The organism is Streptomyces sp. GESEQ-4, assembly GCF_017948455.1.
Classification (GTDB): domain Bacteria; phylum Actinomycetota; class Actinomycetes; order Streptomycetales; family Streptomycetaceae; genus Streptomyces.
Window position 1 is genome coordinate 1 of the sequence record NZ_JAFFSU010000035.1, and the last position, 57,671, is coordinate 57,671.

The 57,671-nt window shown below is 68.9% G+C and carries 45 protein-coding genes and 6 pseudogenes (1 of these 51 running past the window's edge); 28 read left to right on the forward strand and 23 right to left on the reverse strand.

Going from position 1 to position 57,671, the window contains the following annotated elements; translation table 11 throughout:
- Positions 1-247: 247 nt before the first annotated feature.
- Positions 248-847 (forward strand): transposase family protein, encoded by a 600-nt coding sequence (locus tag KCH48_RS38145; protein WP_210582035.1) that lies wholly within the window; start codon positions 248-250, stop codon positions 845-847.
- Between the two features lie 73 nt (positions 848-920).
- Here KCH48_RS38145 and KCH48_RS38150 read toward each other — a convergent pair whose 3' ends face one another.
- Together KCH48_RS38150 and KCH48_RS38155 are read right to left on the reverse strand one after the other, a co-directional pair.
- A complete protein-coding gene (locus tag KCH48_RS38150) occupies positions 921-2,207 on the reverse strand; it encodes a cytochrome P450 (protein WP_210582037.1) in 1,287 nt (428 codons plus the stop codon).
- A 17-nt stretch (positions 2,208-2,224) separates the two neighbouring features.
- Positions 2,225-3,556 (reverse strand): glutamine synthetase family protein, encoded by a 1,332-nt coding sequence (locus KCH48_RS38155; RefSeq protein ID WP_246886532.1) that lies wholly within the window; start codon positions 3,554-3,556, stop codon positions 2,225-2,227.
- Between the two features lie 358 nt (positions 3,557-3,914).
- On the opposite strand from KCH48_RS38155, the gene KCH48_RS38160 reads away from it, so the two are divergent.
- The 14 genes from KCH48_RS38160 to KCH48_RS38225 all read left to right on the forward strand — a co-directional run bounded on the left by KCH48_RS38160 (position 3,915) and on the right by KCH48_RS38225 (position 17,734).
- On the forward strand, positions 3,915-4,103 hold the full coding sequence (locus tag KCH48_RS38160) for a ferredoxin (RefSeq protein WP_210582041.1): 189 nt from the start codon (positions 3,915-3,917) through the stop codon (positions 4,101-4,103).
- A gap of 2 nt (positions 4,104-4,105) precedes the next feature.
- A complete protein-coding gene (locus tag KCH48_RS38165; RefSeq protein ID WP_210582044.1) occupies positions 4,106-5,335 on the forward strand; it encodes an NAD(P)/FAD-dependent oxidoreductase in 1,230 nt (409 codons plus the stop codon).
- Positions 5,336-5,337: 2 nt separating this feature from the next.
- The gene (locus tag KCH48_RS38170) at positions 5,338-6,144 is read left to right on the forward strand and encodes an acetoacetate decarboxylase family protein (RefSeq protein ID WP_210582045.1); all 807 of its coding nucleotides are present in this window, start codon (positions 5,338-5,340) and stop codon (positions 6,142-6,144) included.
- 34 nt (positions 6,145-6,178) lie between these two features.
- Positions 6,179-7,642: an aldehyde dehydrogenase gene (locus tag KCH48_RS38175; RefSeq protein WP_210582048.1), complete on the forward strand. Its 1,464-nt coding sequence runs from the start codon at positions 6,179-6,181 to the stop codon at positions 7,640-7,642.
- Entirely contained in the window at positions 7,635-8,570 is a 936-nt protein-coding gene (locus KCH48_RS38180; protein WP_210582049.1) for a 3,4-dihydroxyphenylacetate 2,3-dioxygenase, read from the forward strand. The genes KCH48_RS38175 and KCH48_RS38180 overlap by 8 nt, the downstream gene beginning before the upstream one ends.
- 10 nt (positions 8,571-8,580) lie before the next feature.
- Positions 8,581-9,426 carry a fumarylacetoacetate hydrolase family protein gene (locus KCH48_RS38185; protein WP_210582051.1) on the forward strand — a complete coding sequence of 282 codons (846 nt, stop codon included), beginning with the start codon at positions 8,581-8,583 and terminating at the stop codon, positions 9,424-9,426.
- 48 nt (positions 9,427-9,474) lie between these two features.
- A complete protein-coding gene (locus tag KCH48_RS38190) occupies positions 9,475-10,077 on the forward strand; it encodes a TetR/AcrR family transcriptional regulator (RefSeq protein WP_210582053.1) in 603 nt (200 codons plus the stop codon).
- 228 nt (positions 10,078-10,305) lie between these two features.
- A complete protein-coding gene (locus tag KCH48_RS38195) occupies positions 10,306-11,502 on the forward strand; it encodes a cytochrome P450 (RefSeq protein WP_210582055.1) in 1,197 nt (398 codons plus the stop codon).
- A gap of 41 nt (positions 11,503-11,543) precedes the next feature.
- Positions 11,544-11,756, forward strand: a complete 213-nt coding sequence (locus KCH48_RS38200; protein ID WP_069757840.1) for a ferredoxin — start codon at positions 11,544-11,546, stop codon at positions 11,754-11,756.
- Between the two features lie 188 nt (positions 11,757-11,944).
- Entirely contained in the window at positions 11,945-12,868 is a 924-nt protein-coding gene (locus KCH48_RS38205; RefSeq protein ID WP_210582113.1) for a TIGR03619 family F420-dependent LLM class oxidoreductase, read from the forward strand.
- 169 nt (positions 12,869-13,037) lie between these two features.
- Positions 13,038-14,495 (forward strand): APC family permease, encoded by a 1,458-nt coding sequence (locus KCH48_RS38210; RefSeq protein ID WP_210582057.1) that lies wholly within the window; start codon positions 13,038-13,040, stop codon positions 14,493-14,495.
- 116 nt (positions 14,496-14,611) lie between these two features.
- Complete coding sequence (locus KCH48_RS38215; protein ID WP_210582059.1) at positions 14,612-16,102, forward strand: aldehyde dehydrogenase; 1,491 nt, start codon at positions 14,612-14,614, stop codon at positions 16,100-16,102.
- The gene (locus KCH48_RS38220; protein WP_266928415.1) at positions 16,099-16,821 is read left to right on the forward strand and encodes a gamma-glutamyl-gamma-aminobutyrate hydrolase family protein; all 723 of its coding nucleotides are present in this window, start codon (positions 16,099-16,101) and stop codon (positions 16,819-16,821) included. Before KCH48_RS38215 ends, KCH48_RS38220 begins: the two co-directional genes overlap by 4 nt.
- Before the next feature lie 7 nt (positions 16,822-16,828).
- Complete coding sequence (locus KCH48_RS38225; RefSeq protein ID WP_069757835.1) at positions 16,829-17,734, forward strand: hypothetical protein; 906 nt, start codon at positions 16,829-16,831, stop codon at positions 17,732-17,734.
- 79 nt (positions 17,735-17,813) lie between these two features.
- On the opposite strand, the gene KCH48_RS38230 is transcribed toward KCH48_RS38225, so the two are convergent.
- From KCH48_RS38230 to KCH48_RS38240, 3 genes are read right to left on the reverse strand one after another with little or no spacing between them, the layout of a single operon-like run.
- Entirely contained in the window at positions 17,814-18,662 is an 849-nt protein-coding gene (locus KCH48_RS38230) for a bifunctional methylenetetrahydrofolate dehydrogenase/methenyltetrahydrofolate cyclohydrolase (RefSeq protein ID WP_210582061.1), read from the reverse strand.
- A 26-nt stretch (positions 18,663-18,688) separates the two neighbouring features.
- A complete protein-coding gene (gene purU, locus KCH48_RS38235; RefSeq protein WP_210582062.1) occupies positions 18,689-19,534 on the reverse strand; it encodes a formyltetrahydrofolate deformylase in 846 nt (281 codons plus the stop codon).
- An 18-nt stretch (positions 19,535-19,552) separates the two neighbouring features.
- On the reverse strand, positions 19,553-20,674 hold the full coding sequence (locus KCH48_RS38240; protein ID WP_069757832.1) for an aminomethyltransferase family protein: 1,122 nt from the start codon (positions 20,672-20,674) through the stop codon (positions 19,553-19,555).
- 110 nt (positions 20,675-20,784) lie between these two features.
- Here KCH48_RS38240 and KCH48_RS38245 point away from each other — a divergent pair, with 110 nt between their 5' ends.
- Together KCH48_RS38245 and KCH48_RS38250 are read left to right on the forward strand one after the other, a co-directional pair.
- On the forward strand, positions 20,785-21,468 hold the full coding sequence (locus KCH48_RS38245; RefSeq protein ID WP_210582064.1) for a TetR/AcrR family transcriptional regulator: 684 nt from the start codon (positions 20,785-20,787) through the stop codon (positions 21,466-21,468).
- The gene (locus KCH48_RS38250) at positions 21,443-23,872 is read left to right on the forward strand and encodes a SpoIIE family protein phosphatase (RefSeq protein ID WP_210582066.1); all 2,430 of its coding nucleotides are present in this window, start codon (positions 21,443-21,445) and stop codon (positions 23,870-23,872) included. Before KCH48_RS38245 ends, KCH48_RS38250 begins: the two co-directional genes overlap by 26 nt.
- A 77-nt stretch (positions 23,873-23,949) precedes the next feature.
- On the opposite strand, the gene KCH48_RS38255 is transcribed toward KCH48_RS38250, so the two are convergent.
- The 5 genes from KCH48_RS38255 to KCH48_RS38275 all read right to left on the reverse strand — a co-directional run bounded on the left by KCH48_RS38255 (position 23,950) and on the right by KCH48_RS38275 (position 27,814).
- Positions 23,950-24,522, reverse strand: a complete 573-nt coding sequence (locus KCH48_RS38255; protein ID WP_210582068.1) for a MarR family winged helix-turn-helix transcriptional regulator — start codon at positions 24,520-24,522, stop codon at positions 23,950-23,952.
- A 229-nt stretch (positions 24,523-24,751) separates the two neighbouring features.
- Entirely contained in the window at positions 24,752-25,378 is a 627-nt protein-coding gene (locus KCH48_RS38260) for a hypothetical protein (protein ID WP_246886526.1), read from the reverse strand.
- Positions 25,379-25,446: 68 nt separating this feature from the next.
- Entirely contained in the window at positions 25,447-25,590 is a 144-nt protein-coding gene (locus KCH48_RS38265; protein ID WP_165269958.1) for a hypothetical protein, read from the reverse strand.
- A gap of 42 nt (positions 25,591-25,632) precedes the next feature.
- Positions 25,633-26,193 (reverse strand): SDR family NAD(P)-dependent oxidoreductase, encoded by a 561-nt coding sequence (locus tag KCH48_RS38270; protein ID WP_307841064.1) that lies wholly within the window; start codon positions 26,191-26,193, stop codon positions 25,633-25,635.
- Positions 26,194-26,296: 103 nt separating this feature from the next.
- A complete protein-coding gene (locus KCH48_RS38275; RefSeq protein WP_210582070.1) occupies positions 26,297-27,814 on the reverse strand; it encodes an MFS transporter in 1,518 nt (505 codons plus the stop codon).
- 933 nt (positions 27,815-28,747) lie between these two features.
- Here KCH48_RS38275 and KCH48_RS38280 point away from each other — a divergent pair.
- Positions 28,748-29,395: a TetR/AcrR family transcriptional regulator gene (locus tag KCH48_RS38280; RefSeq protein WP_266529714.1), complete on the forward strand. Its 648-nt coding sequence runs from the start codon at positions 28,748-28,750 to the stop codon at positions 29,393-29,395.
- Between the two features lie 50 nt (positions 29,396-29,445).
- A pseudogene (locus tag KCH48_RS42660) lies at positions 29,446-29,628 on the forward strand (ferredoxin); the annotation flags it as partial.
- 104 nt (positions 29,629-29,732) lie between these two features.
- Here KCH48_RS42660 and KCH48_RS43050 read toward each other — a convergent pair.
- Positions 29,733-29,855, reverse strand: a complete 123-nt coding sequence (locus KCH48_RS43050) for a hypothetical protein (protein ID WP_256122669.1) — start codon at positions 29,853-29,855, stop codon at positions 29,733-29,735.
- Positions 29,856-30,311: 456 nt separating this feature from the next.
- On the opposite strand from KCH48_RS43050, the gene KCH48_RS38290 reads away from it, so the two are divergent.
- A complete protein-coding gene (locus tag KCH48_RS38290; protein ID WP_210582074.1) occupies positions 30,312-31,766 on the forward strand; it encodes a hypothetical protein in 1,455 nt (484 codons plus the stop codon).
- 389 nt (positions 31,767-32,155) lie between these two features.
- Here KCH48_RS38290 and KCH48_RS38295 read toward each other — a convergent pair whose 3' ends face one another.
- On the reverse strand, positions 32,156-33,712 hold the full coding sequence (locus KCH48_RS38295) for a hypothetical protein (protein WP_210582076.1): 1,557 nt from the start codon (positions 33,710-33,712) through the stop codon (positions 32,156-32,158).
- Positions 33,709-36,546 (reverse strand): orc1/cdc6 family replication initiation protein, encoded by a 2,838-nt coding sequence (locus KCH48_RS38300; RefSeq protein WP_210582078.1) that lies wholly within the window; start codon positions 36,544-36,546, stop codon positions 33,709-33,711. Before KCH48_RS38300 ends, KCH48_RS38295 begins: the two co-directional genes overlap by 4 nt.
- Before the next feature lie 277 nt (positions 36,547-36,823).
- On the opposite strand from KCH48_RS38300, the gene KCH48_RS38305 reads away from it, so the two are divergent.
- The gene (locus tag KCH48_RS38305; protein ID WP_307841065.1) at positions 36,824-38,080 is read left to right on the forward strand and encodes a hypothetical protein; all 1,257 of its coding nucleotides are present in this window, start codon (positions 36,824-36,826) and stop codon (positions 38,078-38,080) included.
- Between the two features lie 284 nt (positions 38,081-38,364).
- Here KCH48_RS38305 and ligA read toward each other — a convergent pair whose 3' ends face one another.
- The 7 genes and pseudogenes from ligA to KCH48_RS38340 form a co-directional block, all read right to left on the reverse strand.
- The gene (ligA, locus tag KCH48_RS38310) at positions 38,365-40,443 is read right to left on the reverse strand and encodes an NAD-dependent DNA ligase LigA (protein WP_210582080.1); all 2,079 of its coding nucleotides are present in this window, start codon (positions 40,441-40,443) and stop codon (positions 38,365-38,367) included.
- Between the two features lie 1,232 nt (positions 40,444-41,675).
- Positions 41,676-42,590: a helix-turn-helix domain-containing protein gene (locus tag KCH48_RS38315; RefSeq protein ID WP_210582082.1), complete on the reverse strand. Its 915-nt coding sequence runs from the start codon at positions 42,588-42,590 to the stop codon at positions 41,676-41,678.
- Positions 42,591-42,710 (reverse strand): annotated as a pseudogene (locus KCH48_RS43540) (integrase core domain-containing protein); the annotation flags it as partial.
- A gap of 10 nt (positions 42,711-42,720) precedes the next feature.
- Positions 42,721-43,538, reverse strand: a pseudogene (locus KCH48_RS38325) (IS5 family transposase).
- 55 nt (positions 43,539-43,593) lie between these two features.
- Positions 43,594-44,340, reverse strand: a pseudogene (locus KCH48_RS38330) (IS481 family transposase); the annotation flags it as partial.
- A gap of 380 nt (positions 44,341-44,720) precedes the next feature.
- Complete coding sequence (locus KCH48_RS38335) at positions 44,721-45,029, reverse strand: hypothetical protein (RefSeq protein ID WP_210582084.1); 309 nt, start codon at positions 45,027-45,029, stop codon at positions 44,721-44,723.
- Between the two features lie 319 nt (positions 45,030-45,348).
- Positions 45,349-45,645, reverse strand: a complete 297-nt coding sequence (locus KCH48_RS38340) for a hypothetical protein (RefSeq protein ID WP_210582086.1) — start codon at positions 45,643-45,645, stop codon at positions 45,349-45,351.
- 198 nt (positions 45,646-45,843) lie between these two features.
- On the opposite strand from KCH48_RS38340, the gene KCH48_RS38345 reads away from it, so the two are divergent.
- Positions 45,844-48,747 (forward strand): tetratricopeptide repeat protein, encoded by a 2,904-nt coding sequence (locus tag KCH48_RS38345; RefSeq protein WP_210582087.1) that lies wholly within the window; start codon positions 45,844-45,846, stop codon positions 48,745-48,747.
- 515 nt (positions 48,748-49,262) lie between these two features.
- Here KCH48_RS38345 and KCH48_RS43545 read toward each other — a convergent pair.
- Entirely contained in the window at positions 49,263-50,579 is a 1,317-nt protein-coding gene (locus tag KCH48_RS43545; protein WP_210582088.1) for a helix-turn-helix transcriptional regulator, read from the reverse strand.
- Positions 50,580-50,586: 7 nt separating this feature from the next.
- Positions 50,587-50,769, reverse strand: a complete 183-nt coding sequence (locus tag KCH48_RS38355; protein ID WP_210582089.1) for a hypothetical protein — start codon at positions 50,767-50,769, stop codon at positions 50,587-50,589.
- 829 nt (positions 50,770-51,598) lie between these two features.
- Here KCH48_RS38355 and KCH48_RS38360 point away from each other — a divergent pair.
- The gene (locus KCH48_RS38360) at positions 51,599-51,961 is read left to right on the forward strand and encodes a hypothetical protein (RefSeq protein ID WP_210582090.1); all 363 of its coding nucleotides are present in this window, start codon (positions 51,599-51,601) and stop codon (positions 51,959-51,961) included.
- Between the two features lie 80 nt (positions 51,962-52,041).
- Here KCH48_RS38360 and KCH48_RS38365 read toward each other — a convergent pair whose 3' ends face one another.
- Positions 52,042-53,286, reverse strand: coding sequence for an IS256 family transposase (locus tag KCH48_RS38365; protein ID WP_210582091.1), 1,245 nt, complete (start codon positions 53,284-53,286; stop codon positions 52,042-52,044).
- Positions 53,287-53,567: 281 nt separating this feature from the next.
- Here KCH48_RS38365 and KCH48_RS38370 point away from each other — a divergent pair.
- The 5 genes and pseudogenes from KCH48_RS38370 to KCH48_RS38390 all read left to right on the forward strand — a co-directional run.
- Positions 53,568-54,019: pseudogene (locus KCH48_RS38370) on the forward strand (IS5 family transposase); the annotation flags it as partial.
- A 106-nt stretch (positions 54,020-54,125) separates the two neighbouring features.
- Positions 54,126-55,538: an IS21 family transposase gene (gene istA / locus KCH48_RS38375; RefSeq protein ID WP_210582122.1), complete on the forward strand. Its 1,413-nt coding sequence runs from the start codon at positions 54,126-54,128 to the stop codon at positions 55,536-55,538.
- Positions 55,535-56,305 carry an IS21-like element helper ATPase IstB gene (gene istB / locus KCH48_RS38380; protein ID WP_210582092.1) on the forward strand — a complete coding sequence of 257 codons (771 nt, stop codon included), beginning with the start codon at positions 55,535-55,537 and terminating at the stop codon, positions 56,303-56,305. Before istA ends, istB begins: the two co-directional genes overlap by 4 nt.
- Positions 56,306-56,359: 54 nt before the next feature.
- A pseudogene (locus KCH48_RS38385) lies at positions 56,360-56,740 on the forward strand (IS5 family transposase); the annotation flags it as partial.
- Positions 56,741-56,773: 33 nt separating this feature from the next.
- On the forward strand, positions 56,774-57,671 hold the beginning of the coding sequence (locus KCH48_RS38390) for a dsDNA nuclease domain-containing protein (RefSeq protein ID WP_210582094.1). The gene runs 1,301 nt beyond the window's last position; only the first 898 of its 2,199 coding nucleotides appear in the window; it begins with the start codon at positions 56,774-56,776; its stop codon lies off the right edge, out of view.

Consider the following 57,671-nt stretch of genomic DNA (forward strand, 5'->3'; position numbering starts at 1 on the left):
CCGGGTGCGGGCGGGATGCGTCTGGTGCCGGACCGGTCCGAGGGGATGGGGGTGGAGTCCCTGACCCCGGAGTATCGGCGGATCATGGAGATCGTGGCCGGGGCGGAGGGTCCGGTGATGGCCAAGGACGTCGCTGGGATGCTGGGTCGGGAGCTCACGCCGGGCAAGGTCGAGCCGTCCGTGGCCAGCTGCGCAAACCCGCTGGCGCAAGGTCAGTTCCGGGACCCAGGCGGTCATCGTGCTCGCCGTGCTCCGTCACGACCAGCGTCTTGCCGACATGGCCGGCGGCAACGCGGTCTCCGCCTCCACCGTGCGCCGCTGGGTGATGGAAGTGATCCGCCTGCTGTTCGCCCGCGCCCCGCGCCTGGACCGCGCGCTGAAGAAGATCGCCCGTGCCGGCGGGGTCGTGGTCCTGCTGGGCGGCACCCTCATCCGCACCCGGCGCCGCACCGGGAAGGACAACCGGAAGAACTACAGCGGCAAACACAAGTCCCATGGCCTGCTGTTTCTCGCGCTGACCGACGAGCAAGGCAACGTGATCTGGATCCCGGCGGCGAAGCCGGGCCGGTCCAGCGAGATCACCACCGCCCGCCACAACAAGATCACCGGACACCTGCGCGAGGCCGGTCTCGGAGCCCTGGCCGATCTCGGACTCGTCGGCCTGGACGACGACCCCGACGACCACCCGGTGATCATCACCGGCCGCAAGGCCACCCGCAACCACCAGCTCACCGACGCGGAGAGAGAAGCGAACCGCCTGCTCAACCGCGAACGCGCCGCCGTCGAGCACGGCTTCGCCAACCTGAAATCGGTCATCGTTGCAATCCTCGAGACGGAGTTCGCTTGACAACAAACATGAGGGGCTGGCCCTTGGGCTCGTGCCCACCTTCGTGAGCCGCCGTGCGGATGGGCCGCTGCGATCAGGCGAGGGTGACTTCGACGGGTAGTTTCTTGATGCCGTTGACGAAGTTGGAGCGGACGCGCGGGACATCGCCGACGAGGCGGATGTCGGCGATCCTGGGGATCAGCTCCTCGAACATGATGCGGATCTCGGTGCGGGCGAGCAGGTTGCCCAGGCACAGGTGGGGGCTGCCCTTGCCGAAGGTGACGTGGTCGTTGTCGGCGCGGGTGACATCCAAGTCGTACGGGTTGCCGAAGGCCTCCTCGTCACGGTTGCCGGAGGCGTACCACATGACGACCTTGTCGCCCTCCTTGATCCGCTTGCCGCCGAGTTCGACGTCCTGGGTGGCGGTGCGGCGGAAGTGGTAGACGGGGGAGGCCCAGCGCAGGAACTCCTCGACCGCGCCCGGGATCAGGGACGGGTCGTCCTTGAGGCGGGCCAGCTGGTCGGGGTGCTGGAGGAGGGCCAGCATGGAGTGGGTGATGGTGTGGCGGGTGGTCTCGTTGCCGGCCACGACGAGGAGCAGGAAGTAGTTGTCGAAGTCCTGTGACGAGAGCGGCACACCGTCCTTCGGGATGGTGTTCACCAGCTTCGACACCAGGTCGGTGCCGTCGCCGCCGCGCCGCTGCCGGGCCAGCTCACGGCCGTACTCGAAGACCTCCAGCGAGGCGGGGGAGCGGAAGGGCAGGTGCCGGTACTGCTCGCTCTCCGCGCTGTCCAGCAGGACGTCGGCGTAGTCGGGGTCGGTGTTGCCGATGATGCGGTTGCCCCAGTCGATGAGCTGCTGGTTGTCCTCCGGCGGTACGTCGAGGAGGCGGGCGAGGACGTTGATGGGGAAGTCGGCGGAGATCTCTTTGACGAAGTCGAAGGTCCCCTTGGCCAGCGCCGCGTCCAGCGTGGTGGCGGTCAGGCCACGCAGGAAGTCGGTGTAGCTGTTGATGACGCTCGCGCCGAACTGGCGCTGGAGCAGACTGCGCAGCGCGCGGTGGCGGACACCGTCCAGCTCCAGGATGGAGGCGCGGGTCTTGATCTGGTCCTCGTCGACTTCTTCGAGGTTGACGAACTTCGTGGAGGTGAAGGTCTCGGCGTCACGGTCGACGCGGGCGATGTCGGCGTGGCGGGTCACGGCCCAGAAGCCGGAGTTGGGGGCGTCCTCGGGCTGCCAGTGCACCGGGTCCTGGTGGCGCAGGGTGTGGAACATGCGCCATGGGGTGATGCCGTCGGTGAAGTTGTCCAGATCGGCGAGGTTGACGTCTGCCAGTGGCATCGGTTCGTTCACGGCGGCGGTCGGTGTCTCGGTCGTCATCGCATGGCTCCCAGTCGTCACAGGTGGTAGGCGTACTCGGTGAACTCCCAGTCGGTGACGTGCCGTTGGAAGCGTTCGATTTCGTTGCGCTTGTAGGAGAGGAACGAGGCGGTGAAGTCCTTGCCGAGGATGTCGGTCAGCTCCGTGTCCGCTTCCAGGGCGTCGAGCGCGGCCGGCAGGTTCATGGGCAGCATGGCTGCCTTGGCGGTGTCGTAGCCGTACCCCTCCAGCGGGGCGGGGGGTTCCTCGCCGGTCAGAACCCCGAGCAGTGCGGCGGCGACCGTGCCCGCGATCAGCAGATACGGGTTGGCGCTGGCGTCACCGAGGCGCAGTTCGAACCGGGCGCCGGAGCCGCGCTCGGGCGGAATGCGGATCATGGCGCTGCGGTTGTCCAGGCCCCAGTCGATCAGCCAGGGGGCGAGAGTGTCCGGGCCGAAACGCCGGTAGGAGTTCACGGTCGGGTTGGCCAGTGCGGCCAGGGCCGGGGCGTGGGCGAGGATGCCGGCGACGGCGTGGCGTGCGGTGGCGGACAGTCCGTACGGCCCGGCGGGATCGTCGAAGGAGTTACCGGCGCCTTCCTCGTCGGAGGAGCTGTCGCAGGACAGGTGGAGGTGGAAACCGGAGCCTCCGGCGTCGTTGAACGGCTTGGCCATGAAGGTGGCGAGTTTGCCCTCCTGCCGGGCCAGTTCCTTGATCGCGGACTTGAAGCGGAAGGCGCGGTCCGCAGCGGACAGGGCGTCGGAGTGGGTGAGGTTGATCTCGAACTGGCCGCCGTCGAACTCGTGGTTTCCGCTGGTCACGCCGATGTTCATGTCCCGCAGCAGACGCAGCGTGCGGAGCAGGTGATTGTCGCCGTCGGCGCGCAGACCGGCGGTGTAGACGACGCCGGTGGCACTCGAGTAACGCTTCCAGCCGCTCGGGGAGGCCGGGTCCTCGGCGCAGAGGAAGTACTCGAGCTCGGGGCCGACCACCGGACGCAGGCCGTGTTCGGCACATCGGTCGAGGACGGTGCGCAGCAGATCGCGGGGTGACTCGGGCGCGGGCAGGCCGGTGGCCGGGTCGGTGACGTCGGCGAGGCAGGAGGCGACGCCGGGTTCCCAGGGGAGGGGGACCAGGGTGTCCAGGTCCGGTCGCACGGTGATGTCGGGCAGGCCTGCGTCGAGACCGCCGGAGACGGGCACCACGTCGCCCTGGGGGCTGGTGTGGTACACGGCCCGGCAGAAGGCCAGGCCGTGGTCGCAGGCCGACGGCAGGTGGTCCAACAGCACGTCGCGCGCTCGGTCGGTGCCGATCAGGTCGGGATAGGTCACGCGCACCACGTCGATGCCGTCGGCGGCGAGTCGCTGCATGTGCTGACGGAGGCTGGGGGTTGGGTCTGCGCTCACCGATGTCTCCTCGGGCGCTAGGCGTGTGGATGGTGAGGGGATTCAGAGGGCCGGTACGGGTGGGGGCGCGGCACATGGAATAGCTTGTTTGATGCCAAACGGTATGAGGACTTCGGGTGCCCCGCAAGGGGCGGCAGGAAAAAAATTATCCGCATGGATAGGTATTGACCAGGGCCGGGCGGCTTCCTATGTTGTTTGAAGCCAAATGAGTAAGGGTTCGGTCAGTTGCCGGACCCTTGGCCGGGGCCCGGCCGACGCCGGTCGGGCCCCTCTTCCTCCGCTCGTCCCCGCCCCGACGCCCTCACATTCAGGAGGACCGGCCATGAAGGTCGTCGTCGACATGAACAAGTGCCAGGACCACGGCCAGTGCGTCTTCGCCGCACCCGATGTCTTCTCCATGGACGACAGCGGCCACCTGGCCTACGTCCCCGACCCCGACGACGCGCTGCGCGACGAGGTCGAGGAAGCCGCCGACGTGTGTCCGCTCCAGGCCATCCGTATCGAGGACTGACCATGACTTCGCGGAGTGCACGCATCGTCGTGGCCGGCGCCTCCATGGCCGGCCTGCGCGCGGCCGAGCAGCTGCGGGCCGCCGGCTGGACCGAAGCCATCACCCTCGTCGGTGACGAGCCGCACATGCCCTACAACCGGCCGCCCCTGTCCAAGGAGGTCCTGGCCGGCAAGGCACCCTTCGAGTCACTCGCCTTCCGCCCGCGGGCGAGTGTGGCCGACGCGGAATGGCGGCTGGGCGTCAAGATCGTCGCCACCCGGCTCGCGGAGAACATCGTCGAGTTCGACGACGGCGAGGCACTCTCCTACGACGGTCTGGTCGTCGCCACCGGAATGCGGCCCCGGCGCCTGCGCTGCCCCGGCCCGCTCGCGGGCCGGCACACGGTCCGCACCATCGACGACGCGCAGGGTCTGCGGCAGGCCCTGACCAGGCCCGGAGCCCGCGTGGTCGTCGTCGGAGGCGGCTTCATCGGCTGCGAGGTCGCCGCCACCGCCGTCGCTCTGGGCGCCCGGGAGGTGACGGTCGTCGACCCGCTGCCCCTGCCGATGGTCGGCCCCCTCGGCGAGCTCCTCGCCAGGGTCCTGCTGAAGCGCCACGAGGAGCGCGGCGTGCGCTTCGCCCTCGGCACGGGCGTGACCGGCTTCACCGGCGACGACCACGTCACCGGCGTTGCCCTCGGCGACGGCACCGTCCTTCCCGCCGACGTGGTGGTCGAGTCGGTCGGGTCGGTCGCCAACACCGAGTGGCTGGACGGCAACGGCCTCGACCTGAGCGACGGCGTGCTCACCGACGAGCACCTGCGCGCCGGCGGACGGCCCGACGTGGTGGCCGTCGGCGACGTCGCCCGCTTCCCCAACGCCCGCTACGACGGCGTACCGCGCCGTGTGGAGCACTGGTGCATCCCCACGGACACCGCCAAGCACGCCGCGAAGACCCTCGTCGCCCAGCTGGCCGGCACCAGCCACGGCCTGTCCCCGTTCGCGCCGCTGCCCACTTTCTGGAGCGACCAGCACGACTTCCGCCTGCAGTCCTTCGGCGCACCGGTACTCGGCAAGGAGGACGTACGCGTCCTGGACGGCGACCTCGACGGAGATGTCGTCGTCGGCTACCACGCCGGCGGCCGGCTGGCCGGTGTCGTCGCCCTCGGCGGTCCGGCCGCGGTGGCCGCCGCCTCCCGATACCGCGCCGAACTGCTCGAGCAGCCCGCCCTCACCGCCAAAGGACTTCGCTGATCATGAACACTGTTCACGGATTCTTCTTCCCCAAGACGGCGAGCGGTGCCTCGTCGCTGGTCCCCTCACCGCCCTGGCTGTACTCCGGGGACCTGCTCACCGTCGAGTACCGCACCGACCCGGCGCGCGTGCGTGAACTGCTTCCCGAGCCACTGGAGCTCGCCGACGAGGACCCGGGCGCGGTGGCGCTGATCTGGGCCGACTGGCAGTCCTGCTCGGCGTCCGGCGAGGAGCTGCTCGATCCCGTGCTCTCCCAGTACAAGGAGGCGTTCGCGGTCGTCCGCTGCAAGTACCGGGGCGAAACCTACTCGCGGTGCGTCTACATCTGGGTCGACAAGGACTTCGCCATCGCCCGCGGCCTGCACCAGGGCTACCCGAAGAAGCTCGGCTCGATCCACCAGACCCGCCCGCACCCGTACGGCCCCGCGCCGCGCATCGAGGCGGGGGCCCGTTTCGGCGCCACGCTCGCCGCCGCCGACCGGCGCCTGGCCCAGACCACGGTCACCCTGCGCGAGCCGTCGCAGACGAACGGCTTCGTCAACGCCCACCCGATGGCCCACCACCGCTGGCTGCCCTCCATCGAGAAGGGCAAGGGCCTCGCTCTGGACGAGCTGATCGAGTCGGGCGCCGCGTCCTTCGAGGCGGGACAGGCCTGGCGCGGCGACGCCGAGCTGGAGCTGTTCGAGGCGCCCACCGAAGAACTGGCCCGCCTGGAGATCCGCGAGCCGATCGCCGCTTACTACCGCCAGGTCGGCGTCGTCTGGGACGGCGGCCGACTGCTGGAATCCGGCACCTCCGGCGCCGAGTAGACCCCACCACCTCGTGAGACCGGAGGAGCAGAGCATGAGCGAACACACCATCACCGTTGCCGGGGTCGCCGTCGACACCCGGCACTGGATCGGCGGCGAGCGCGTCGCCTCGGCACAGACGTTCCCGGACGTCTCGCCCATCGACGGCAGCACGATCGGCGAGATCTCCCGGGGCACGGGCATGGAGGCAGCCGCCGCCGTGGCCGCCGCGAAGGCCGCCTTCCCCGCCTGGGCGGCCACCTCCCGCGCGGAACGCGCACGCATCCTGCACGCCATCGCCGACGGGGTCGAGAAGCGGATCGAAGAGCTCTCCATCGTCGAGACCACCGACAACGGAGCCCTTCTGCGCTCCCACCGCCGGGGCGTCATGCCCCGCGTCGCCCACAACTTCCGCTTCTTCGCGGACGGGCTGCTGAAACTGGAGCACGAGGACTTCGAGACGCGCGGGCACACCAACCACGTCAGCTGGGACCCAGCGGGCCCCTCCGTGCTGATCACACCGTGGAACGCCCCGTTGATGCTGGCCACTTGGAAGGTCGCCCCGGCTCTCGCGGCCGGCAACACGGTGATCCTCAAGCCCGCCGAGTGGACCCCGCTGACTGCCTCCCTGCTGGCCGACATCGCCGCCGAGGCCGGGCTCCCGGCAGGTGTGCTCAACGTCGTCCAGGGCTACGGCTCCGAGATCGGCGACGCGCTGACCTCGCATCCCGACGTGCGCCGGATCAGCTTCACCGGCTCCGTGCCCACGGCCAAGCGGATCGCGGAGTCGGCGGCCGCGAACCTCACGCCCTTGAGTCTCGAACTGGGGGGCAAGTCGCCGCTGTTGGTGTTCGCCGACGCGGACCTGGACCTGGCCGTCGACCTGGCGGTGGAGCAGTACGACAACGCCGGCCAGGTGTGCCTGGCTGCGACGCGCTTCCTGGTCGAGGAGTCGGTCGCCGAGGAGTTCACCCGCCGCTTCGTCGAGAAGGCCGGGCAGCTCACCCAGGGCGACCCGCGCGGCGAGGCTACCGACATCGGGCCGAACATCCACCCGCTCCAGCTGGAGAAGATCGACGGCTTCGTGCAGCGTGCCGTGGCGGCCGGTGCCCGCGCGGTCATCGGCGGCCACGGCAAGGACGGCCAGTACTACGCGCCGACCCTCCTGACCGCCGTCGCCCAGGACTCGGAGATCGTGCAGGAGGAGGTCTTCGGCCCGGTCCTGACCCTGCAGACCTTCGCCACCGAAGACGAAGCCGTCCGCCTCGCCAACGACACCCGCTTCGGGCTGGCTGCCACGCTCGCCACCGGTGACCCCGAGCGCGCCGAACGCGTCACCGCCCAGCTTGTCGCAGGCACGGTCTGGACCAACTGCTTCTTCGTCCGCGACCTGCAGGCGCCGTTCGGCGGCTCCCGCCACTCGGGCGTCGGCCGCGAGGGCGGCACCTGGAGCTTCGACTTCTACTGCGACCTCAAGAACACCGTGACCTCGCCGAACGGATGGAACAACCATGGGTGAGATCGTCGGGGCGGGCCTCCTCGCCCACGTCCCCACCATCGTGCTGCCCGAGGAGACCCGGCTGGAGCTGAACGGGGGCAAGGAGATCACCCTCGTCACCGGCCTGCACCAGCTCCGCAAGGACGTCTTCGAGCGCGACGACTACGACACCGTCGTCGTCCTGGACTCCCACTGGGCGACCACCGTCGAGTTCGTCGTCACAGCCCAGCAGCGCCGCGCCGGTCTGTTCACCTCCGAGGAGCTACCGCGCGGCATGTGCCGGATGCCGTACGACTTCCCCGGTGATCCTGAACTGGCCCACAACATCGAGAAGTTCGCCGACAAGCACGGCACCTGGATCACCGCGATCGAGGACGAGTACCTGCCGATCTACTACGCCACCACCAACCTCTGGAAGTTCCTGGGGGAGGGGCTGCCGGACAAGCGGTGGGTGACCATCGGGGTCTGTCAGACCGGGGACATGGAGGACCACCTGCGGCTGGGCCGGGCGCTGGCCGACGGGATCGCCGCCACCCCGGGCCGCCGGGTCCTGGTCATCGCCTCCGGTGCGCTGTCGCACACCTTCTGGCCGCTGCGCGAGCTGCGCGACCACGAGTCGAGCGACCCCGCGCACATCTTCACGCCCGAGGCGCGCGAGGCCGACTACGAGCGGATCGCCTGGTTCAAGGAGGGCCGCCACGACAAGGTCCTCGACACCATGCCGGAGTTCTCGAAATACAGGCCCGAGGCGAAGTTCTTCCACTACCTGATGATGGCCGGTGCCCTCGGGGAACAGGCCTGCGTCGCCAAGGCCCGCCAGTACGGCGAGTACGAGAACTCCATCGGCACCGGCCAGGTCCACCTCTGGTTCGACCGCCCGGCCGACGGCTGGACCGGCGCCGGCCTGCCCGCCGCCCCCTCCGCGCACAACCCTCACAGCCGTATCTAGGAGTACTGCCATGCCCGAATACCGCCGCATCCTCCTCGACGGCGCCGCCGTCCAGGTCACCGTCGACGGTGACGAACTCGTCGCCGCGGACGGCCGCCGCGTCAAGACCGAGGACGCCCAGCACCTCCCCCCGGTCGTCCCCTCCAAGGTCATCGCGGTCCATCTCAACCACCGCAGCCGTGTCGACGAGTTCGATATCGACCTCCCCGACACGCCCACCTACTTCCACAAGCCGACCTCGGCCCTCAACTCGCACAAGGGCGCCATCGTCCGCCCCGAGGGCTGCAAGTGGCTCAACTACGAGGGCGAGGTGGCCATCGTCATCGGAAAGACCGCGCGCAACATCCCCCCGGCCGAAGCGGGCGAGTACATCGCCGGATACACGATCGCCAACGACTACGGATTGCACGACTTCCGCGACACCGACGCCGGCTCCATGCTCCGGGTCAAGGGCTCCGACACGCTCTGCCCGCTCGGCCCCGGCCTGGTCACCGACTGGGACTTCCACGGCAAGAGCCTGCGCACCTACGTCAATGGAAAGGTGGTCCAGGACGGTTCGACCGACGAGATGAAGTGGGACATGCACTATCTCGTCGCCGACATCGCCCGCACCATCACCCTGTACCCCGGCGACGTCCTGCTGTCAGGCACCCCCGCCAACTCCCGCCCCGTACAGCCGGGCGACGTCGTCGAGGTCGAGGTCGAGGGCCTGGGCCGCCTCACCAACCACATCGTCACCGGCCCCACCTCCATCCGCACCGACGTCGGCGCCCAGCCCACCGAATCGGAGGAGGTGCTGTCCACCGCGCTCGGCGGCGACTGGGAGTTCCGCGGCATCCGTCCGCCGAAGCGATGACGCCCCTGGGCGGTCTGCCGGTCGCGACGCGCGGGTAGGGTCGCGTTCATGAGCGATTCCTCCGAGAAGCCCCCCGCCAGGCCCCGCAAGCGCGTGGACTACGGGACCGGCCGTGAGGCCCTGCTCAGCGCGGCCGTGCGCGTGGTGGCCCGGGGAGGGCTGCGGAAGCTCACCTATCGTGCCGTCGCGGAGGAGGCGGGTGTCACGCACGGGCTCGTGGTGCACCACTTCGGTTCGCGGGACGCACTGATCGAGGCAGCCCTCGAACACGCGGTACGCACCAGCGCGCGCACGAGCTCCCTGGAACCCGGCACGGGCGACATCGCGGACTTCGCGGCGGGACTGGCGGACATGGTCACCCGCGAGCCGGCCATGCAGATGTTCCAGTACGAGCTCATGCTCGAGTCCCGGCGCAGGCCCGAGCTGCTGCCGCAGATCCGCGCGCTGTACGAGGAGTACTTCGAGGCCACGGAGAGGGAGCTGTCCCGCAGCCTGCCCGACGGCACCAGCCCTGCCCTGACCCGGCTCGTCTTCGCCGCTCTGGAGGGTCTCGTACTGCACCAGCTGGTCCTCGACGAGCCGGACGTCACCGAGGCCGCGCTGAAGGAGCTGCGGTCACTGCTGACCCGGCAGCGTGAAGGCGCAGAGTAGCCGCCATGTCGTAATCCCTGCCATAACAGCAGGTCAGGACGAGTCCCCGTCGCCCAGCGACGGGGACTCGCCTGTTTCCGGCGGCGTAAAGAGTTGATTACGTGCGCGCGAAGCATTGACGAAATTATCCGTGTGGATAATTCTCGGTGGTGCAGGGCCCACTGGTCGCCCTCCTCTTCTCCTCCCCAGTTCCCTCCGCCTCGCGCCCGATACGAGGAGTGTCACGACATGACCGTCACCACGGCCGGACCCGCGTCCGCCATCGAGGATCTGCTGCCCTTCCGTGACCCCGGCTTCCGTGCGGACCCGTACCCGTACTACGCGCGGCTGCGGCAGGAGCACCCTGTCTACAGGCATCCGGTCGGCCTGTACGTCGTCTCCCGCTACGAGGACGTCGCCCGGCTGATCCGCAACCCCACCCTGAGCGCGCAACAGCTCGACTTCGGGCCGGCCACCCCGATCCACCACACCATGCTCGGCAAGGACGCCCCCGACCACACGAGGCTGCGGCGGATCACCAACCGCTGGTTCACACCCAAGGCGGTCGAGGAGTGGTCCAAGGTGATGCGTGCCGCCGTGGAGGCTGTGCTCGACGAGGTGGACAAGGGCGACGGCACCCTGGACGCGGCCGACGGCCTCTCCCTGAAGTGCACCTTCGACACCACCTGTCACATCTTCGGCATCGAGCCGACCGAGATGGACACCATCCAGCGCAAGACCTACGAGATCGGGCTGAGCCTCGGCCCCGGCTGCAACGACGACGAGGCCCGCGCCACCACAGAGGCGTTCGCCTGGTACGCCGAGCACATCCGCCGGCTCGTGGCCGACAAACGAGCCCATCCCGGCGAGGGCCTGATCGACGCCTTCATCGCCGCGCAGGACGAGGGCAGGATGACCGAGGAGGAGGTCGTCTACACCATCCTGCTGTTCTTCGCCGTGGGCCACCTCGACGTCAAGCACCTGATCAACCACGGCATCTGGCTGATGACGCAGCAGCCCGGGCTGTTCACCGCCTACCGGGACGAGCCGGAGGCACGACCGGGCATCATCAACGAGATCCTGCGGATCGACACGCCCGAGTCGATGGTGGTGCGCCTGACCACGCAGGACACGGCCATCGGCGACACCACGGTACCGGCCGGAGAGGCGCTGGCCCTGCTCATCGCCTCGGCCAACCGCGACCCGGAGGTCTTCGCCGACCCCGACACCTTCGACCACACCCGGCCGGTCGCCGCCGGCCAGCACCTGGCCTTCGGCTCCGGCATGCACGGCTGCGCCGGCCAGATCCTGGCCCGCGCCGAGGCCGACATCGTCTTCAGCTCGATCGTCAACCGCTTCTCCGGTGTCGAGCTGGCCGGTGAACCCGCCTACGCCCACACCGAGTTCCTGCGCACGATCACCCGCCTCCCCGTCCGTTTCCTCTGATCCCCCGACCCCTCCGAGAACCGAGAGAGACAGGAGCCGTCATGAAGGTCGAAGTCGACCTCAAGAAGTGCCAGGACCACGGCCAGTGCGTGTACGCGGCCCCCGGCCTGTTCGCGCTGGACGACGACGGACGCCTGTCCCTGCGGTCGAGGGCGACCGACGTCTACGTGGCCGACGTGGACGAGGACAGCGCCGAGGAACTGCACGAGGCCGCCGAGGTATGTCCGCTCCAGGCCATCACGGTGCACGAGTAGACGGAAACGCGGCATGTCACCGATGGCGCCGGGCCACCGGAGAACGGCCCCGGCGACAGCGGTCCGGCCGTGGGCCCGCCACAGGAGTACGCGGCGGGCATCTTTGCCGTCATCCAGCCGCACGCAGCCTCGACGCAATCCCCGCGAGTGAAGGACATCCACCCGTGCCCGCACCCACCCCTCCCCGCATGCTGCTCGTCCTGAGCGAGAACTGGACGCTGACCGGCGGCCGGGCGGACCTGCCCACCGCCGTACGGTGGGCCCGCGAGGCCGAGGACGCCGGCTTCAACGCGGTCATGGTCAGCGAACACATCGTGCTCGGACCGGACGCCGGGGCCGCCGGTGTCATGGGAAACCCCCGCGACTACGCCCTCCCGGGCAACCAGGACCCCTACACCCCCTGGCCGAACTCCCTGCTCCTGCTCGCCTCCATCGCCTCCGTCACCTCCCGCCTCCGGCTGGCCGCCGCGGCCGTCCTCGCACCGCTGCGCCACCCCCTGCTGCTCGCCCGCGAACTCGGCACCCTGGACCTGCTCAGCGAGGGCCGCCTCGTGGTGCAGCCCACGGTGAGCTGGAGCAGGGACGAGTACGCGGCCCTGGGCGTGCCGTTCGGAAAGCGCGGGCGGCTGCTGGACGAGCACCTTCAGATCTGGGCGAAGGCCTGGGGACCGTCCCCGGTCTCCCACGACGGCGAGCACTATCCCTTCCAGGACGTCTACTTCGAGCCCAAGGCGTACCGTCCTGACGGCCCGCGGCTGTGGTTCGGAGGACAGGGCATGCACGGCCCGCTGCTGCGGCGGCTGGTGCGGTACGGGCACGGCTTCCACCCGCTCGGACGGCCCACACCCGAAGACATGCGGCAGCTCGGGGACGCCATGGCCGGAGCAGGACGCGACATCGCCGACCTGGAGATGATCGGCGGCACCCAGGCCGTGTTCCCCGACGACCGCTCACCGGCCGACCTCGGCACCGCCCTTGCCTCCATTCCCGAGCAGCTGGAGCTCGGCTTCACCACCTTCTGCATCAAGCCGAACCAGTTCATCGACGACCCCAACGGCATCGGAACCTTCTGCCGGGACGTCATGCGGCGCGTGGAGAGGGTGACCGCGTAATCCGTCGCACGTGCCGCGAGTCCCCCGGTTTCCACCGTGTAGGAACTCCGCCGCCGCGCAAAGGATCTCCCCACACCCCTTGTCAAACGGATAGTTCCGGCCCACCATGGGGCAACTCGTTTGGCCCAAAACAAACTCCGCCCCTCCCCGTCCCCGGCAGGTGATTCGAGTGGACAGTCAGACCGCGGTCGTCACGCAGACTGCTGATGATGCATCCATGGCAGGCAGACTCAAGCCCAACTCTCTCGGTGTCCTCGGCATCCTCTTCTTCGTTCTCTCCGCCCAGGCGCCACTGACCGGCATCGCCGGCGCTGTGCCGATCGCCATCGCCATCGGTAACGGTGCAGGCGCTCCGGCCGCCTATCTCGCGGCCGGCGTCATCGTCCTGCTGTTCTCGGTCGGCTTCGTGGCCATGGGCCGCCACGTCGTGGACGCCGGCGCCTTCTACACCTACATCGGCAAGGGACTCGGCCGCTCGGCCGGCTCCGGCAGCGCCGCGGTCGCGCTCTTCTCCTACTGTGCCGTGCAGGCCTGCATGTACGGGCTGTACGGAAGCATCATGAGCGGCCTTGTCGAGCACCACACCGGTGCCCACGTGGCGTGGTGGGTCTGGGCCCTGGTCACCATGGTGATCGTCCAGGTGCTCGGCGCCTCGGGCATCGAGATGGGCGCGAAGATCCTCGCTGTCTTCGTGCTGGCGGAGTTCAGCGTCCTGATCGTCTTCGCCCTCGTGACGCTCTTCCAGGGCGGCGGCCCCGAGGGGCTCGGCCTCACGGACAGCTTCTCGCCGTCCGTCGCGCTCCAGGGTGCTCCCGGCGTGGCGCTGATGTTCGCCGTGGCGTCGATGTTCGGCTTCGAGGCCACCGCCATCTACGGCGAGGAGGCCCGTGAACCTCGCAAGACCGTTCCCCGGGCCACCTACCTGTCCGTCGTGGTGATCACCGGCTTCTTCGCCTTCACCTCGTGGATGCTCATCTCCGCGCACGGTGCGTCCCAGGCCACGGCCGAGGCGGGCAAGGCCCTGGAGAGCGGTGACGCCGCGGCCTTCGTCTTCGCGCCGATCGCCGCCCAGTTCGGCGGCTGGGTCAACGACGTGCTGCCGATCCTGCTGGCCACGTCCCTGTTCGCCGGCCTCCTGGCCTTCCACAACTCCGCCAACCGCTACCTGTTCTCTCTCGGCCGTGAAGGGCTCCTGCCGCAGGGCCTGACCGCCATCAACCGGCGTCACTCGCCCTGGGTGGCGGGCACCGTGCAGACCGTGATCGCGGTGCTGCTCGTGGTGCCCTTCGCGGTCCTGGGCAAGGACCCGGTGCTGACCCTCTTCTCCTGGTTCAGCGGAGTCGCGGTCCTGGGCATCATGCTGCTGTACTTCCTGACCTCGGTCTCGGTCATCGTGTACTTCCGCCGCTCCGGCGCCGACACCCGCCTCTGGAACACCCTGATCGCCCCCGTACTGGGCGCGCTCGGCATCGCGGGTGCCATCTGGCTCATCATCGCCAACTTCACGACGCTCATCGGCGGCGACCGGACCACGGCCCTATGGCTCCAGGCCACCGTTCCGGTGGTGCTGATCCTCGGCGTCGTCGCCGCCAGGCTGACGCGGCCCAGGGCAGAGACCAGCGACTGAACACCGCGATCCTCACCGATACGGCCGGAGCCCGCGCCCCGGCCGTATCGGGCCTTTGTCGAACACGTGAGTCGTCTGTCATCGAATGACGTGGATGAAACGGAGATGGAGAACGCGTGCTGAACGCCACCCATGAAGAACTGCTGCGCCGCGCCAAGGAACTCGGCCTGCCCACGCAGCACCACATCGACGGCAAGGACGAAGCCGGTGACGGTGCATCGTTCGCCGTGATCTCCCCTCGCGACGGCCAGACCCTGGTCCGGGTCGCCGACGCGCGGGAGGCAGAGGTCGATCTCGCCGTCGCGGCGGCGCGCCGCGCCTTCGACACAGGGCCGTGGCCGCACCTGGCGCCCGCCGAGCGCGGCCGGGTCCTGCTGCGGATCGCTGAACTGCTGGAAGAGCGGCGCGAGGAACTGGCACTGACCGTGAGCCTGGAGATGGGCAAACCGATCACGGACGCGTACGCCATCGAGCTGCGCGCCGCAATCAACACCTTCCGCTGGTACGGGCAGCTCGCCGACAAACTCACCGACGAGTCTCCCCACACCGCACCGGACTCGCTCGCCCTGGTCACCCGGGAGCCGACAGGTGTCGTCGGCGCCGTCGTGCCGTGGAACTTCCCGCTCACGTTGGCGAGTTGGAAAGTCGCTCCCGCGCTCGCCGCCGGCTGCACGGTCGTCCTGAAGCCGTCGGAGTCCTCTCCGCTGTCCGCCCTCCTGCTCGGCCGCGTCGCCACCGACGCCGGACTGCCGCCGGGCGTCCTCAACGTCGTCACCGGTGACGGGCCGGTGGCCGGCCGGGCGCTCGGCCTCCACCCCGACATCGACGTCCTGGCCTTCACCGGCTCCACCGCCGTCGGCCGCCACTTCCTGCGCTACGCCGCCGACTCCAACCTCAAGCGCGTCTGGCTCGAACTCGGCGGCAAGTCACCGAACATCGTGCTGCCCGACGCCCCTGACCTGGAGAAGGCGGCAGCAACCGCGGCCTGGGGCATCTTCTTCAACCAGGGTGAGATGTGCACTGCGCCCTCCCGGCTGCTGGTCCACTCGTCCATCGCCGAACAGGTCACGGAGGCCGTCGTGGCGAGGGCGCGCGAGCTGCGGGTGGGCGACCCGCTCGATCCGGCCACCGAGATGGGCGCACTGGTCGGCGACAGCCACCTCGGCAGGGTCCTGGAGCATGTCGCCTCCGGCCTGGACGAGGGTGCCAGGCTGCGTGTGGGCGGGGGCCGGGCCCTGGCCGAGACCGGCGGCAGCTACCTGCGGCCCACCGTGTTCGACCGGGTTGACCCCGGCATGCGGCTGGCCCGCGAAGAGATCTTCGGCCCCGTCCTGTCCGTCCTCGCCTTCGACGACGTGGACGAGGCGGTACGGCTGGCCAACGCCACCGAGTACGGCCTCGCCGCGGGGCTGTGGACCTCCGACCTGTCCACCGCCCACAAGGTCTCCCGCGCACTGAAGGCCGGCACGGTCTGGGTCAACTGCTACGAGGAGGGCGACCTGACCGTCCCCTTCGGCGGCATGAAGCAGTCGGGCAACGGCCGCGACAAGTCCGCGCACGCCATGGAGAAGTACACCGAGCTGAAGACCACCTGGATCCAGCTGTGACCCGTACGCACACGCGCCCCCTGATCGCGATTCCGGCCCGGTTCGCCGCCACCACGTCCGCGCTGCGCTACGCCGCCGAGGTGAACGCCCGCGCGCTGGTCGAGGCCGTGTGGCGGGCCGGGGGCGAGCCGGTGAGCCTCCACCCCGCCGACCCGGCCGGAGCCGACGTGGCCGAGCGGCTCGCCCGCTTCGACGGCGTGTTGCTCCCGGGCGGCGGAGACCTGGCCCCGCACCGCTACGGAGCCGCCGACACCCATGGCAGCGTCTACGACGTCGACGACCTCCAGGACGTGTTCGACCTCGAAGTCGCCCGGCGGGCCCTGGACTCGGTCCTGCCCATGCTCGCGATCTGCCGTGGGCTGCAGGTGGTGAACGTCGCCCTCGGCGGCAGCCTGGAACAGGACATGGGCGGCGCGGACCGCGAACACCGGCACATCGTGCACCCGGTCGCGATCCAGCGAGGCACCCTGCTCGAACGGGCCACCGGCGCCGAGAAGACGGAGGCCTCCTGCTACCACCACCAGCGCGTCGACCGCGTCGGTGCCGGGCTCAAGGTCACCGCGCGGGCCGCCGACGGCACGGTGGAGGGGCTCGAACTGCCTGGACACCCGGGGTGGTTCACGGCGGTGCAGTGGCACCCCGAGGACACCGCGGACCAGGACCCGGCCCAGCAAGGCCTGTTCGACGCGCTGGTCCAGGCCGCCCACAACAGACACTGAAAAAGACATGGCTCTCTTCGGCCACAAACGACAGGCACCCCGCCTCGCCCCCGAACTCGACGACGTTGTGCTGGGCCGGGTACTGAAAGGCATCACCGCCGCCCGCGGCCCCGGACCGCAGGACCTCGCCATCGCCCAGGTGGAGCGGCTCCTGCGGGCCACCGGTGACGACTGGGACCGCCGCTGCCACCGTGTCGGCGTCCTCGCGCAGGCCGCACCCGCGCTGGCCCGGGGCTGGCGCGAACGCCGGCCCCGCGACCCGGATGCCCTGCTGCTGGCCACCTGGGCTGAACTGGCGACCGATCCGCGTGGAGCCATGGCGCTCTGCCGCGTCGCCGCCGATGCCCGCCCGGCCGATCCGACCCCGTGGGTGGGTGCGCTGGCGGCGCTGCGGCTTCTGAAGCGGCCGAGCTCCGAACTCTCGTTCGTCTGGCACGAAATACACGCGCGTGATCCATGGCACCGGGAGGCGCACCTGCAGATCCTGGGCTACCTCTCCCCGGAGGAGCAGGGCAGCCAGGCCGCGCTGCGGGACTTCCTCGACGACGCCATCGCGGTCATGCCGTGGGACGCGCCGACGGCATGCCTGCCCCTGACCGCGGCTGTGCGCCAGCACCACCGCGAAAGGAGCAGCGGAGGAATCCAGGCGCTGGGCGTGAGCCAGTACTGGTCGCAGCCGCACACCGCACGGCTGCTGGACCAGGGCATGGCCCACTGGCCGCAACCTGGTCACCTGCGTCACGCGGCCGCCGTCGCGGACCTGGGAATGCTCGCCTACGCCCTGATCCGGGCGGGCCGCAGCGGCGGTGCCGGCCCGGTCTTCTCCGCGGTCGGCGGACTGGTGATGCCTTGGCCGTGGAGCTACGAGGGGGACCCGGTGGAGTGTTACACCGACTACTCCGGTCGCGTGTAGGCGTGCGTGAGGCTCTCCAGCCGCACGCAACGGCGTGGGGGCAGGGCCTTGCGGTCCAGCCCCCACCCCCTACGCGAGGTCAGCCGAGCTCCGCCGCCTCGACGATGTTGGTCAGCAGCATGGCACGGGTCATCGGTCCCACTCCGCCGACCGGCGGTGCGAGGGAGCCCGCGACCTGGTCGACGTCGGGGTGGACGTCGCCGAGGATGCCCTCGACGGTCCGGGTGATGCCCACGGACAGGACGGTGGCGCCCGGCTTGATCCAGTCGGGCTTGACCAGATGGGCCACGCCGGCCGCGGCCACCACCACGTCGGCGACGCGAGTGTGGGCCGCGGTGTCCTGGGTGGCCTCGTGGCACAGGGTCACCGTGGCGTGCTCGGTGCTGCGGGTGAGCATCAGGCCGAGCGGGCGGCCCACGGTGATACCGCAGCCGATGACGCAGAACTGCTGTCCGGTGATGGGCACGCGGTTGCGCCGCAGCAGGTCGATGATGCCGCGCGGGGTGCAGGGCAGCGGCCCCGGTATGCCCAGCACGAGTCGGCCCAGGTTGGCGGGGTGGAGTCCGTCGGCGTCCTTGGCCGGGTCGATGAGCTCCAGCACGGCGTGGGTGTCGATGTGGGCCGGCAGCGGCAGCTGGACGATGAAGCCGGTGCAGGCCGGATCGGCGTTGAGCTTGAGCACGGCGGCCTCGACCTCGGCGTGGGTCGCCGTGGCGGGCAGCTCCACCCGGATCGACGCGATGCCGACCTGGGCGCAGTCGCGGTGTTTGCCGCCGACGTAGGAGCGGCTGGCCGGGTCGTCGCCGACCAGGATGGTGCCCAGCCCGGGGGCGATGCCCCGGCTCTTCAGCGCCTTCACCCGCTCGGCGAGTTCACGTTTGGTCTCGGCTGCCGCGGCCTTCCCGTCGAGCAGCGTCGCGGTGGTCATGTCACACAAGCCTCTCGGTGCGGCTGTCAGGAGAAGACGACGGTGCGGGAGCCGGTGAGGACGACGCGGTCCTCCGCGTGCAGCCGGACCGCGCGGGCCAGCACGATCCGCTCGACGTCCCGGCCGATCGCGACCAGTTCGGGCGCGGTGTGGCGGTGCCCGACGCGGACGACGTCCTGCTCGATGATCGGGCCCTCGTCCAGGTCGGCGGTGACGAGGTGGGCGGTGGCGCCGATGAGTTTGACGCCCCGCTCGTGGGCCTGGTGGTAGGGCTTGGCGCCCTTGAAGCCCGGCAGGAACGAGTGATGGATGTTGATGATCCGGCCGGACAGCTTGCCGCACAGGTCGTCGGAGAGGACCTGCATGTAACGGGCGAGCACCACGAAGTCGACCCGGTGCTCGGCCACCAGCCGCAGCAGCTCGGCCTCCGCCTCCGGCTTGGTGTCGCGGGTGACGGGGACGTGGACGAAGGGGATGCCGTACCGCTTCGCGACCGGCGCCAGGTCGGGGTGGTTGGAGACGATCAGCGGGATGTCGACGGGCAGTTCACCCAAACCCCAGCGGTAGAGCAGGTCGACCAGGCAGTGGTCGAACTTCGACACCATCAGCAGCACCCGGCGGCGCTGCTCCTCGGGCCGGACGGTCAGAACCGGGTCGAAACGGGCCAGCCGCAGGGTGAGTTCGTCCCGCAGGCTCTCGGTGTCGGCGCCGGGTGTCTCCAGGCTCACACGGATGGTGAAGATGCCGGTGCCGGGATCGGAGAACTGGGCGCTCTCCAGGATGTTGCCCTTGGCCTCCGCGACGCCCGCGGCGAGTGCGTGGACGATGCCCGGCTGGTCGGGGCAGCGGAGCGTGAGAATGTAGCGTTGCACGTCGGGATCTCCGTCGGGTCAGGCCCGCACGCGGGCGCGCTCGGGGTCGTACACGGGTGTGGGCCGGACCGTGGCGTCGGCCTTCGAGCCGTCGGCGGCGACGGCGGTCAGCGCGGTGCCGGACTTCACGGCGTCGCGGTGCACCCGGGCCAGACCGAGGGTGGCGCCGTCGAGGACGGGGGAGGGCACCGCCATCGTCACGTAGCCGATGTCACGGCCGTCCAGTTCCAGCCGGGCGCCCTCGGCGGTATCCGGCGCGGCATCCACGACGACGCTGACGACGCGGCCGGTCACGCTGTCCTTCTTGGCCAGCAGCGCGTCCCTCCCCTGGAAGGGGCCCTTGTCGAAGTCCAGCGCCCAGCCCATCCGGCACTCGAACGGGGTGACCGTGTGGTCGTACTCCAGCTCCCCCATGATCATCCCGGCCTCGGTGCGGCAGGTCAGCAGGGCGATCGCGCCGAAGGCCCTGATCCCCAGGTCCCCACCGGCCTCGAAGACCGCGTCCCACAGCGCCAGCGCCTGCTCCCGCGGGACCTGGATCTCGTAGCCGAGCTCGGCGGTGAAACCGAGCCGGCTCACCTGTGCGGGGATGCCCGCGACGAGGGCGTCGCGCAGGAAGGTGTAGTAGGGGAAGGCGGCGCCTGACACGTCGACGTGCGTGAGGCGCTGGAGGACGTCGCGGCTGCGCGGGCCCTGCAGGGTCAGGACGGCGGACTCGTCGCGGCGTTCGGCGACCGTGGTCCCGGCGGGTGCGTGAGCGGCCAGCGACTGCAGGGTGGCGGGGTTGCCGCCGGTGACGACGACGTGGTCGGGCGCGAGGACGGCCACGGTCACGTCGTCCAGCATCATCCCGTCGGCGTCGACCACGACCCCGTAGGCGATGCGTCCGGCGCCCAGCCCCTTGACGCCGCGCGAGAAGACGGCGTCGACGGTGGCGACGGCATTCTCACCTTCGACATGCCACTTGTAGAGCATCGAGTACTCGGAGGCCCCGACGGCGGTGCGGATGGCCTCGTACTCCTCGGCCGGATCACCGATGGCCAGCGGTACGGCGTTGCCGTAGACGTCGATCCACTCCTCGACCCGGTCCGCGTAGCGGGGAGCGAACGGCGTGGTGCTCAATCCTTCGGGGATGGCCATGGGGACTCCAGTGGATAGAGGGCGTGCGCTGCAGCGAGAATCTATCCACCTGGATAACTTGTCAATAGGATAGATTGAGTTTCGGGGACGGCAGACAGAAGGAGGGGCGAGTGAACGCCGCAGCAGAGACAGACGGCGAGACCGGCCAGGACACCCGGCCCGGTTACGGCGAAGGGCGGGAGGCGCTCCTGGAAGCGGCCGTCAGGGTGGTGGCCCGGGGCGGCCTGCGGAAGCTGACCTACCGTGCCGTCGCCGCCGAAGCCGGCGTCACGCACGGGCTGGTCGCCCACCACTTCGGTTCGCGCGACGCCCTCCTCGAAGAGGCGCTGCGGTGGTGCGTCACACGCAGCATCGAGACGTCCTCGCTGGTGCCCGCCAGCGGAAGACTGGAGGACTTCGCCGCGACCCTGGCCGACTTCATCGCGGCCGACCCCGACGTCCAGGCGTTCCAGTACGAACTGAAGCTCGAAGCGAGCAGGCGGCCGGAGCTGCGGCACCACGTAGACGTGCTCTACGACGCATACCGCGACGCCGTCCGCGAGGCACTGGCCTGCTTCGACGTGTCGCAGGACATGGCGGAGATCGTCTTCGCGGCCCTGGACGGCCTGGTATTCCACCAGGTCACGTCCGGCGCACCAGGCCGCACCGAGGAGAGTGTCGACGCCCTGCGCCGACTTCTCGCGGCCTATCGCGCGCAGGCGTCACCGGGGGCGTCCGACGGTACATTGAATGAGCCGAAGCTCTCCTGCACCAACCTCAGGAGCGGCGATGACGAGCATTTTCACAGGGCATGACCAGGGAGTCCGGCCGCACGGCACGCCTTCCTCGGGCATGCCGACGCCCGGCGGCGCGACCGCAGTGCTGGACCGGCACCTGCGGTTCACCGGGTGGAGCAGGGAAGCCGAGGAGCTGTTCGGTCTGGCGTCCGAGGAGGTCCTCGGCCGGTCCGCCGACGCGGTCCTGGCCGATACCGAAACGGGAGCCGGCATCTCCTCAGCCGCTGGTGACGGTGGTACGGCATGGTCGCTCGGCCCCCGGCCGGTCCGCCGCGGTGACGGCCGCCCGGTGCCCGTGTCCTTGTCTCTCACCCCGCTCGCCCTCGGGGTGGGCGCGACCGGGTGGCTGCTGGTGGCAGTGGATTCCGAGCTGGCGCACTGGGAGGCCCTCGGCCGGGCCATGCTTGACGGACTCGACCGGGAATCGCCCGTCCAGCTCGTGATCTACGACACGGACGCCCGGGTGCGCTGGATCAACGCCGCAATCGAGAAGCAGTTCGGAATCTCGCTCAAGGAGGTAGCCGGAAGGTTCCTGAAGGACATTCTGCCGCAGGGCGAGGTGCTGGAGGAGGCTGACCGGCCGGTCACAAGTGTCGAGGAAATCGTCCAGCGCGTGGCCCGCACCGGCTCACCCGTGGTCGACGTGCGGTACCGGAGCGCCACTTTCCTGGCCCCCCATCATGAACGCGTCTGGTCGTGCTCCTACTTCCGGCTTCAGGACGAGGAAGGCCGGCCGATCGGAGTCTGTGAGGCCGGCCTCGACATCACCGACCGCTATGTGGCACGGCAGCGTCTCGCTCTGCTCAGCCGGGCGAGCGGCAGTATCGGAAGAACCCTGGACATCCGGCATACGGCCGGCGAACTGGCGGAACTCGTGGTCCCCGAATTCGCCGAGGCCGTCATCGTGGACATCTTCGAACCCGTCCTGGGCGGGGAGGAACCACAACACTTCGGCACCCACCCCACCCTCTGCCGGGTAGCTCACCGCACCGATCACACCGCGGCCAAGGACACCGCGTACGACGAACTGGACACCGTCAGCCTGCGGTGCCTGGCCGAGAACGCGCCGGCTACCGACGCGGCCACCCACGTGCTCGCCCTTCCCCTCAAGGCCCGCGGCACCACCCTGGGCGTGGCGGCCTTCGCGCGCCCCCAACACGCCGACCCCTTCGAGCATGAGGAGATCCAGCTCGCCGAAGAACTTGTCTCCCGCACCGCGGTCTGCCTGGACAACGCCCGCCGCTACACCCGAGAACATGCGACCGCACTCATGCTCCAGCGTGATCTTCTCCCTCGCGCCCTGCCCGAACAACCGGGCGTGGAAGTCGCCCACCGCTATCTGCCCGCGGCCGGACACGCCGGCGTCGGCGGGGACTGGTACGACGTCATCCCCCTCTCCGGGGCACGCGTCGGGCTGGTGGTGGGGGATGTCGCCGGACACGGCATGGGCGCGGCCGCCACCATGGGCCGGGTGCGCACCACCGTCGCGGCGCTGGCGGCGCTCGACCTCGCGCCGGACGAACTGCTCGCCCGTCTCGACGACCTCGTGGCGCGGACCGGTATTCCGACTTCCGGTGCCGCCGAGGCCGAGACCGAGGACCAGGCACTGGGCGTCACCTGCCTGTACGCGATCTACGATCCGGTCTCCCGGCACTGCGTCATGGCCCGGGCGGGCCATCTGCCGCCCGTACTTGTCACCCCCGACGGGCACACCGAGCTTGTGGACCTTCCCGCCGGACCGCCCCTCGGCCTGGGCGGCCTGCCGTTCGAATGCGCCGACATCGAGCTGCAGGAAGGCGCCATGCTCGCTCTGTACACCGACGGACTCGTGGAAAACCGTCAGACAGACATCGACGCAGGGATCCGATCTCTCTGCACCGCACTCTCCGGGCCCGGGAACGGCCAACTGGACAGGATCTGCGACAGGGTCATCACCAGGCTCCTGCCCCAAGCCCCCGAGGACGATGCCGCACTGCTGCTGCTCCGCGTCCACGCCCTGGCCGAGAGTCTGGTGGCGACGTGGGACATGGCCTGCGACGCCGCAGAAGTGGCAAGAGCCCGGTCGCTGGCCCTCGACCAGCTGGCCGCGTGGGGAGTCGACGAAGCCGCGTCGTTCGTCGTCGAGCTCGTCGTCAGCGAGCTGGTCACCAACGCGATCCGCTATGGCAACGCTCCGGTGTGTCTGCGGCTGATCCAGGAGCGCGGCCTCATCGTCGAGGTCTCCGACGGCGGCCACACCTCGCCCCACCTTCGGCGGGCGGCGATGGAAGACGAGGGCGGCCGAGGTCTGTTCCTGGTTGCGCAACTGACACAACGCTGGGGAACCCGGTACACGTCAACAGGCAAGACCATCTGGACCGAGGTGCCGCTGTCGCCGGCCGAACTGCCGGGAACCTTCCCAGGCGAGCGATTCGAGCTGTGACGAGGGCGACTGGCCGGTCGCTTTTCCGTCGGCACATCCCCCGATGGAAGCGAGCGGTCGTCCGGGACTGTGTGGGCTCACGCCTTGCGGCGGCGACCGCTACGACGTGGCGCGGGGGCCGCACCGCCCAGGAGAGCCTGGCGGCGTGTCTCACCGTTCTCCTCCACCTGCAGCACCACCTGACGCAGCCCGGCAGCGACGATGCCGCACTGCTCATCGCTGAGCTGCCCCGTGACGAAGGCTTCCTCCTCGTTGAACGCCGGAAAGACGCGCCGCATCAGCTCCTCACCTTGATCAGTCAGGCTGAGCAGCACCAGCCTGCCGTCGGTGGGGTGATCGGCTCTCTGTACAAGCCCACGCCTTTCCAGCGTCCGGGCAACCCCCGTGAGCGTGCCCTTGGAGATGCCGGCCTCTTCTGCCACGTGCCGCGTTTCCGGCTCACCCCAGACCCAGATGACCCAGAGAACCACGAAGGCGGTCCAGGTCAGGTCGACGCCGCGCAACACGGAATTCTCAAGGTGCTGCCGCACTGCCGAGGCGGCGCGATAGATGTTGGCGACGACGGCCATCTGGTCATGCCGTAGGGAGATACCGCCAAGCTTGGCCTCTGCCAGTTTCTCGGCTTCGGTGATGGAACGATGGCCGGGCACGGGCACACTCCTTCGGGCCGCCTGTGAAGGCATGGGGCAACGCAATCGTTCGCGTCCAAATTGTATGGTGCCTGCCTCGTTGCCCTCGGCCGTATTCGCTCGGTTCGCGTGGCGCCATCAATCGCGCATCAGCAGGTCCAGAGCGGGCGGTGCGGTCTTGTCCGCGATCGTGGTGCACTCCTTACGTCGAAGGAGGCGTCGGGAGTGCTTACCCATGCGCTCGATGGTCTCAGGCCGCGATGGTGGTCGGACGGGCGGTGGCGAGATCCCGAGCCCTGGTACGTACGTCCTGCACCGCGGCGGTCTCGTACGGCCGGGCCGCCTCCAGCAGCATGTTGAGGCGGGAGGCCACGAGGGTGGAGTCGACGCGGGCCGCGTCGTCGAGATGGCCGCTCGCCACTCGGCGGCCGTGGTGGAGTCCGGCGAGGTCGCGGGCGGAGACCGCGCGGGCGCCGGCATGCTCGGCCGCGTCGAAGTAGCTCACCCACTCGGGGACGTCGTCGCCGAGTCCGTCCGCCAGGAGGCCGTCGGCGTCGCCGAGGTACCGGTCGGCCTCCCGCTCGTCGCCGAGGGCCGCGTGCACCCGGCCGGTCTGCGAGGCGACCAGCGCTCTCGTCGCGGGCAGGGTGGCCTTCTTCGCGGCGACGCCGAGGAGACCGAGGGCGTCCTGCGGGTGCCCGAGGTAGATCATCTGGTGCGACATGCGGGTGACGATCTCCACCCCGCGGTCGCGCCGCCCCGCTTCCCCGGCCGCGTACGTGCCGTAACTCCAGAAGCGTTGGGCGATGGCGTACCGGCCGCAGTCGTGGCTGACCCACCCCGCGAGCGCCGCCAGGTCGGCGGTCGCCGCGAACACCCGGCCGCGCAGGGACGGCGGGACACCGTCCTGGATGCGGCGGGCGACCTCGGCGAGCGAGATACGGTCTATGACTGCGCCGTACCGTCACCGACGCCCTGCTCGACGAATCCGCCGTCCCGGTCGGCGCCGACGGTCTGGGCTGAACCGGCGGGCGGCGGGTCGTACGGCCCGTAGGGCGGGGCCGACGCGTTGCGCTGCGCAGCAGGCACGGCCTTCCGTTTGTGGTGATCAGCGAACTCGACACTCCATGATCACCGGAAGTCGTGCCGGCAGGCGTATCCTCCGACCGTCACGAACCGCCCACCATCGCCGACTTGGGATATCAAGCCCATACCGGCAGCTTCGGGCCGACCGCGAGAACGACGTCCGCCGCCCGTGGGCAGCGGCCGGAGTGCCGGCGTGAGTGAGCCGGTGAAGACGGCCTCGGGTTGGTCGCGGCGCTCGTGCAGGTCCCAGTACAAGGGTGCGATCTGGTCGGGGGTGGCTGCGGGGATGCCTTCGGGGCCGTCGTCACCGATCCAGGTGCTGATCGCCACGTGCGCGGCGTACACGCCGCTACCCGCCAGTTCGTTGTGCAGGTTGAGCACCCAGTTGCGCGGTGCTCCGGCCGCGGCGTTGACGTTGCCGAGCATGGGGACGGGGTTGATGGAGCCGCCGCCGGTGGTGAACAGCAGGGTCCCGGCTCCGGCCTCCCGCATGGCGGGCAATACGGCGCGGGCGGCGGTGACGGCGCCGTAGAAGTTGTACTCGATCTGCGGCTGCAGGTTTTCCACCGTGGACTCGCTCGGGGTGGCCATGGTGAGGCCGGGCACCAGCGCCTTCTGTTGTCGGCCGTCGGGACCGAAGAAGGCCCGCCCCGGCTCCGGATGCGGAGGAGCCGGAGCGGACCATGGGCCCGCTCGGGAGGGGGCATTGTCAGTGTGCGATCACCGGTACCTGGGCTTCGGGTCCCTCGCCGGTGCTCGAATCGGCCTTCGGGCGGCCGATGTTGATGAGAGCCAGCGCTATCACGGCGGCGCCGGCCACGATGCCGACGGCGACCCAGGCGGCGTTGGCGTAGCCGTGCACCATGCCCTGGAGCTGGACCAGTTGCTGCTGGGGCTTCGTCGCGGCCGTGGCGATGTGGTCTGTGATGTACGAGGCCATGGCGGAGGCGGCGATGGTGTTCAGCAAGGCCGTGCCGATTGCGCCGCCCAGCTGCTGCGAGGTGTTGACCATGGCGGAGGCGGCACCGGCGTCGCGCGACTCCACCCCGTGCGTGGCCACGGACATGGCGGGCATGAACGCGGTACCCAGGCCGATGCCGACGATCAGTAGGGTCGGCAGGAGGAGACCGGCGTACGAGGAGCCGACCTCCAGTTGGGTCAGCAGGAACATGCCGGCCGCGGCGACCAGGAAGCCGGGACCCATCAGCAGCCGCGCCGGCACGCGGGGCGTCAGGCGGGTGCCGATCTGGGTCGCGCCGATCATCGTGCCGACAACCAACGGCAGGAAGGCGAAGCCGGTCTTGATCGGCGAGTAGCCCTTGACGATCTGCAGGTAGTAGGTGAGGAAGAGGAACAGGCCGTAGATCGCGATGTTCGCGAGGCCGAACGAGAGGAAGGCGCCGCCGCGGTTGCGTTCGGTGACCACGCGCAGGGGCAGCAGCGGGGCCTTGACCTTGGCCTCGGTGATGACGAAGGCGAGCAGCAGGACCGCGGAGGCGACGAACAGGCCGAGGGTCGTGGAGTCTCTCCAGCCGTCGGACTCGGCGCGGGTGAAGCCGTAGACCAGCGCGACCAGGCCGAGGGCGGACAGGATCACTCCGGGGATGTCGAGCGGCGAGCGGTTGCGCCCGCCTTCCGGCTCGCTGATGACGAAGTACGCACCGGCTGCGGCGATCGCGGCGAATGGGATGTTCACGAAGAACGTCCAGCGCCAGTCCAGGTATTCGGTCAGGACGCCGCCGAGGATCAGGCCGACGGCGCCGCCGGCACCGGAGATCGCGCTGTAGACGCCGAACGCCCTGGCGCGCTCCTTGGCGTCGGTGAACGTCACGGAGAGCAGGGAGAGAGCGGCGGGGGCGAGGAGGGCGCCGAAGACGCCCTGCAGGGCACGGGAGCTGTACATCATCGCCTCGTTGGTGGCGGCGCCGCCCAGTGCGGAGGCCGCGCCGAAGCCCACCAGACCGATGACGAAGGCGCGCTTGCGGCCCCAGAGGTCGGCGATCCGGCCGCCGAACAGGAGGAGACCGCCGAAGGCGAGGGCGTAGGCGGTGATGACCCACTGGCGGTTGCCGTCCGAGATGCCCAGGTCCTGTTGAGCGGAGGGCAGGGCGATGTTCACGATGGTCGCGTCGAGGATGACCATCAGCTGGGCGATCGAGATGAATGCGAGGGCTCGCCAGCGGTTGGGGTCGGGAACGCTGGGTGCCTTGCGGGCTGTTTCGGACATAGGGGTGCCCCTTCGAGACTGGCAACGGAATTTCGGGACGCGGAAAAGCGGACAGGACTACGAAAGGTGAGGCTCGGCGGCTGGCGGTCCGATGGGCTGCAGTCTGTCGGGTAGGCCGCATGTCGGACAGGACCCTCAGAGAGCGCGGTGGCGTCCTCGGATCCGGCGGCGGACTGGGGGAAGGTCCACCGCCGGACCTGGGACCTCGCGCCGATCCCGTCCCCACGGATTCGGCGCGTCGGGACCGCCTCCGCTCAAGGCGGTCCCGGGCCAATCGGTTACTGCCGAGTCCCCCCGCTCAGCGGGGTGCGAGGGCAGCGGCAGGGCGAAACGCTCCACGAGGTCCACCGGCCCCTGTGACCGGGCTATCTCGTCCAGCAGCTGTCCCGTGATGCCGGTGATGGTGGGACGCAGTGCGTCGATCTTCTTGACCATGAACTCGCGGGTGAGCGTGGCGCCGCATCGTGGTGTGGACGGGTGTGTCGACGTTGGCGAAGAAGCCGGGCGGCTGGGGCGGCTGATCCGGCTGCACGTCCGGGTGGCCGGGCTGTGAGGGGTCGCTGCTGAAGGCGGGGTGGCCGAGCACCGCACGGGCGTCCTCCCAGCGGGTCACCAGCCAGGCGCCGCGCCGGCCGTCCCAGATGGTGACGCGGCTGATCGGTGCCTCCTCACACAGGCGGGAGTAAGCGGGAGGCGGATCGAGGGGTGCGGTCCTCGGCCGGGCGAGGACGAATTCGGGCGTGGGGCCAGGGGGCACGAGGGCTCCTCTCATCGACCCAACGGCGTTAGGGTGACTAACGCCGTTAGGTGGTTGTCGAGATGAGCCTAACGCCGTTAGGTGGTTTTGGCGAGGCCCGTTCCAGACGGGTGGCAAGCCGTGGATGGCCGATGATGAAAGCCCAGTCGCAACCGGCGGGGTACGGAGGAGGAAGCGTGGACTCGGCAGCCCAGAAGCGGCGTGTGCCCTACCGGCAGGGTGAAGGGGAGCGCCTCCGGCAGGACATCCTGGACACGGCGACCCGCATCCTGGAGGAGTCCGGTCGCGAGGACGCCCTGTCTCTGCGTGGCATCGCCCGCGAGCTGGGCATCGCCGCGCCCAGTATCTACCTGCACTTCAACGACAAGACCGACCTGGTGCGGACGGTGCTCGATGCCCGGTACGCCGCGCTGGCGTCGACCATGCGCGAGGCCGGAAGCGCGGCCGCCGAGGCCGGTGCCGACGCATGGGGTGTCCTGCGCGCCATCGTGGGCACCTACCGCGGGTTCGCCGTCGACAATCCCCGCCGCTATCGGCTCATGTTCAGCCTGGAGCAGCAGACTTCGGCGGAGGACCGGCGCGCCACCGGGCATCCGCTCGACCGGGTGCTGATCGCGTGGACCGATGCCGTTGACCAGTACCTCGCCGCAGCCTGTCCCGAGCAACGCGAGGAGGCCGACACGCTGGGGGTCCTGCTGTGGACCGGCCTGCACGGTCAGTTCGCCCTCTGGCACACCCTGCCGCATTCCTTTGTCGATGACGACACCATCCTGCGCGAGCTTGAGGAGGCGTTGATGAGGAGACTGCTGCCGCCGTCCGACTGACCGCCGGACGTTGGATGCGGCCATCCAGCGGCGCACGGTGCGCTGACCTGTTGACGCCGACTTTTCGACGGCCAAGGCCCTGGAGGCCAAGGGCGCCTAAGTGTGTGGCCTCGGGTCAGTGTGTCCTGATCGCTCCGGAGGTCTTCGACCAGCGGGACGAGGACGGCATGGCCGTCCTCCTCGGCGAGCACCCCGCGCCCGAACTCCACGACGGGGTACGCGAGTCCGCCTCCCGACCTTCGTGCTCGTGGGCATGGCGCCCACCACCCCGGGTTCAGGGACGCACGGCCTTGGTGCCGCCCCTCCCTCCGTGGGGCGGCACCGGGGCCGCTTGCGTCTATTCCTCGGTGGCGTTCGGATCCCGCAGCGCCCTAAGGGCCCCGTCGCCGTGGCTGCGGACGATCGGGTAGCGCCCGTGGAAGTTCAGCTTCCACTGGACCACCTCCGACGGCGCCCTCAACCTCGTCGACCTCCTCGACGAGGCCTTCGCCGCCCTCAAACCAATTCCTCCAGCACCGCGATAGCTGGACCCCGGTGATCGCGTCGCGCGAGAGGGGCTCGCTCGGCGTGGTCACACCCCACCACCAAACCGCAGCTGCCCGACCGCCGCGCCGAACCTGACAAGGCATCCGCGTCAATGATCGGCGCGGCAGGATCTGCCAGGGCGCAGCCGACAGGTTCCTCCTCAGCGCTTACGGCATGACCACGAAAGCGGCGGTTCACCGCGCCAAAGGCTGGGCAGTGCTGTCAGCGCTCGCTTTCCTCTCCATCGGCCGAGCGGGGGAACGAGGCCTTCCAGGCGGACAACCAACCTGGGGCTGTGTCGGCCGCCGTGTTCTTGAGCGGGTATTTGCCCTTACGTAGCGCGCGGACGCAGTGCGAAGACGTTGCCGCGGTCTGCGAGTCGGTGTGCCCCATGAGGGCTGCGGTACCAACCCAAGAGAGGGAAGAAGCGGCCATGTCAACCCGCCCAACTGAACACAAGCACTTGACTGGGAACGTGAAGTCCGCGGCCACCGCCTGGCTGCGCGACCGCGGCGAGCAAGCCCGATTCGGCTTCACCCAGCCCGACGGCACGCCGGTCGGCTCCGTGGTGGACATCGAGTTCAAGGATCGCGGGCTGCGGGTGCACCTGGACCAGGCGGTGCCCCCGGTGTGGGACGGCGAGAGCGAGCCGGTGCTGGGGGTGTCGGTGCCCGTGGACCGGGACACCCTGATCCACCGCTGGTACGTGCACCGCATCCGTCTGGACAGCGAGGGCACCGCCCGCCGGGTCCGTATCGGCACCGAGGCCTTCGCGCGGCCCACCGAGTGGTTCGACCTCGACAAGTGCGAGATGACGGAGCAAGGACTCTCGACGCCGGCAGTCGAGCGGATCATTCAGGCTCGCAGTACACCGCCTCCGTCCCGGTGGTCCCCGGGCAAGGCGAGGAAGGTGCCGGAGCCGGATGCGCGGGCTGAAGGGCTGCTGCGCCGACTGCTGTATGCACGCCGGGTCGACTCCGTGGTCATGGTGACGCAGGTGTGCCGTGAGATCGCCGACCTGGACAGGGTCAGCCAGGAGATCCAGGGCCGGTTGGAGGCCGCAGTACGAAACGCACACGTCTGGCTGGAGGAACAAGCCGAAGTCCGCCACAGGCTGTTCGCCCGCCTGGACCAGGCAGTGACTGATCAGAGCGCTGGGAAGGTGCGCAAGCTCCTGGTGCGCGTCAACGCGACCGCCTCGCATGACCGCACGCAGGCCGAGGACGCCATCGTGGCGAAAGCGACCGACTACTTCGCCGGCCTCGACAACCTCACGCAGGAGGCAGTTGACGCGGAAGCTGCTGCCGAGCGGACGGCAGCGGAGGCCGCCGGCCGCGTTCGCACCATCCTCAAAGGCCTGCGCCGCCATGACGCCTACAGCCACGACCTGCGCGACCAGGTGCAGACGCTTATCCGGTCGGCGGCCGCAGCGGGAGATCGTCTGCCTGCCGGGCAGGCACGAGATGTGGACGTCTGGAAGAAGCGTGCGGCTGACGGAGCGCGGCTGCCGCAGGTCCCGCTGCACAGGCAGGTGGGGCGCCGGCAGTGGTTCGACAGGAGCTGTCCTCGCTGTCACGCGGACCAGGGCGAGCACTGTGTTCTCGCCGAGGGGAGCGATGGCGGCAACATGCGCGACTTCCCCCACGACGAACGATTGCAGCCGATCGTGGATGAGCGGAAGGCCAAGCAGAAGGCCATGCCGCGGCACTGGCGCGTGTACGAGGTCACATGCCCGGACTGCGGCCAGGGCCCGGACGCTCGCTGCAAGATCCCCCGTGGCCCGCATCGTTCACGGGCCGAAAAGGCAAAAGAGTTCACCCGCCTTCGCAAGTCGCGGCCGGAATGAGCCTGTGACGCGAGCATCCTCGCTCCGAGGGACACCTGCTCTCTGCCGCGCTGTCAGTACCGCCAATTGCCTGGCCGGAGCGGCACGTCGACTCGGTGCTGCGCCGCTGGCCTCACGGGTATGTGGCGGCGCAAGTAGCGGCCGACGAAGCCCGGCGGCGCACAGCGCACTGTCTCCTGGAGCGAAAGCTCAGCCAACTGCAGGTCCAGCGCGTTCGGGTGGAGGCCGGCCGGGCGCCCCAGCGGGCAGGCTGAAGTAAGTATCGGTGCGTCAGTTCCGATCGGTCGCCTGGCGGTTGACGCACACGGGAGCATCCTGCCGCCGTCCCGGCCGCAGCGGTCGCCCGCTGCTGTTCGGTGAAAACGACCTCTCATGAGGACGGAAGGCGATCACCGTTCGGTGTGGGGTTTTCCGATCTTCAGTCGGTCGATGGGTCCGAGACGGCCGTCCCGGCGGATGCGGAGGAGGATGTCGCGGGACAGGACGGTGCCGCGTGCGTATTTGCCGGCGAGGAACGCCTCGAGGTTCGGCTCGGTGTTGATGTCGTCGGCGGAGGTGATGGCGGGGGAGCTTCCGTCGTCCAGGAGGCGGCCGATGAGGGTGGCAAGGGTGCCGGGTCCGGTTCCCTGATACCCCCAGGTCAGGCCGCGGCCTTCTGCTGCGGGCGCCGGGTAGAGGGTGCCGCGCTGCGTGCGGATCCAGACCGGGCTGTCGAGGATGACCTCGGAGACCCTGCTGCCGACGGGGAGCTGCCGGGGGGCGTAGGAGTGGTAGCTGACCTCGTCGTCGGGGCGGAACATGTAGTAGCCCTGTTTGGTGACGACGGGGCTGCGGGTGACGGGGTCGGTGAAGGTGCCGGTGACCTCTTCGGCTTTCCGTTCCCATACGCGGTGGATGGCGGTCGGCTCGGTCGGCTCCAGACGCTGGATCCATTCGCTGGCGGCCGGGGTGGTCGTCTTGGTGGTGACGGAGAAGGCCTCGCCGAAGGGAAGGTCTTTGCCGCTCCACATCTTGATGTTCTCCAGGCATTCGACGGCGAGGTCGTCGGTGCGCTGGCACAGCTGGGCAAGGCCTTCGCGGACGATGCCGCGGAAGCCGACTTCAGCTTCGGCCGGATTCTCGGTGTCGGGGTAGCCGGGCAGGGTCATGCAGGCGCGTTCGGCTTTGCGCCGCTGGGCGTAGTCGCTGTCGTCGGCCTTGATGTCGTTCATGTCGTCGAGGTCGTTCTGGGCGCTTTCGATGGCGCGGGTGCGGATCTCGTGGCTGATGGAGAGGCACGCGATGCGCAGGGAGCTGCCCTTGGCCTGGGTGTAGGCCAAGTCGTGGAGCGGCTCCCAGGCCGGTTGGGTGACGACGACGACGGAAGAAGGCCTGCGGCCGGGTTTCCAGTCCATCAGGTGTTCCTCACGCAGCAGTCGGGTGGGCCACCAGGGGACGGGACTGCCGACGTGGGCGGCCAGTTCGGACCAGTGCGGTTCGTAGGTGAGGTCAGGCCTTTCACGGTCGGCGGCTTCCAGGTCTGGAAGGCCGTAATGGTTGTAGTGGAACTGGGTGACGACGACCGTGGTGGCGTCCGGGTGGTAGTCGAGGGCCTCTTGTGGGCTGGGCTTGCGGGGGCCGTAGATGACGGCGACGACTCCCAGCGGGGTGCTCCAGCGGCCGGCGAAGTGCTCATGCGGCCGGTACTGGTCGGCCTCGGGGCGTGTGTAGCGGCCTCCCAGGTACTGGGGGGTGACCTGGGTGGCCGGGCGGAGGAGGTGCGGGGTGGCGTGGGCGAGGTCGGGGTAGTGGGCGGCCAGCCAGTGCACGAAGCCGTGTGCCTCCCACTTGGTTTCGCCGCGGGTGTACTTCGGGTCGATCGGGTTGATCATTCCTGGTTCGGCGGTGATCCGGTGCCAGGTCTCCCGGCTGATGCGGAACGTCTCCTGCAGCTCTGCAGCGGTCATGCTGTCCACGGAGGGCCTCCATCGGGGGAGTTCGGGCCTTGCGGTTCGTCTGGGAACAGGAAGAGCTGCGGCTGTGGTGAGTGGATGGGGCAGGACGGGGGTTGTGACGGGATGCGGCTGTTCAGGGCCGGCGCCAGGGGCAGCGACCATGCTTTGCGGATGTTCTCGATGAGGGTGCGGGCGCTGTAGGGCGAGATGACGAGTTCCTGGCGCGCTTCGGCCAGCCGGCTCAGGTGGCCGTCCGGGCCGTGCTCGGCTGCCAGCTGGGTGCGGCGGTCAAGGCCGTCGTTGCTGAAGATGTCGAACAGGGTGAGGGAGAAGTAGGTGTACGCGGAGGCTTCGTCGATGAGCTGGCGGGCGTCGTCGGCCAGTTGGGGCTGGATAGCGGCGGCTGACGGGTCGCCTGCGCCGTGGAAGGCGAATTCCTCAAGGGCGAGGCGCAGTTCGGGTTCCGTGCAGGGGCAGGGATCGGGCAGATAGCCGCACAGGGTGCGGAATGCGGTGAGGATCGCGCTGGTGTCGCGGGCCCACTGCTGTTTGCTCAAGAGGGTTCTGAAACCGGCCAGGGTCTCTGAGAGCTCCTCCAGGATGAGGTCCCGGGAGATCTTGGTCAGCTCAAAGGACCGGGACTTATCCTGCATCTCCTTGATCTGGAGCGCGTAGCGCAGCAGGTCGCGCAGTATGCCGCCGGACAGGGCGTGGGCAAGCACGACATAGGGCTCGGTCAGCTGCTTGGCCCGCTCGGCAAGAATGGTGCGCGACTCATCGAGGGTGCTGGGCTGGACGTAGATGATGTCGTCCAGGGAGCTGTCGGTCACGTCCCGGTGCGGCAGGCCACGCCGGACGAACGCCGCACCGACGTCCTCGGCCACCGAGATCAGGTAGTAGACGTGGGGGACGCCCAGGATCGCCTTGATCTCGCTGAGAAAGGCCAGTGCCTGGGTGTCCGATCCGAGGCGGTCCACTTCGTCGATGGCGATCACCACGACTTCCTTCTGGTCGGCCTTCTTGGCGGCGATGCGCCGCAGCAAGTCGCGGAAGTCTTCGACCAGTTCCGGGTAGTTCGGCGGGATCGTGGAGACGGAGGTGGCGTGGGAGCTGCCCAGCGTCAAGATCTGCGAGGCGCCGGGCGAGAGCGTGTTGGTGGTCATCTGCGTGGTCTGGAGCCGGTACAGGTGGTTGCGGCATCGGGTAACCAGTTCCGGCTCCGCCCGGCGCGGTCGCCAGCCTCCTGCTCGCGCCATCAGCAGTCCGGCGATGATGCCGGCGAGCCTGAGCGGGTTCTCGGTGTCCGCCAGGAGTGCGTTGGTCTGCGGGTTCCGGGCGAGGTACAGCAAGAACATGATCCCGGCGGCAGCGGCTGCGGGCCGGAAGACGGCGTCCAGAGAAATGGTCCATATGCCCAGGGTGAACGTGCGTCCGGAGTCGCGGGCCATGCGGCAGAGCAGCCATATGCACCCCAGCATCACGACGTTGATCATGGTGTCGGGTGGGACGTACTCCACTTGCTGGATGATCTGCGGGTCGACGAGCGCACTGCCGCCCGAGACCACGGCGACCAGTATTCCGACGGGATGGCTGCCGGCAGCCCATATCCGTCCCACCAAACGTGGCAGCCAGGTGTCGTGCCGCGACTTCCACCAGGCGATGCCGGCGATGGTGACAGTGACGCTCGCACCGACGGCGTATCCCTGCCAGATCTCCGTCACGTGGTGATGGATGATTCCGGTTTGGGTGCGGGCGAAGTCGGCCGCTGAGGTCGCGTACTGCTCGTACAGAGAGCGGACCGAGGCCGACAGACCCAGGATCACCAAGGCCGTCGCGGGCACCGCGAATGCGCTCCACCGCCCCAGTCGCCCGGCACGTTGCCGGGCACGGCGCAGCAGCCGGCGCACCGTCGACAGCCGCGTGAACTCGGGGACTTTGTACTTCGCCCTGCGCATGTACTCCTCGCACAGGCGGACCGACAGCGACAGCAGGAAATCGTGCGGGGTGTAGGTGGCCGGGGCCTGGGCGAGAACGCCGAAGTCGGCCTGCTTGACGCATTGTTCGAGCAACGTGGTCTTGCCGACGCCGCGCGGGCCGCACACCGCGATGGTGCCGTCCTCAATGTGCGCGAGCTTGCGTTTGAGCTGGTCGAAAGCCGCGTTCTCGATGAGGTAGCCGGGTGCCCGCGGCGCGCGCAGACCTTCGTAGTCACCCGGAATGAACACGGAGTCGGGGTCATCACCCAACATGTGACGGACCAGCATGGCCACCGTGGGACGGGTGCCCTCCTCGAGGAGAACCTCGCCCCATTCGACGGCGCGGACTCCCACCTCGATACGCTGCACCGCCCAGGCGGTGCCCAATCTCGCGGTGCCCAGGCACTGCCGCAGGTTGCGCCACACCGTTGTGCCAGACCAGTGCAGCGCCAATAGGCAAATCGCCGCAGCGAGATACGCCACGAACAGAACCCGCGGGCCGCCTGCGACGAGCAGCACGAAACTGACAGCAGCGGCCAGCGTGCAGACCACACGCCAGTCCCACTCCGCCTCGCCTGCCGCGTTCTCGTACTTGTCCTGGGCGTCCTCCAGCTCGACGTGCGCCCTGTCGAACGCTCTCTGTTGTGGTCCTTCGCACAGGCTGATGACGTAGCTGACGTAGGGCTGCTTCTGCATTTCCCGCAGGACCGCTTCTGGCGTGGCAGTCGATCGCTTCCCCAACAGCGGCCTTGTTTCCGGGTCCTCCAGGGCGGCGTGCACGGACCGGTTGTAGACCTCGAATTCGTCAGGCTCCAGGAAATCTGTCGCCTTCTCCCAGGCCTCCTCAAGACGCGTCCGTAACGGCAGCATTCATCACCCTTCCCCCGATGCCAGGCCTGCGGATGCTAACGCTCCCGCAGTGCACGGAGCGTAGAGAAGACCAGAAAGCGCCGGTCCTGAACCACACGGGCATCCTGGGCACACCGGACGGGCATACCTGTACGCCGCGCGCTGCGCGCGCTCATGTTGAGCGACAGGCCCGGACGGCCGCGTGCGGGGGCCTGGGTCGGCCGGATCGCGTCGTGTCGCATCTGTCGAGGTCGGGTACGGCTTCGGCAACTGGCCATCGCACTGAGGGGGTTGTGGGGTGGGGAAGGCGAGCCGGGGCAAGCGGGAGCGCAGCCGGGACAGGGCCGGTCAGTGGACGGCAACCGACGCGGCACGGACGGCGCTGCGGCTGCGGGAGGTGACGCAGCGGTGCATGACCGGGAACGCGTGGGTGCAGATGACGCTCGCCTCGAACATGGACAACGTCCTCCGTGACCTGTACGGCGTGCTGCTCAGCAGCGATCTCGCCGACATGGCGGAAAAGCCCGAGGGAATCGAGCGGGATGCGGCGCTGTCGATGGCGCTGGGCAAGCAGGGTTACCGGCCGCCGTGGCCCCAGTCGGCCGGGGAGGCCGCCTCGTGGCAGATTCGGCAGATCGGGAAACTGCTGCGGCAGGCGGAGGTCCTCGTCATCTCCCCGGCCGCGCACGCCGCGGTCATGGCCGCGGCCGCCACCCTCGAGCCGGCTGACGTCAGCACCCTGGACCGTGACCGGGACATCCTCGTGCCCACCGGGCTGCTGGTGCTGCCCGAGCCGGTCGTGGTCGTCAACCGCACCGGCTCACTGTCGGACATCAAGGCGTTCGGCTGGCAGTTCATCACCCAGCACCAGATCCTGCCCACCGCCCAGTACCCCGGTGTGCGGGTGACGACGTTCATGGACCGCGACGGGCCGGTGCAGCCGGACGGGTGGCGACAGGTGGTCTCCCAGGCGCGCGCGTCCGGAAGCCCGTTGCCGCCGCTGATGCCGGACGGCATCTACGGGCTGCGGGGCGACGCATGCCTGGCGGAGGAGAGCCCCGAGCTGCTCGCGGATTTGTCCGACCGCCACCGGCAGCTGCAAAAGGCGCTCACTCATGCGTCCCAGTGGCGTGCCGATCCGGTTCCCGAGACCGGGGAGTGGGCCGGCGGCCGCGTAGAGGACCCTTACGACGACTTTGTGTGCCGGTACATGTTTGCCTTCTGGCGGCTGAACGCCCAAGGGGTCACGGCCGTCGGCCGGTCCCAGAACGCATCTGGAGTGAGCGCGGCCGCGAGCAGCGGCGTGGACGGCGCCGTGCCTCGCGATCCCGACGTGCGGGTGATCCGGCTGGCTGCGCCCTCGCCCCGTTCGTCGGATCCGGCAGGGGAGACGAAGCGGGTCTTCCATCACCGGTGGCCGGTGCGGATGCACAAGGTGAGGCAGTGGTACCCCAGCCGTCAGGAACACAAGGTGATCTGGCGTGGGCCCTACATCAAAGGGCCTGCCGATGCGCCGCTGATGATGGGGGAGAAGGCCTACCTCGTGGATTCGTAGCGGCGCCCTGAAGGCCGGCGCCGGTGATCAGTACGTGAAAGGCCCCGGCTGGACGGGGGAGACCAGCCGGGGCCGTGTGGGTGGGTCTGCGGAGGGCGGTCGCCTCTCGGCGGAGGGCTCCATGGGGCTTCAGCCGGACGATCGTCCCCATGGGCTGTAGGTGAGGCCCGGGGACACTGTCCCCTCCGCAGCCACATATAGGTGAACGGTCAACCGCTTCGGGTTGTTCCTTGTGCCGCACGGACTCCGCTGTGAGGTGGGGCACCCGCCGTCACCGGGTACCGCTACTCGAGGAAGTCGGCGATGAGGGCGGCGAATTCGTCGGTACTGGCCAGTCGGATACCGAGGGTTTCGGCCTTGGCCCGCTTGGATCCGGCGCCGTCTCCGGCGACGACCAGGGTGGTCTTCCTGGAGACGCTGGAAGAGGAGCGGCCCCCGGCACGTTCGATGAGCTCGTTCATCTGGTTGCGGCTGAGCTTCTCCAAGGGGCCGGTCATCGCGCCGGTCACGACCACCGTCATCCCCGCCAGCGGCATGTCCGCTCCACCGGCAGCCTCCGGGCCGTCGCCGGCAGCAGGTGCGGGTGGGGTGACGCCGGGCTCGGTCATGTTCACCCCGGCGGCGGCGAGTTTGTCGATGAGCGGGGCAAGTTCGGCGAGTTCGGCGACGATGGACGGGGCCTTCTCGGTGCCGATGCCCTCGACCTGCTGCATCGCTTCGGCGTCGGCGGCGCGGACGTTGTCCATGGTGGCGAAGTACCGGGCGATCCGGCGGGACATGGAGCGTCCGGTGCCGCGCACCCCGAGCGCGCACAGCACCCGCGACAGCGGCTGCCCCTTGGCCGCGGCGATCGCCGTGAGGAGGTTGTCGGTGCTGGTGGCGCCCATCCGCTCCAGGCCAAGGAGCTGGGCGCGGGTGAGGGTGAACAGGTCGGCGAGATCGGCGACGAGGCCGGCGTCGACGAGCTGGACGACGCGCGTGTGGCCGAGGCCTTCGATGTCGAGCTGGTCGCGGCCAGCGGCGTAGGACAGGGCGGCGACCAGATGGCAGTTGCGCCCGTTCTCGCAGCGCCAGCGCTGCTCGCTGGTGTCGATGCCGGCCCCGCAGCGCGGGCACGCCTGGGGGAAGGCGATGGGCTGTTCGTCGCCGGTGCGCAGGTGGGCGACGGGGGCTTCGATGCGGGGGATGACGTCGCCGGCCCGGTGGACCATGACGTGGTCGCCCAGGCGCAGGTCGCGGCGGGTGATGTCGGCCGGGTTGTGGAGGGTGGCGTAGGTGATGGTGGCGCCGTCGATCTCGACCGGCTCCAGCACGCCGCGCGGGGCGATTATGCCGGTGCGCCCGACGTTCCACTCCACCTCCAGCAGCCGCGTGATCTTCTCGACGGCGGGCAGCTTGTAGGCGATCGCCCAGCGCGGGGCGCGCGTCCCGGATCCGGCCGCCTGCTGGTCGGCGGCCAGGTCGGCCTTGATGACGATCCCGTCGATCCCGAACGGCAACTCAGCCCGGAGCGCGGCGATCTCCATCACCCGGGCCAGCACCTGCTGGACCGTGTCGGCGGTGGTGCCGGGCACAGGGGTCGTGGCGGTGGTGTTGACCCCGAGTCCGCCGGCCTTCGCCATGAGGTCGCTGTGCGCGAGCCCGGACAGCCGGGCGGAGAGCTCCGGCCCGGTGTCGGCGAGGGGGAGCAGGCCGTAGCCGAAGAACGTCATCGGCACGGTGTAGGCGCGGTCCCTGGCACGGAGACTGCCCGCCGCGGCGCTGCGCGGGTTGGAGAACACCAGTCCGCCGTGCGCGGTACGCACCTCGTTGGCGTGCTCGAACTGGGCGGTGGTCATCAGGACTTCGCCGCGCACCTCTACCGTGACCGGCTCCGCCAGCTCCTTCGGCAGGCCGACGATGGTGCCGATGGCGTGTGAGACGTCCTCCCCGGCCATCCCGTCGCCGCGGGTGATCAGCTGTCTCAGGCGTCCGTGGGTGTAGCGGGCGGCGATCGCGAGCCCGTCCAGCTTCGGCTCAACACTGAACTGCGCCACGTCGTGGCCGATCCGGCGGGCCAGCGAGGCAGTCCAGGCGGTGAACTCCTCCGAGGAGAACACGTTGTCCAGGCTCAGCATCGCCACCGTGTGCGGGACATCGCCCTCCACGGCGCCACCGGCGACCTTCCCGATCGGCGAGCCGGGCAGCACCTGGTCGGGATGGTCGGCCTCCCAGGCGGCGATGCCGCGTACCAGCCGGTCGTAGGCGTCGTCGTCCAGCACCGAGGTACCGCCCTGGTAGTAGGCGGCCGACGCCTTCACCGCGTCCTCGACCGCCTGCGCGTAGCCGGCGGCATCCACGATCACTGCAGCTGCTGTCGTCATGCCGGCCATCCTGCCTGCCACCACTGACAACACCCGGGCACACCGTCCGCACCTGCAGCTCCGGCGCGACGGCCGCCGCGACCGGGCTCGCGCTCCTGCTCGGGGCTGTCGCTTCCGTAGGTAGGTGTTTTTGATCCCTGGTCGTGAGGTGTGTACAGCTGGATGATCTGAGTTGTGGGGGATGGCGGGACGGCTCGGCGGACTGCCGGGAGTGCGGTGATCCGCTGCCGCCGACGATGGCGGCGGAGGCGGTGTTCTGCTCGGGACGGTGGCGAAGGCTTCAGCGGACCTGGCAGCGGGCCATCGCGATGCAGCGAGGAGAGCAGGCGGAGTGCCCGGTGTGCGGGCGGTCGTGGACGGTGGGGGTGGAGCGGTCGAAGGCGGCGATGTACTGCTCGGCCCGCTGCCGGGTGCGGGCCTGCCGTCAGCGGCGGGCGTCACGGAACGGCGTTACGGAAACGCCGTAGCCGAACGCCTCCCGCGTACCTCGAATCGGTGGACTCCGGTCCCGACTTCCTCACCGAATTGCTGGCACCAATACAGGATTTCGAGGTTCGTGTGCGGCACCCCGCGTTCATGATCCTCGCGGTGCCATGGGATTCGAGGGACGGCCCATGGCCGCATCAGGTCTGCGGGTCACCCGTGAAGACGTGAGACCATCTACTCCACCCACCTGCACCGTTGTAAGTGACACGGGTTTGCGTAGCCCAAAATTGTCCGCCCTTATCACCAGCAAACCAGAGAGAGGTGGCGGTATTCGTGTGGATGTATTCAGTCTCCGTTTCGGCGTTAACTCATTTTGTGCCCGTTGCCACCGCACCCGCCCCGACCAAGCAGACAAGCCCCCGCGGATTTCGTCGCGGGGGCTTTGTACTGGCCATATGGCTCACGTAGAGGCAGGACGTTCCACCAGTCGCCCACCCTCCACTCTCTGTGGGCAGCAAGCCCGGCATGGAGTCACGCAACCCTACGCCCTGGTCACCAAATACTTGTAGAAGTAGCCGCCTGTAAGCCGGTAGCAGCCGGTACCTGGCAGAACGGCATGGCCCTGTCGACGCTTGTCATCCTTGCGGTCTACACACACCGCCTCGCTGCCGTAGCCAGGGCTGTCCCGCCACTCCTCAACAGGTCCAGGTACACGGTCAGTCGACTGTCAATGTGAGGTTCCGCGAGATCTTGGACAGTTTGGTCCCAGGAGACGCTGGACGTCACCGGTAGATGCTGGACAGTCGCTACTTCCTCGTGCGAGCGACCGCCTTGAACTGCCTGATCGGTTTGTCGCTGGTGCGGGCATGGGTGGACAGTTCGACGTCGCAGTCCAGGACGCGGAAGACGGTGTCCTCGATGAGGATGGTCACGGCTTTCCCGGCGTGAGCCCGACCGATCCGCAGGCGCTGGCCGCCGACCATCACCACGCCGTCCACCGGCACTTTGCGCTGAGCCCGCAGGGCCTGCACCGAAGGAGGGATGATCGCGGTGCGCGGGCTGCGGGCTCCGCTGATCTGCGCTCGTTGCTCCGGTGGGATGGGGGCGGGCAGCGTCTTGACCACGCGGCCGTCGGCGATTACATGCATCAGCTGGCCGTCGAACCGCAGGGTGACCTGCTGTCCAGCGAGCTGGGCCGCGAGCTTGACGCGCTGCCCACCGAGGCCGACGTCGCCGTCCCGGCCGACCAGCCGGTCGACCTCGACCACGAGCGGGGCCTGCGACCCCTCCGGCAAGGCGGGCGTCGCCGGTTCAGGGCCGGCGATCCGCCCGCCGCGCTGCACCAGCGCCTTCAGGTCGGCCGCGGTGAACTGGGAGGTGCGGGTGCGGGCGAGTTCGCCGTCGATGAAGACGTGGATGCTGCGCTCGTCAGCCCAGATGGTGGCGGTGCGTCCTCCCAGAGCTGCAGGGAACTTCAGCTGCTGCCCGGAGGGCAGGCACAGTCTGCCGATCGGCGAGATGAGCGCCTCGAACTCCACGGCCCCGATGTGGGATTCGTCGACGGGCAGCCGCGGTGAGGGCAGCAGCGCGGGCAGCTGCGGCGCCAGCAGCTCGTCCGTCGCAGGCGTGGTCTCATCCTGCAGCTCGGGCAGGTGGACCTCGTGCCGGTCCTGCTGCGGCTCCTTGGCCACGGGGCGGAACACGGCGGCGGGCACGGCCATGTCGAGAGCCTGGTGCGGCCGGTTGTGGTTGTAGCCGTGCACCCAGGCGTCAATGGCGGCCTGGGCCGTTGCCTGGTCAGCGAACGGACCGACGTGGTCCAGCAGTTCGCGCCGCAGGGACTTACTGGCCCTAACAAAGCCTCTGGACGTGCCGGTGGGTGATCAGGCAGACGGCAAGTCTGAGAAAGGCCTCGTGGATGTCGTCGCGTCGTTCCCAGCGGATCCGTAAGCGGCGGAAGCCGTGCAGCCAGGAGATCGTCCGCTCAACGACCCAGCGGAAGGTGCCCAGTCCCGTCCCGTGCGGCTGGCCACGCTCGGCGATCGCGGGCGTGATGCCGCGCTGCCGCAAGAGCCGTCGGTACTTGTCGTGGTCGTAGCCGCGGTCGGCGAAGAGCATGTCCGGCCGTCTGCGCGGCCGACCGACGACTCCGGCCACTGCCGGGATCTTGTCCAACAGGGGCAGCAGTTGGGTGACATCGTTGCGGTTTCCGCCGGTCAGAGACACCGCGAGCGGGATCCCTTGGCCGTCGGTGATGATGTGGTGTTTGCTGCCCGGGCGTGCGCGGTCGACCGGGCTGGGGCCGCTTTTGGGCCCCTGCGTGCGGCCCGGACGTGGGAGGAGTCGATCACCGCCCGCGACCAGTCCAGCTGGTTCTTCGAGCGCAGCTTGTTCAGCAGTAGCTGGTGCAGTTGGTCCCAGACGCCGGCCTCGTTCCAGGCCGCCAGGCGGCGCCAGCACGTCATGCCCGAGCCGAAGCCCAGTTCCTGCGGGAGGTACTCCCACTGGATGCCGGTGTGCAGGACGAACAAGATCCCGCACAGGGCTTGACGATCGGGCACTCGAGGTCTGCCCTCGACCTGCTTCGGGGGCGGCTCGGGCAGCAACGGCTTGATGAGCGACCACAGTTCATCCGACACGATCCAGGGTCGTGACTGACGCTTCCCCATGCCCACATCAACGAACGATCAAGCGGACAGTCACATGATCAACCCGCTTTTGTTAGAGCCAGTTATGGAACCTCTCGATCTTCCCGGTGGTGGTAGGCGATCGGGGCTTGGTCAGCCGGGCGGTGATGCCGTTCTCCCGGCAGATCCGCTCGAAGAGCACCTCGGCCGGGACCGGCTTGGTGAAGCGGCCGGTGAACTGCTTGCCGTTGTCGGTCAGCACCTCCGACGGCACCCCGTACGTGGTCATGGCCTCGGCGAAGGCGGTGCACACCGCGCGGCCGGACGGCTCGGCGACCACCTTGGCGATCACAATGAACCGGGAGTGGTCGTCGATGCCGGTGACCAGCTTGCACTCGCGCCCGCCGGCCAGGAACACCCCTCCCATGATGTCCAGCTGCCACAGCTGCATCGGGGCGTCTCGCTGCCAGCGGCGGTAGACGCGGCGGTGGTTCTGCTCCTGGTGGTTGATCAGGCCGTGTCGGGTCAGGATCCGGTGCACGGTGGAACGGCCGGGCACCGGCACCAGCCCGCGCCGGCCCAGCTCGTGGACGATCCGGCGGGCGCCCCAGCGGGGGTAGGAACGGCGTAGTTCACAGACCAGGGCCTCGACCTCGGCGGGCACCTGGTGCGGCGAGACGTGCGGTCGGCGCGACTTGTCCCCCAGAGCGTCCAGCCCGCCGGCGTGGTACCGCTCGATCCAGGTGTACACCGACTGCCGCGACGCACCGAACTGGCGGGCCACCTGCGCGACCGGCGCTCCGTCCAGCACCTGGAGCACCGCCCGGTAGCGATGCTCGGCCATCCACCGCCGGTCGTCCACTGGCTCCGGCTCACGCGCTTCCTTCACGGAAGGACCAACGAGCCACGGCCGTCCAGGATGTGCCGAGACCGTCAAAAGTGCCGTGGGACCGTCCAGGGTCAGCCGGGACAGAACTGTCCAACAACTCGTGGGACTTCACATATGGGGAGCTTTTCATGGCCGCCGTCAGTCGACCCCGAAGACGCCAACACGGCAGTTGTACTTATCCCAGTCCATACGGCGGCTACGGTCAGAAAGACCACGGCACGGCGCATTCTCATACTTCCCCCTTGGAAGCAGCTGTTTCACAGGTACGGCGGCCCGGGAAGTCGGTACTGGGCGCTGTTGAGGGCCACCGCAGCGGGCATTCGCTGATGTGACGATCAGTCGTCGGCGGCGGCATTGCAGGCCAGCCGCGCGACGTAGCTATTCACACCAGTGTTCTCGAGCGCGATCCTGCAGAACAAGACCAGCCACTCTTCCACATCGCTGCAGGCCGAAGCCCGAGCTGGGGTTGTCCGGTAGCCGTTGGTGTTGAGGATGTACAGGCAGTCGCCGGAGGTGGCGGGCTCCGCCACATTCGAAGGCGCTGCCGCCGCTGTTCCGACGCCCAACAGCGGCAGCGTGCCAGCGGCAACCACGGTCGCCGTCAAGACCGCAGCCCGGCGACGCCATGTCCTCACCATGTTCATGTGCTCTCCATTCATGCGGTGTTTGATACAACTCACGCCCGCCCCTTGAGGGCCGTTGGCATTCCCTCCGTGAGGTCTGACGTCCGCGATGACGGGACGACGCTCTCGCGGGGTCGCGTCCGGCGCACCCACATTGGACGTGCTGCCCGCTCCAGGGGTAGCAGCCCAGGTGTTGTTTGCCTTCGGGGGCCTGTGCCGAACAAACAATCTATGAAAAATGCGGTGATCTGCGCTGGTGGCGACGGGAGTCCGAAAAGCACCCTCCGACCTGCGGAAATAGGATGCTTCTTCTCGGGAAAGCCCCGCTAATGGTCGGTGATCAGTCCGAAGCGGCGTTGCACGCTAGTGCCGCGACCGTCTGGTTGACGCCAGTGCCGTAGAGGCCCGCGTAGCAGGTGAGCCAGTCGATTCCGCCGCCTTCACCGATGTTGCAGTACTTAAGTCGATCCGGAGTTGTCGGGTAGTTGCTGGTGTTGAGGATGTACAGGCACTCGCCGGCGCCGGCCGGGTTCGAAGGTGCCGCTGCCGCTGCTCCGGTGCCCCACAGCGACAACGCGCCGACGGCAACCACGGTCGCTGCTGCACCCGAGGCCTTCCTCAACAAGGACTTGTTCATACGCTCTCCTAGCAGTCGTCGGCCGGGATCGAGAGGGCGCCGGTGCCCCCTCGGCGTTACGGGCCGTTGCTCCATATGGTGTGGCGTGAATGTGGGCAGGAACCTTGCACAAACCTTGCTTCACTGGTCAGCGCGGGCTGACTGGCGCGGTGTCAGTCGCGTGCATGGGATGGTGCGGAGCGTTCTCGGGGGAACCGCATGACGGACTTTCTGCTGTTGGGCACGGTCGAGATACGGGCCGCAGGTGGCGCGGTAGTGGAGCTGGGACCAGCCAGGCAGCGCACGGTTCTGGCGGCGTTGCTGGTGGACGGGGGCCGCTGGGTGGCGACGGAGACACTCATCGACCGGGTCTGGGGGCAGCACGTACCCGCTCAGGTGCGCCCCTCGCTCTACGCGTACATCTCCCGGATCCGCCGCATGCTGGCGAGCACGGCCACGCCTCTCAATGTGGGCGCGGACGGCACTTCGGCAGGGCCGCAGCTGCGGCGTGGTCCCGGAGGATACCTGCTCGACGTGCCGGCCAGCCGGGTGGATGTGCACCGCTTCCAGCGGCTGGTCGACCGGGCTCGCACCGAAGACTGCACCGACGCAGAGCAGGTGGTGATGCTGCGCGAGGCACTGGAGTTGTGGCGCGGTGAACCGCTGGCCGGGCTTGCCGGTACGTGGGCAGAACGCACCCGGCACAGCTGGCAACAGCAGCGGATCGAAGCGGTGCTGGCCTGGGCCGAGGCCGAGTCCCGCATGGGTAATCCTGCCGAGGTGATCGGTGCGCTGAATGCTCTGGTCGCCGAGCATCCGCTGGTCGAGCCGCTCACCGTGACCCTGATGCGGGCACTGCAGGCTGCCGGGCGAGGCTCGGAGGCCCTGGCCCTCTACGCCGACTTGCAGAAGCGGCTGGCCGAGGAACTGGGTACGGATCCGGGTGCCGACGGGCAGCAGGTGCATCAAGCGATCCTGCGCGGCGAAGCCGCCCCGCCCGCCGCGCATCGTACGCCGTCGGCCAAGGCGGAGCCCGGTCGGACGATCCCGGCGCAGTTGCCGTTGGAAGCACGGGGGTTCACCGGCCGGGAGGACGAACTGGCCCGGCTGGACGGGATCCTCGCCGCTGCCGCCGGGCGGCCCGCCGCGGTGGTGGTCTCGGCGGTGTCGGGGACGGCGGGGGTGGGCAAGACGGCGCTGGCGGTGCACTGGGCACACCGGGTGGCCGACTGGTTCCCGGACGGCCAGCTGTATGTGAACCTGCGCGGCTTCGACCCGTCCGGCGCGGCGGTGACGCCCGATCAGGCGGTGCGGAGCTTCCTCGACGGGCTGGGCGTGCCGGCCCCGCAGGTCCCGGTGGATCTTCAGGCGCGGGTGGGGCTGTATCGGAGCCTGCTGGCCGGGCGGCGGGTGCTGGTGGTGCTGGACAACGCCCGCGATGCCGATCAGGTCCGCCCGCTGCTGCCCGGCTCTCCCGGCTGTCTGGCCGTGGTGACCAGCCGCAACCGGCTCGCGGGCCTGGTCGCCGCCGAGGGCGCCCACCCCCTGAGCCTGGATCTGCTCTCCCCGGCCGAGGCCCGCGACCTGCTGGCCCACCGCCTCGGCGAGGACCGGCTGGCGGCCGAACCGGACGCCGTGCAGGAGATCATCACCCGGTGCGCCCGGCTCCCTCTGGCCCTGGCCATCACCACCGCCCGCGCCGCCACCAACCCCGACTCCCCTCTCAGCGCCGTCGCCGAGGAGTTACGCGACAGCCATGGCAGCCTCGACGCCTTCGACGGGGGCGATCTCACCACAGACGCACGGGCCGTCTTCTCCTGGTCGTGCCACGCGTTGTCCGCCCCGGCCGCGCGCCTGTTCCACCTGCTGGGCCTGCACGCCGGGCCCGATATCTCCCAGTCCGCCGCGGCCGCCCTGGCCGGGCTCCCGCTCCGTCAGACCCGCGGCCTGCTCGCCGAACTGACCCGCGCCCATCTGCTCACCGAGCACACACCCGGCCGCTACACCTTGCACGATCTGCTGCGCGCCTACGCAGCCGAACGCGCCTTGGCCGAGGAGACACCGCCAGAGCGGGACCGCGCTGTCGAGCGGCTCCTCACCTGGTACCTGCACACCGCCGACGCCGCCTATGTGTTTCTGACCCCGGAGCGCCGACGGGTTCCCCTCGACCCGTTGCCCCCCTCCTGCCGCCCTCTCACGTTCTGCGGCTACGACCAGGCCCTCAACTGGTGCGATACCGAACGCCCCAATCTCGTCGCCGCGGTTCATCTGGCGGTCGCCGTCGGTCGGCCGGGCATCGCATGGCGACTGGCCGGGGCGCTGTGGGGGTTCTTCTACCTCCGCGGCCATTTGCACGACTGGCTCGACACCACCCGGACCGCCCTGGACGCCGCCCGCGCTGCCCACGACCGCAGGGGCACGGCATGGAGCCTCGGTGACGTGGCCTGCGCCCTGACACAGACGCACCGGTACGACGAGGCCATCGACCACTTCCGGCAGGCGATGGCCCTCAACCGGGAACTCGGAGACACACACGGCCGGTGCCAGGTTCTGGCCAACTTGGGCTATGTCTACCGTCATATCGGCCGGCCGGACAGGTCCGTCGAGTACTGCCGCCGGGCACTGTCCATCCACCGGATGCTCGGCGGATCAAGAGGCCGCGAGGGTAATCTCCTGACCAACCTGGCCGACTCCTATGAGCGAATCGGCCGGTTCGACGAGGCCATCGACTGCCTCGAGCAGGCACTGACCGACCTGCGCGTCATCGGCGACCGCTGGAACGAAGGTGTCGCTCTCGACCTCCTCGGCACCGTCCACCACCGGCTCCAACGCCACGACAACGCGGTCCAGTTCTACCACCAGGCTCTCGACGCCCACACGGACATCGGCAACCGGTGGGGTGAGGCCCACACCCTCGCCAACCTCGGTGACGTCCACCTGGCCGTCGGCAAGCCGGACACGGCCCGCACGAGCTGGAAGCAAGCGCTGACGATCCTCGAAAAATTCGACCACCCAGACGCCGAGGAGATACGGGGCAGACTCCACCGCCTGGACGAACTCTCATCCGACCCACGGCCGGATCCCGTCCTCGGCCGGGAAGCGAGCCCTACGCCCCCGCCGTGACACCGGGCAACAGACAGTGCCACACGTACAGGCGACGTAACACCCTGCGAGATGTGCCTCATTGAGACAGCGAATTCCGCCTAACGCCGGAGTCCTCGGCTGCCAGCCCACCCTGAGCAATGGCAACACCTGGCCCGCACTGCCGTCTGGCCCGATCAGGATCTTGCCGGCTTCCAGAGCGCCCGCAACCAGGTGCGGAGCTTCCGGACTGCGGGGCACCTGGACGACAACCGCCGAGCGGCCCGGGGCGGAGGGCAACGCCACGGTGTAGACGGTGAAGGCGGGACGGAAGCTCTGGTTCAGCCCACTTTGCCCAAATGGCGCATGCAGCATGGAAGAGGTTCAGCCAAGGAGCCGCACAGCGTCGCCGCGAGGCACGTCGTCCCTGGCGATAAGTACGCCGCGGTCCATGCCGTGCTCGCATGGGCAAGGGAAGACAGCCCCGGCTGCGTGATCTGGCGCGGCCCCTACATCAACGGGCCCGCCGATGCGCCGCTGATGATGGGGGAAAAGGCCTACCTCGTCGACTCATGAGCCTGCCAGGGATCGCTCTGAGGCTCAGTGCCGGCAGGCGTGGGCCGGCTTGCGGCTGGTTCGCGGACAACGATGGGCAGAATGGGCCTGGAACCAGGGATGTTGATGCGGACGCGCGTGGTCACTGTGCCAGCTGACGGCTTCCGCGATGGCAGGCCCGAGTTGCCCTGGCAGAACGGGCACTCACAGTCTGGAGGTATCTCAGGAGCGGTGGCAGGCGTCGCCGGCGGGTCCGTGACGGTCGCCAGACTGTCGGCGGTTTGTGAGGGAGTCAGGGACGGGCTTGTGGGAGCCGGCCAGCTGCGCGCGATGCGCTGCGGCAGTGGCTTGCGCTCGGCGGTGGCAGGCAGCCGGAGTGAGAGCGTTGGCGTGTCTCCTGCCCCGCCGGCGGTCTCAGACGGTGCACAGTCTGCGCACAGTTGTGAGGTCCAGCCCTTGGAGCCGTGATATCCGAGGGAGGGACGTCGGCATTGAGGACAGGCCAAGTCGCCGCGGCGCTGTGCCTGGTCCACCAGGAGCTCGCGGGTCATACGGGCTGACGCATGGGCTTCTGCGTCTTCGGGCTGGGGGATATGGACCAGGAGTTTCAGCGCGGGCTCATGGCGCGCGGAGGCTTCCATCTCACTCATGAGTACTTGTAGGTCGCGCGGCGTGAGGCGGTCATGCCTGATGAGGTGTGGGCTGAGGCCGTGCCTGCCCGACCGCTTCGATCGCACGCGCGTACTGCGGCGGTCTGCGTCGGCCCGGTCCCATGCCTTGGTCCACTCCGGCAGGTCCGCCTTGCGGACCTCCAAGGCCTCGGCGAAGGCGGCCACGAAAGTCCTGCTGGGTGTCGAGCGTCCTTTCAGGACGCGGCCGACGGTGCTGCGGGGCAGGCGGCCTAGCCCTCCCAGGCGGGCATCGAGGCTGCGCAGGGGAGGGCTTCCGTCGTCGTGGTAAAGGTCGACGATCGCGGAGTGGAGATCAGCGAAGTCTTTGACGACGCTGATGTGAACGCCTCCGCGGTGCCCGCTCAACACGCCCTGGGCGCGGGCTTCGTCGCGGCGGGCCTGTTTCCACAGCCGCTCGGCTTCTTTCACGCTGAGGCCGCAGGCCTTGGCGTAGGCGGTGACCACGTCAAGGTTCTGCGGCACACTGCGCCCGGATGCGGCACGCGCGAGAGTGTCCGCGCTGTACTCCGTACGGGAGGCAACCTGGTCGTACGTCAGGCCGGCCGTTTCGCGTCCCGCACGGAGCCAGGTCGCCAGCGCGTGCAGTGATCTGCTGCACTGCCCGATCGGGTTCTCGCGGCGTCCCATCAGCCGGTCAGGCCTCCGCGGTCCGCGCTCGCTCAGCGTCGTTTCGGCGCAGGCGAAGCAGCAGGCAGGTGCCGAGTGAGAGCGCCTCTGTGATCAGCACCAGAACGCTGAGAGTCGGCAGCCCAGCGGCAGCCAGGACCGCGGCGACGATGACGATCACGATGAGAACGCTGGCCTCCGGCGCTGTCATCGGACGGGACGTTCCGCAAAGCGGGTTTTTCAAGGGACTCTCCGAACGGGACGTACTGCAAGGGGACTTCGGACGTACTGCGGGCTAACTGGGTGTTGTGCACGAGGCGGTTGCCGCCACCTCATGGCTAGTGATGTTGCAGCATCCGGGCCCGCAGTACTAACCCTCACCAGGCCCTAACCGCATCCATGTCCCTAGGCTGGTCTTGCCCCCTCAGCAGACCAGCCACCACAGATTGCCTGATCAGACGCCCTCCAGTGAGGCAATTCCCTCAAGTGCGTCCCACCTTCATTGCACCCCAGAACATCACGGTGCGTGATTTTCCGCTTCTGTGTCCCAGCGCCCTACAACGCTTTCAGACAGGACGGAACGCGCATTGCCCCAGGTCAGTCCCAGGGGCGACCAGGATGATTTCCGCGCTGGCGTCCCGGTGTTGACCTGACAGCAAGGCATACCTGATCTTTGATGATGTCGCAGTCCCCGAGGCTGGCGGCAGCTCTCCGACGTACTGCGGGCAACACAGTCGCGGAGAAGAGCAGCATCCGTTGCCGCGGCTCTGCTCACCGTCCTGGTGCTGATCTGCAGCGCCAGGACGGGCCACCGCGGCGTGCGAACGAGTAGCTGCGGCACGCGGTTCGACCGGCTCCGCGGCTGCCCAGCCCCGGGCAGGTACACCTCGGCACCCGTATTGCAGCGGTCGTGATCGGTATCCGTCGAGTGCTTGGACTTGTCGCGGGGCCGCGATGAATGCCGCGGACCGGATGGTTCAGACACGTCCGGCCGATACCGTGCGAGGCTGTTGTCAGTGCCGACCACTACGGTCCGCACTATGACGTCGACTCCTCACTCCAACTCCGTGCGGTGGCTGCTGGAGGTCACCGCCGCCGCAGCACCCGCAGGGCTGGCCGCGTTCGAGGAACAGCGGCAACTGCTGCGCTCCGTCGCCCAGTTCGATCAGGCCTCGCGGACGTGGTGGGCGCGTATCGGCGCGCTGGATGTCCGGGCGCTCGAGGTCCTGCAGCGGCTGTATGAGGCGGCCCAGCGTTTCGGGACCGCTGTTCGTGTCGAGGCCGTCGCTGCTCCTGATGCCTGGAACGGGCCCTGTTTCACCGACGCCGGCGAGCTGGCGAGCCTGGCGGCGGCACAGGCTGAGCGTGGTCGCCTGCTGGGGCAGCTCTCCTGCGCGGAGTGACTGCGGCCGTCACTCCCCAGAATCGGAGCAGACGTCCGGACTCCGGATCTTGGTGGGTCATGTCCCGCTGGGTGGTGTAGTCACGGCAGCTGTTTCGATTTCGGTTGTGGGGTGATCTGCGGTTCGGGCGGGGTCGGTTGGGTGGTGAAGAGCTCGGCCATGGAGGCTTCGGAGAGGTAGCGGCGGTCGAAGACCTGCCATTCGTCGTGGAGTTCGGCGAGGACTGCGGCGGCGAGCCGGTCCAGGGCGGCGGGGTTGGGGAAGACCTGGACGACGTCGGCCCTCCGATTGATCTCCCGGTTCAGCCGCTCGAGCGGGTTGGTCGACCAGATTTTCTTCCAGTGCGTCGGCGGGAAGTCCGCGAACGCGGTGATGTCGGTGGCTGCGTCCAGCAGCATCTTCTTGACCTGCGGGAACTGTCGTCCGAGCATGTCGGCCACCACGTCCAGCTGGGTGCGGACGGCCGCGGCGGTGGTCTGCGCGAAGACGGTGCGGATGGTGGCCGCGACCATCTCTCCAGAGCCCTTTTCGATCACTGCGAAGACGTCCCGGACGAAGTGGACGCGGCAGCGTTGCCAGGCCGCGCCGAGGAAGACGGTGCGGATCGCGGCCACCAGCCCGCTGTGGCTGTCGGAGATGACCAGCTGGACGTTCTCCAGGCCACGGGCTCGAAGCGAGCGCAGGAACTTGGTCCAGAACGGCTTCGATTCGCTGTCGCCGACCATCAGGCCGAGGATCTCGCGGTGCCCGGTCGCGGAGATGCCGGTGGCGATGACCACGGCCTGCGAGGCGATCCGGTGATTCACCCGGGCCTTGCAGTAGGTGGCGTCCAGGAAGACGTAGGGGAAGACGGTGTGGTCCAGCGGCCGTTCCTTGAACGCGGTCAGTTCCTCGTCCAGCTCGCCGCAGATCCTAGAGACCTCGGACTTGGAGATCCCGCTGTCCGCGCCGAGTGCTTTGACCAGGTCATCGACCGAGCGGGTGGAGACCCCGTGCACGTATGCCTCCATCACCACGGCGAACAGGGCCCGGTCGATGCGCCGGCGCCGCTCCAGCAGGGAGGGGAAGAACGACCCGGTCCGTACCTTGGGAATCTTCAGATCGAGGTCGCCTGCCTGGGTGGTCAGCAGGCGTTCGCGGTGTCCGTTGCGCCAGGTCGTGCGCTTGTCGGTGTGCTCGCCCGGGGCGGCACCGATCACCTCGGTGGCCTCGGCCTCGATGAGCTCCTGCAGGATGCGCTCGCACACCACCCTGATTGCTTCAACTCCGTCGGCCCAACGTAGTGACTCCAGCAGCCGCATCAGCTCAGACTGGGACAAGGCCATCGCGTGCTCCTCCGGTTGAACTGGCCGTTCACCAGGGAGACTTGCGCGATGGCCTGCCCTTGTTCAGGGAGCATGCACCGTCAGCGGATGCACGCCCCGGGCAGACACCCGCGCGTCCGGGCGGGGGGGTGCTGGCGTGTGGGTGGCGTCATCGTCGACCGAGTAGGAGAGAGCTGGCGTCACGAGTTCCGTTGAAGTGATCGACTGACCGGTGCCGTGCCGCTTACGCTGCGTGTTTAGACGTCATTTCAGTTGGTGTGATCTTGCGGCACTCTGGGGTGATGACTGCTGCGCTTGTCGAACGGTTGGCGCCGGAAGACCTTTGGGAGTTGTTCCAGCGGGTGGTCCCGCCGGCACCGGAACGCCCGCAGGGCGGAGGACACCGCCGACGAGGGGACCGCGAGGTGCTTGCTGCGATCATCTTCGTGGCCACCTCGGGCTGTACTTGGAACCAACTGCCACCCGGATTCGGCCTGTCCGGCGTCACCGCCTTCCGCCGGTTCACCGAGTGGACCGAGGCCCGGGTGTGGGCCAAGCTCCACCGCCTGGTCCTGGACGAACTCGGCTCCCGCGGCGGACTGGACTGGTCGCGGTGCGCGGTCGACTCCGTCAGCGTCCGGGCCCTCAAAGGGGGCAGCTAACGGGACCGAATCCGACCGACCGCGGCAAGAACGGATCGAAAATCCACCTCATCGTCGACCGCCGCGGCCTGCCTGTCGGCGTACACCTGAACGTCCCCACCCGCGTACGGATGAACGCGGCCAGTTCCTGATGCGGTGAGGCGGGCTGGTCGGCACTCTGCTGCGTAGTCGGTGTGCTGCGGCAGGGGGTGGTTGGCAGTGGTCTTGGATCCGCGTCGGTGGTCGGAACTTCGGCGGTTTCGTGGGCTGTTGGAGTCCGGAGCGATGAGCCTGTCGGAGATCGCCCGTGAGACGGGGCTGGACCGCAAGACGGTCCGTAAGTACCTCGCGGGGCCGGCGACGCCGCCGCGCCGTTCGGCCAGTGGCCAGCTGGTGCCCAGGAAGATCGACGAGTTCGCGCCGCTGGTCGACTCGATGCTGCGGGCCGAGATCCTGATGAAGGCATCGGTGATCCACGAGCGGCTGGCCGCGGAGTACGGGTTCACCGGCAACTACCAGCGCGTCAAGCTCTACGTTCAGCAGGCACGCCCGCGGGTCGCCGAGGAACTCGGCATCACACCGAAGGAGTTGGCGGGGCTCCACCGGCGCTTCGAGGTCATCCCCGGGGCTCAGGCCCAAGTCGACTGGGGTGACGAGGGCAAGGTCCTCGCCCACATGGGCATCCCGAAGGTCTACTCGTTCCACATGGTGCTGTCGTACTCACGCGACCCGTTCTGCTGCTTCACCACCAGCCAGGACCTGCAGACCTTCTTCGACTGCCACCGGCGGGCATTTGCGCACTTCAGCGGGGTGCCGATGACGATCGTCTACGACCGGACCAAGACCGTCGTGCGTCGGCACGTCGCTCCTGGCGAGGCGGTTCCGCTGCATCCGGAGGCGGTCGGTTTCGCCGGGCACTACGACTTCGACATCGACGTCCTGGCCGCCTATCGGCCCACCGGCAAAGGGCGGGTTGAACGCCAGGTTCTCATCGTTCGCGATCATGTGTTGTCCGGGCGAGCGTTCTCCTCCATCGAAGAGATGGACGCCGCGTTCGCGGCCTGGGTGCCCAGGCGGCGGGACCAGATCCACAAGACGCACCGGGAAGTCATCGGCATCCGGGCCGCCCGCGATCACGCGGCCCTCAAACCGTTGCCGCCGACTCCGTACTTGGTGGCCGAGCGGCATCTGCGGCCGGTCGGCAAGGACTGCCTGGTCGCGTTCGGCGGGAACCTCTATTCGGTGCCCGCCCGCAAGGTCCGCCCACGTCAGCTGGTCGAGATCCGGGCGACGAAGTCCCAGGTCATGCTGCATTCGACCGTCCCCGATGCCAGCGGCGAGACGTTGCTGTCCACCCATCCGCGGGCGGTCGGCCGTGGCGTCGTCGTCAAGGAAAACGCGCACTGGGACGGCCTGCCGGCCGGCAAGAACCGCCGCACCACGACGGGCGAGGTGACACCGCCACCGCGTCGCGAGCCGTCTGCGGGCGGCCAAGTCGGGCCACTGCAGGCCTTGTTGAACCGAGCCGCGGCCACCCGTGTTGAGGTCGGGCGGCGGCCATTGTCGGTCTATGACGAACTGACCGGCACCCGGCCCTTCACCACCAACTCTCCGACGAAGGAGTCGTCTTGAGCGAGCTGACCGGCAACCGCATCCGCACCACGGCCGGCAAGCTCGGCCTGCCGCACCTGGCAGAGACCATCAACGAGTACACCCGCCGGGCCGACGAGGCGAAGATGGGCTATCTCGACTTCCTCGACCTGGTCCTGTCCGAGGAGCTGGCCGTCCGCGACGACCGCCGTTTCCGCCAGGGCTTGCGGCTGTCCAAGCTGCCGCACCACAAGACGCTGGACGAGTACGACTTCTCGTTCCAGCCCGAGCTTGACCCACGCAAGGTCAAAGACCTCGCCAGCCTCTCCTTCGTCGACGGCAAGGCGAACGCCGCGCTGCTGGGGCCGCCCGGGGTGGGCAAGACGCATATCGCCGTCGCTCTCGCGGTCGCGGCCTGCCGGGCCGGCTACTCGATCTACTTCACCAGCCTCGACGACATGGTCCGCAACCTGAAGGCTGCCGAGTCGGCCGGGCGGCTGGTCAACAAACTCGGCACCTACCTGCGGCCGAGCGTCCTCGTGGTCGACGAGGTGGGCTACCAGCCCCTCGAACGCGCCGAGGCGAACCTGGTCTTCCAGGTCATCTCCAAGCGCTACGAGAAGGGCTCCATCATCCTGACCTCGAACAAGACCTTCAGCGAGTGGGGCCAGGTCTTCGGCGACGAAGTCCTCGCCACCGCGATCCTCGACCGGCTCCTCCACCACTGCGAAGTGATCGCGATCAACGGCCCAAGCTACCGCCTCAAGAACCGCCTCCAGGCCATCGAGCGAGAGACCGAAGTGGCCTGACAACTGGGGACGTTCGCCCGTACGCGACCGGGGAGACAAGCCCGTACGCCGACACTGCCCCTGTCGATCGGCATCTCCGCCGCGAACCTCCACGACAGCCAGGCCCTCGTCCCGCTGGTGCGGGGCATCCCGCCCATCCGCTCGCGTCGCGGCCGCCGGCGCCGACGGCCCGGCAAACTCCACGGAGACAAGGGCTACGACTATCAGCACCTGCGGCGTTGGCTGTCCTCCCGAGGCATCCAGCACCGCATCGCCCGCAAGGGCGTCGAGTCCTCACAACGGCTGGGCCGGCATCGCTGGGTCGTGGAACGGACGGTGTCCTGGCTCTCAGGCTGCCGACGACTCCACCGCCGCTACGAGCGCAAGCCCGAACACTTCCTCGCCTTCACCGCCATCGCCGCAACCCTGATATGCCACCGTCGACTCACCAACTGAAATGACGTCTTAGGGGGATGGGCTGGGGGGCGCATGGCTGATCCGATTGAGACCGTTGCGTTGGACGATTCGGGTTCGGTCACGCTTCGGAGGTACGAGTACCAGCTTCATGTGGCTGCGCAGGCCATCCTGGAGATACTCGCTGACGAGCCGGTGCACGTGATCTGTGAGCACTTTGCGGACATCATCGTTGTCCGCAGCAACGAGGGACAGGCTGATGGCCGTTCCTTCTGGAATTTTCAGCAGATCACGACGCGGGCCGCGACCACGCCTTGGGCGCTCACGGACGTTCTCGTTAAGGGCCCGTTGAAGAGCCTGTGGCGTACGTACGGGGCGGTGAAAGACCAGCGGCTCTCCTATGGGCTTACGGCCGGTTTGGAGGGCTACCTCGATCCCGCCGACGCTGCACTTACTGCTCTCGCGCACGGTGAAGGGGCGGAAGACGAGAGGTGCTTGAAGCGAGTGGCAGCCCACCTGAAGGTTGAGGCCGACGAGGTCTCTGCCTTCCTGGGCCTGATCGGTGTCAGTGAACTGCCCAGGCACGACGACATCGAGTTGCGTAACATCGCCTTCCTGCACGAGCTAGGTCCGTCTTTGACTGGTCCGGAGATCACCGGTCTCTACGCCGAACTCGTGAGCCGTACCCGGGAGGCGATGCAGGGTCGCCTGGATCATGGGTGGGTCGAACAGACAGCGGTGCAGGACCTGCCCACAGAGCTGCTGAGGAAGTGCATCGGGCCCAGCAGCGTTGCCGACCTTCGACAGCGCCTGGGGCGCCCCCACCACGTACTGCTGACCGATTCCTCGAAGCGACTCAGCGGAGTTGAAACAGTGAAGTTCCGCAAACTCCGCCGGAGCACGGCGCCGTACGAGGCGCGTGGTGTGCGCCGGGACTACGCCTGTGAGAAGTTCCCTTTCCACCGCCAAGAGG

Bases quoted from the DNA above. Each gene is read 5' to 3' on its own strand.
- KCH48_RS38345 (WP_210582087.1), top strand. From the start codon at position 45,844: ATGACGGACTTTCTGCTGTTGGGCACGGTCGAGATACGGGCCGCAGGT.
- KCH48_RS38230 (WP_210582061.1), bottom strand. From the start codon at position 18,662: ATGACCACCGCGACGCTGCTCGACGGGAAGGCCGCGGCAGCCGAGACC.
- KCH48_RS38150 (WP_210582037.1), bottom strand. From the start codon at position 2,207: ATGACGACCGAGACACCGACCGCCGCCGTGAACGAACCGATGCCACTG.
- KCH48_RS38185 (WP_210582051.1), top strand. From the start codon at position 8,581: ATGCCCGAATACCGCCGCATCCTCCTCGACGGCGCCGCCGTCCAGGTC.
- KCH48_RS38275 (WP_210582070.1), bottom strand. From the start codon at position 27,814: ATGTCCGAAACAGCCCGCAAGGCACCCAGCGTTCCCGACCCCAACCGC.
- KCH48_RS38155 (WP_246886532.1), bottom strand. From the start codon at position 3,556: ATGCAGCGACTCGCCGCCGACGGCATCGACGTGGTGCGCGTGACCTAT.
- KCH48_RS38335 (WP_210582084.1), bottom strand. From the start codon at position 45,029: ATGAACATGGTGAGGACATGGCGTCGCCGGGCTGCGGTCTTGACGGCG.
- KCH48_RS38365 (WP_210582091.1), bottom strand. From the start codon at position 53,286: ATGGCCTTGTCCCAGTCTGAGCTGATGCGGCTGCTGGAGTCACTACGT.
- KCH48_RS38315 (WP_210582082.1), bottom strand. From the start codon at position 42,590: ATGGCCGTGCCCGCCGCCGTGTTCCGCCCCGTGGCCAAGGAGCCGCAG.
- KCH48_RS38195 (WP_210582055.1), top strand. From the start codon at position 10,306: ATGACCGTCACCACGGCCGGACCCGCGTCCGCCATCGAGGATCTGCTG.
- KCH48_RS38340 (WP_210582086.1), bottom strand. From the start codon at position 45,645: ATGAACAAGTCCTTGTTGAGGAAGGCCTCGGGTGCAGCAGCGACCGTG.
- KCH48_RS38250 (WP_210582066.1), top strand. From the start codon at position 21,443: ATGACGAGCATTTTCACAGGGCATGACCAGGGAGTCCGGCCGCACGGC.
- KCH48_RS38290 (WP_210582074.1), top strand. From the start codon at position 30,312: ATGAGGGCTGCGGTACCAACCCAAGAGAGGGAAGAAGCGGCCATGTCA.
- KCH48_RS38170 (WP_210582045.1), top strand. From the start codon at position 5,338: ATGAACACTGTTCACGGATTCTTCTTCCCCAAGACGGCGAGCGGTGCC.
- KCH48_RS38200 (WP_069757840.1), top strand. From the start codon at position 11,544: ATGAAGGTCGAAGTCGACCTCAAGAAGTGCCAGGACCACGGCCAGTGC.
- KCH48_RS38175 (WP_210582048.1), top strand. From the start codon at position 6,179: ATGAGCGAACACACCATCACCGTTGCCGGGGTCGCCGTCGACACCCGG.
- KCH48_RS38160 (WP_210582041.1), top strand. From the start codon at position 3,915: ATGAAGGTCGTCGTCGACATGAACAAGTGCCAGGACCACGGCCAGTGC.
- KCH48_RS38300 (WP_210582078.1), bottom strand. From the start codon at position 36,546: ATGCTGCCGTTACGGACGCGTCTTGAGGAGGCCTGGGAGAAGGCGACA.
- KCH48_RS38225 (WP_069757835.1), top strand. From the start codon at position 16,829: ATGGCTCTCTTCGGCCACAAACGACAGGCACCCCGCCTCGCCCCCGAA.
- KCH48_RS38355 (WP_210582089.1), bottom strand. From the start codon at position 50,769: ATGACAGCGCCGGAGGCCAGCGTTCTCATCGTGATCGTCATCGTCGCC.
- KCH48_RS38180 (WP_210582049.1), top strand. From the start codon at position 7,635: ATGGGTGAGATCGTCGGGGCGGGCCTCCTCGCCCACGTCCCCACCATC.
- KCH48_RS38165 (WP_210582044.1), top strand. From the start codon at position 4,106: ATGACTTCGCGGAGTGCACGCATCGTCGTGGCCGGCGCCTCCATGGCC.
- KCH48_RS38240 (WP_069757832.1), bottom strand. From the start codon at position 20,674: ATGGCCATCCCCGAAGGATTGAGCACCACGCCGTTCGCTCCCCGCTAC.
- KCH48_RS38205 (WP_210582113.1), top strand. From the start codon at position 11,945: ATGCTGCTCGTCCTGAGCGAGAACTGGACGCTGACCGGCGGCCGGGCG.
- KCH48_RS38190 (WP_210582053.1), top strand. From the start codon at position 9,475: ATGAGCGATTCCTCCGAGAAGCCCCCCGCCAGGCCCCGCAAGCGCGTG.
- ligA (WP_210582080.1), bottom strand. From the start codon at position 40,443: ATGACGACAGCAGCTGCAGTGATCGTGGATGCCGCCGGCTACGCGCAG.
- KCH48_RS38360 (WP_210582090.1), top strand. From the start codon at position 51,599: ATGACGTCGACTCCTCACTCCAACTCCGTGCGGTGGCTGCTGGAGGTC.
- KCH48_RS43545 (WP_210582088.1), bottom strand. From the start codon at position 50,579: ATGGGACGCCGCGAGAACCCGATCGGGCAGTGCAGCAGATCACTGCAC.
- KCH48_RS38295 (WP_210582076.1), bottom strand. From the start codon at position 33,712: ATGACCGCTGCAGAGCTGCAGGAGACGTTCCGCATCAGCCGGGAGACC.